The sequence below is a fragment of the Caulobacter sp. P1_D6 genome, from assembly GCF_056406095.1.
Map to the genome: position 1 here is coordinate 1 of NZ_JBFUAW010000028.1, position 55981 is coordinate 55981.

Below are 55981 nucleotides of genomic sequence, written 5' to 3' on the forward strand. Positions count from 1 at the left end.
CCTTCACCGGCGCCGGCGCGGTGCGGCGCGGCCTGGCCGCCGCCGGCTTCCAGGTCGACAAGCGTCCGGGCTTCGGCCGCAAGAAGGAACGGCTGGAGGCCGTGATGCCCGGCCAGCCGCAAGAACTCTCTCGGCCGCGCCGCCTGGCGGTGATCGGCGGCGGGATCGCCGGCGCCGCCATGGCCCGCGCCGCCCGGGCCGAGGGCCTTGAAGTCACGGTCTTCGACGACGGCGAGGCGCCGGCTTCGGGCAATCCCGCCGCCCTGGTCACCCCCGCCCTGGACGCCGGCGGCGGTCCGCGCGCCGCCCTGCCGGCCCAGGCCTTCGCCCGCGCCGTCGCCCTCTATGCCGAACTGCCTGAAGCGATCATCGCCCGCGGCGTCCTGAAACTGGCGGTCGCGCCGCGCGACGGCGAACGCCACGCCGCCGTCGCCGCCCAGAACCTGTTCGAGCCGGACGCCATGACCCTGCTCGACGCCGACGTCGCCGCCGCGCGGCTGGGCGAGCCGGTCGAGGCGGCCCTGGAGATGGCCGACGCCCTGGTCGTGGAGCCGGCCCGGGTGCTGGAAGCCTGGCGGGGACCGGCGACCCCGGCCCGCGTGGCTCGGCTGGCGCACGAAGACGGCGTCTGGCGCCTGTTCGATCCCGAGGATCGCCTGCTGGCCGAGGCCGACGCCGTGGTGCTGGCCGGCGGCGCCGGCCAAGCCCGGCTGTGGCCCTCCGCCCCGATCCGTCCCGTGCGCGGCCAGGCGACCTGGACCGACCGCCCGGCGCCCGCCCCCGCGGCCTTCGGCGGCTATGCGATCCCCACCCGCGACGGCGCGCTGTTCGGGGCCACCCACGACCGCGACGTCATCGAAACCGACGCCCGGGAAGCCGACGACCGCCGCAATCTGCAGGCCCTGGCCAAGGGTTTGCCGGACCTGGCGGCCAGGCTGACGGACGCGCCGCTGCAGGGCCGCGCCGCCGTGCGCGCGACGACCGCCGACCACCTGCCCCTGGCCGGCGCGGTTCCCGACGCTCCCGGTGGCGCCATTGGGGGCCTGTTCGTCCTGGGCGGCCTGGGCGGGCGCGGATTCTGCCTGGCGCCGCTGCTGGCCGAGCACCTGACGGCGCGGATTCTCGCCCTCCCGTCCCCCCTGCCTCGCGGCCTTTCGGCGCTGGTCGAGCCGGCGCGATTTTCGTCGCGCACTGAACCTAGAGCGGTATAATCGGTCGAACGGGGAAACTGGAGATCGTCATGCAGCGCATGTTCCTCGTCCTGGCCGCTTCGGCCGTCGCCCTCGCCGGCTTGACCGCATCCGTCCAGGCCGCCTCGCCCAAGACCAAGATCGACCCGGCCCAGTGCTTCCGCACCGAGCGGATGGCCAACTGGGCGTCCGACGACGATCAGGTCATCTATGTGAAGCTGGAAACCGGCGCGGTGTTCCAGGTGTCCCTGGTCGGGAAGTGTCCCGGGCTGACGACCTATCGGGTGCTGGCCTTCGACACCAGCTTCAACGACCAGATGTGCAACGGCCGACCCGCCAGCATCATCAGCCGCAGCGGGGCCGGTCCCCTGCACTGCGCCGTGGCGTCCGTTCGCGCCCTGACGAAGGAAGAGGCCAAGGCCCTCCCGGACTCCCAGCGCCCCTGACGCCGTGAACGCCACAAGAGCCGACGCCCACAGAATGTCGGCCTGACCGGCGCCCGACGCCCTCTCGGGAAACCGGACGATGACGCTCCCGATCCCCTCGGGGGCGTSTTTCTTTTTGGGTTGGCGGCGGCGCGCGGAACAGGTCTGCGCCGGCCCCCTCCGTCACGCCGCGTATTCGCGGCGCGCCACACCTCCCCCGCTTCGCGAGGCAGGAATGAAAAAAGGGCCCGGCGTCGCCGCCGGGCCCTTCTCTTAAGTCTTGATCGCGATCTTTAGAAGTTGATCGAGATCGTGGAACGGCGGTTCAGCGGTTCCTTCACACCATCGCCGGTGGCGACGGCCGGTTCGCTTTCGCCCTTCCAGTCCACGGCCAGGGTGGTGGCCGGGACGCCGGCTCCGACCAGACCGTCGGCGACGGCCTTGGCGCGGCGCTCGGAGAGCTTGGCGTTGTACTTCGGAGAACCCGAGGTGTCGGTGTGGCCGACCACGGTGATCTTCGTAGCATTGCCGCCCTTGGCGTAGTCAGCCGCTTGCGCGACCACGGCCTGGGCTTCCGGCGTCAGCACGTACTGATCGAACGGGAAGTAGACCACGAACTCACGCGCTTCGTACGCCGGAGGCGGCGGGGGCGGAGGCGGAGCTTCCGGGGGCGGAGGCGGCGGGGGCGGAGGCGGCGGCGGCGGGGGAGGCGGCGGCGGCGGCGAACCGAAGGTGTAGCGGATGCCCAGCGTCAGCGAGGTGTCCTTGTACTTGCCTTCGAAGGTGCCGACGTCGGTCGGGGCCAGACCGGCCGGACCGGTGTTCTGGGTCACCGAACCCCATTGCAGGTCGTCGGTCTGCAGGTAACGGCCGGTCAGGTCCAGCGACCAGTTCGGCGCGAAGTCCCAGGCGATGCCCAGGATGCCTTGCCAGGCCAGGGCCTGGTCGACGTCGTCGATGCTGGTGTTCTGGAACTGGGCGGCGCCGGCCGGAACGTTGGACAGTTGGCCGTAGACCTTGTTGTGGACCCAAGCCGTACCCAGACCGGCGCCGATGAACGGACGCCAGGTGGATTCGGGCATGAAGTCATAGATGACGTTGGCCATCAGGGTGGTGGCCTTCATCTCGCCGTCCACGCCGCCGCAGGTCGGCGCGGCGGTGGTGCGTGCGATACCGGGCGTGCAGAGACCCGACGGCGTACCCGTACCGTGAACGCCCGCGATGTCGCCCGGACGATAGCCGTACTCGCCTTCGACGCGCCAATTCGGGGTCAGCTTGTAGCCGATACGGCCGAAGCCCGCCCAATCGTCATCGGGGGAGAAACTCCACTCCGAGCCGGTCGTGGACGACGTGCCCTTGACGCCGTCGGGCCAATGGTACCCGACGTCGCCGGCGACGTACCAACCGCTCAACGTCATTTGGGCGGAGGCGCCCGACGCGGCGCAGAGCGCAAGCGTCGCAACACCAGCCAGCAACCCGATTTTCATGATGTAACCCTCTACGTGAATGTCTTGAAGTCGGCTCAGAGAGCAACCTCACGACGACAACGCGCCAGGATTGAAATCAGGTGTGGCCAAGGCGCCACATTCACGCCATTTCGTCGAAAGGTCGACGCAACACCCCGGGAACCGGGCCTCGCCTCATTCAGGAATAACGACGTTCGAGCAGGAACCGCTGTGGTTGCGCCGAGCAGGGCGAGATCGCGCGCTTGGTCCCATCCGAGAAAGCGTCGGATCGCTCAGCCTGAAGAGGCTTGCGATCGGTCTGAAGGAGAGAAGGGAATGGTGGACGCGACAGGGATTGAACCTGTGACCCCTACGATGTCAACGTAGTGCTCTCCCGCTGAGCTACGCGTCCGCCAAAGCGGCCTGGAAGCGCTTGTGAAAAGCGTCCCGGGCGGGAAGGTGTGGGGGTATAGCGGCGGCTTGGCCGTCGCGCAACCCGCCTTTCGGCGGGTTCCCAAAAAATTAGGCGGCCATCATCTTTTCGACTTCGGAGACCAGGTCGCGCAGGTGCACGGGCTTGGACAGCACCTTGGCGCCGGCCGGAGCGCGGTCCTGGGCCGACAGCGCCACGGCGGCGAAGCCGGTGATGAACATGATGCGCAGGGACGGATCGCGGGCGGCGGCCTGGCGGGCCACCTCGATGCCGTCCATGCCGGGCATGACGATGTCGGTCAGCAGCAGGTCCCAGGGGGTGTCCAGGTGCTGGACCGCTTCTTCGCCATCGGCGCAGGCCGTGACCTCGAAGCCGGCGCGCTCGAGCGCCCGCGCCAGGAACCCGCGGAGGGAGTCATCGTCTTCGGCGAGGAGGATGCGGGCCATGCGGTCAGTTTCCAGGCGATAGGCGGAATTGGAAAGCGGGAATCTAGAGAAGGACGGTAAATCCCGGATGAACCCGGCGCGCACTGTCCACAGCTAACGCTCGGGCGCCCGCTTATGTCTCTTATATCGCGGGGCGTTGGCGTTTGACCCGGAACCGCCGGACCGCGACAATAAGTCCATGACCGCATGGGAGCCAATCGCTTCGGAAACGCCGGCGACGGCGGAGCATGGCTTCTCGCCGGCCTTCGAGGTCGCGCGGCCCCAGGGCGCCGATCCCGAGGGGGGCGATCCGCCCCCTACCCCGCTGGTGTTCGCCTCGCCCCATTCCGGACGGCTGTACCCGCCCGACATGATGGCCGCCGCCCGGCTGACCGCCCAGGACCTGCGCGGTTCGGAGGACGCCTTCGTCGACGATCTGATCGCCGGCGCGCCCGCCCTGGGGGTCTGCGTGATCCGCGCCCGGCTGGCCCGAGCCTATATCGACCTCAACCGCGACGCCTGGGAGCTGGATCCCGCGATGTTCGAGGACGCCCTGCCCGACTTCGTCCAGACGCGCACGGCGCGGGTGGCGGCGGGACTGGGCGCGATCGCCCGGGTGGCCGGAGAGGGCCGCCCGATCTACGCCCGCAAGCTGACCTTCGCCGAGGCCAAGGACCGCATCGAGACCGCCCACCGCCCTTATCACGACACGCTGAACCGCCTGCTGGCCCAGGCGCGAAACGCCCATGGCCTGGCGATCCTGGTCGATTGGCATTCGATGCCGGCGGCGGCGGCGCGCGGCCATCGGGCGCGCGGCGGCGGTCCTTGCGACATCGTGCTGGGCGACCGCTTCGGCGCGGCCTGCGGGCCAAAGCTGACCGCGCTGATGGAAAAGACCCTGGAGGGGCTGGGCTACCGCGTCGCCCGCAACACGCCCTACGCCGGCGGCTATACCACCGAGCACTACGGCCGCCCGAACCGGCGCACCCACGCCATCCAGGTCGAGATCAACCGCGCGCTCTATATGAACGAGACGACCCGCGAGCCGACCGAAGGCCTGACGCGCCTGAAGGCGGATATCGAGTCGGTGACGGCCCGCCTGGTCCAGGCGGACTGGGCCGAACTCCTCTAGCCCTCACCTACGCCGTCATCCTCGGACTTGCTCCGAGGCGCCCTTGCGCCGTCGAGCTGTCGATAGGGATGGGCTGGGATCTCACCGCGCCACGGATCAGCCTTCTTCGCCCCTGAAACAGGGGTCCTCGGAACAAGTCCGGGGACGACGGACGTTAGAAGAGCGGGCGAAAGCCGCGCCCCGAGCCCAGGCCAAAAAAAAGCCCGGCTCGAAAGCCGGGCAGTTCATTAGGGAGGAAACGCCCAGGAAGGGCAGAGGCGGCAGCGCCGCCTCACAGGTTGCTTATAGGGTGCGGTGCGAAATGCATCAAGCAAAATCTTCGACAACGTTGTCGTTTTTTGCAGCCCTCACCGACTGAAACCCTTTGTAACACAAGGGCCGGAGAACGCCGCTCTCCAAGCTTGGCCGGTTTTCAGCACAATGCTGCACTGCACAATTAGTTGCCGAAGAAACGACATCCGTCCGCAACTTCCGCAAACCCCATGAATTTAAGGGGTTTGGGACTGACACCGGTTTCCTAGCCAATCTCTTGCGCAGGGGTGGGGTGGATAAACGTCGCGCAGTCGCGTAAAAGCCGCGCGCCTGACGCGCGCAGCGTCAAACCCCATTGTTCCTCCCGAAAGTTCGCCTTCTCCATGTCCATGCGAAACATCGCCATCATCGCGCACGTCGATCATGGCAAGACCACCCTCGTCGATCAGCTGCTGGCCCAGTCGGGCGTGTTCCGCGCCAACGAGGCGACGACCGAGCGCGCCATGGACTCCAACGACCAGGAGCGCGAGCGCGGCATTACGATTCTGGCCAAGTGCACCAGCGTCCTGTGGCACGGTGAAGCGGGCGAAACCCGCATCAACATCATCGACACCCCCGGCCACGCCGACTTCGGCGGCGAAGTCGAACGCATCCTGGGCATGGTGGACGGCTGCGTCCTGCTGGTCGACGCCGAGGAAGGCGTCATGCCGCAGACCAAGTTCGTGCTGACCAAGGCGCTGAAGATGGGCCTCAAGCCGATCCTCTGCATCAACAAGGTCGACCGCGCCCACGCCGATCCGGACAAGGTCCACAACGCCGCGTTCGACCTGTTCGCCGCCATCGGCGCCACGGACGAGCAGCTGGACTTCCCGCACATCTACGCCTCGGGCCGCGCCGGCTGGGCCACGCTCGACATGAACGTGCCCAACGACAACCTGGCCCCGCTGTTCGACCTGATCGTCCGCCACGTGCCGGAACCCAAGCAGATCGCGAAGGTCAACGAGCCCTTCCAGATCCTGAACGTGCTGATCGAATCCGATCCGTTCCTGGGCCGCCTGCTGACCGGCCGCATCGAGAGCGGCAAGGCCGTTCCCGGCATGGCCATCCACGCCCTGGACCGTAACGGCAAGGAAATCGAGCGCGGCCGCATCACCAAGGTGCTGGCCTTCCGCGGCCTGAAGCGTTCGCCGGTCGACGAGGGCGCGGAAGCGGGCGACATCGTCGCCATCGCCGGCATGTCCAAGGCCACCGTGGCCGACACCCTGTGCGCCATGGAAGTCACCGACGCCTTGCCCGCCCAGCCGATCGATCCGCCGACCATCTCGATGACCGTCTCGGTCAACGACAGCCCGCTGGCCGGCAAGGAAGGCGACAAGGTCCAGAGCCGCGTGATCCGCGACCGCCTGCTGAAGGAAGCCGAATCGAACGTGGCCATCAAGGTCAGCGAGACCAGCGAAGGCGACGCCTATGAAGTGTCGGGCCGCGGCGAACTGCAGCTGGGCGTCCTGATCGAGAACATGCGTCGCGAAGGCTTCGAAGTGTCGATCAGCCGTCCGCGCGTGGTGTTCCAGACCGATCCGGAAACCGGCAAGCGCCTGGAGCCGATGGAAGACGTCATGATCGACGTCGACGACGAGTTCTCGGGCATCGTCATCGAGAAGCTGTCGCTCCGTAAGGCCGAGCTGAAGGACATGGGTCCGTCGGGCGCCGGCAAGACCCGCCTCCAGCTGACCGCCCCTTCGCGCTCGCTGATCGGGTATCAGGGCGAATTCCTGACCGACACGCGCGGTTCGGGCGTGCTGAACCGCGTGTTCAGCCACTACGAGCCCTACAAGGGCGCCTTCGACCAACAGCGCAAGGGCGTGCTGATCAGCAACTCGGACGGTGAAACCGCGGCCTACGCGCTGTGGAACCTGGAAGAGCGCGGCACCATGTTCGTCGGCGCCAACGAGAAGTGCTATCTGGGCATGATCATCGGCGAGAACGCCCGTCAGGACGACCTCGACGTCAACCCGATGAAGGCCAAGCAGCTGACCAACGTCCGCGCCTCGGGCAAGGACGAGTCGATCCGCCTGACCCCGCCGCGCCGCATGACCCTCGAACAGGCCATCGCCTATATCGAGGAAGACGAGCTGGTCGAGGTGACCCCGAAGAGCATCCGCCTGCGCAAGCAGATCCTGAACCCGTCGTTCCGCAAGCGTCGCGTCAAGGAAGAATAGTCGGCTCCCGGAGCATCCGGGACAGACGATCAAGAGCCCGCCGCCCTCTGGGACGGCGGGCTTTTTCTTGGGCTTTTCGTCGCGTTTACAATTAACTGCCGCTTCAGAAACCACCGATACGGTGCACGCGCGGGATGCGGGGGTGTCCTGGGATTGCAGGATCGCGACGTGCGCCAGACTTCCGTCTTTTCGGGACCTACATCGCGAGTCGCGGCGCTGCTGTCGCGCCACCTGCCTGTCGTGCCCGAGGCCATGGCCGGCCGCGTCCGTTTCGAACAACTGGTCAGCATCCAGCGCCTGACGCCGGTGATGATGGCCGCCAACATCATCAACGCCCAGCTGGTCTGCCTGGCCGGCATCGGCGGCGCGGATCGCCTCACCCTGGTGGCCTGGGCCGGCGTCGTCACCTGCTATGCGCTGCTGGGCCTGCGCGGCTGGGTGGCCGCCCGACGCCGCAAGAGCGGCAAGAACACCGTCTCGGCCCGGGGCGCGCGCCGCGTGGCCCTGCAGGCCGGATTGCTGGGCCTCATCTGGGGCCTGCTGCCGGCCCTGGCCCTCAAGGACGCCGGCGTCCACATGAGCATGCTGATCGTGGCCCTGATGGCCGGGATGATCGGCGTCGGCAGCTTCGCCCTGCTGACCCTGCCCATGGCCGCCCTGGCCTATACGACCCCGCTGGTCATCGGCTCGCTCTGGGTCCTGCTGACCAGCCACGAACCGATCCTGCTGGCCTTAGCCGGACTTCTGATCTTCTGCTACCTGGTCGTTGGCCTGTCGTGCCTGTCGCACGCCAAGGTCTTCGTCGACCGCCTGGTGGCCGGCGACGAGCTGGAGCGCCAGAAGCAGGTGGTCAGCCTGCTGCTCAGCGACTTCGAGGAAGGCTCCAGCGACTGGCTCTGGGAAGTCGACGCCACCGGCGCCCTGACCTATGTCTCCGAACGCATGGCCGAGGCGGCGGGCCAGCCGCGCGAGGACCTGCTGGGCCGGCGGGTCGGCGAGCTGGGCGCCGAACTGGCCGAAGCCCCCGAGGGCCTTTCGAACCTGGTGGGTCTGCTGGTCGAGCAAAAGGCGTTCCGCGATGTGATCGTGTCGGTCCTGGTCGGCGATGAACTCCACTGGTGGTCGCTGAGCGGCAAGCCGATCCATGACCTGGACGGCGCCTTCGCGGGCTTCCGCGGCGTCGGCGCCGACGTCACTCAGGCCCGCAAGGACCAGGAGCGCATCACCCGCCTGGCCCACTACGACGTGCTGACCGGCCTGCCCAACCGCCTGTCGTTCCTGCAGGCCCTGAGCGGCGCCTGGGACGCCAAGGGTCGGACCGCCGGCTGCGCGGTGCTGTGCCTGGACCTGGACCACTTCAAGGGCGTCAACGACAGCCTGGGCCATCCGATCGGCGACGCCCTGCTGGTCGAGGCTGCCCGCCGGCTGCGCGCCTGCGTCGGCGAGACCGGGATCGTCACCCGCCTGGGCGGCGACGAGTTCGCCGTCGTGGTCCGCGACCAGCTGGCGCCGCCCGAACTCGGGGTCCTGGCCCAGGCCATCGTCGACACCCTGTCCCAGCCCTACGAGCTGGACGACCACCACATATCGATCGGCGCCAGCGTCGGCGTCGCCGTCGCCCCCACCGACGCCGACGACGCCGACACCCTGCTGAAGAACGCCGACCTGGCCCTCTACCGCGCCAAGGGCGACGGGCGCGGGGCCTACCGGTTCTTCGAGGCGACCATGGACGTCTGGGCCCAGGAGCGCCGGGCCCTGGAGATCGACCTGCGCTCGGCCCTGAAGAACGACGAGCTGAAGCTGTTCTTCCAGCCGCTGATCGGCGCCAAGGCGCACGAGATCACCGGGTTCGAGGCCCTGCTGCGCTGGGAGCACCCGCGACGCGGCCTGGTCGGGCCCGACGACTTCATCGAATGCGCCGAGCAGTGGGGCCTGATCTGCAAGATCGGCGAGTGGGTGCTGAACGAGGCCTGCCGCCAGGCCGCTTCGTGGCCGACCGCGCTGAAGGTGGCGGTCAACCTGTCGCCCAACCAGTTCGCGACCGGCGACCTGGTCGAGCAGGTGCGCCGGGCCCTGGACGAGTCGGGCCTGGCGCCGTCGCGGCTGGAGCTGGAGATCACCGAAGGCCTGCTGCTGCGCGACACCGCCGGCACGCTGGAGCAGCTCCAGGCCCTGAAGGACCTGGGCGTGCGCATCGCTATGGACGACTTCGGGACGGGCTATTCCAGCCTGGCCTATCTGTGGCGGTTCCCGTTCGACAAGATCAAGATCGACCGCACCTTCATCGCCGAGATGGCGGGCAATCCGGCCATCGCCGACATCCTGCGCACCATCACCCTGCTCGGCCGCACGCTGAACCTGGAGGTCACCGCCGAGGGAGTCGAGACCGCCGACCAGGCGCGGATCCTCGAGGACATGCGCTGCGACCACTTCCAGGGTTATCTGTTCGGCCGCCCCATGCCGATCGCCGACATCCCCGGCTTCCTGCTGGAGAACACCGCCCAGCGCCTGAGGCGCGGTCCGGCGGGGGACGTTGAGGATAGCGCCGCTGCGGCGGGCTAGACCAAACACACCCAAAACGGTTGTCATCCCGGACAAGCGCGCAGCGCGCCGATCCGGGACCGACGCGTGAGCTCAGAGCTTCCGGCGGTCCCGGGTCTTCGCTTCGCTACGCCTGGGATGACAGACTATTGGGGCCGGGTTCGTCAGACCCGGTTTCGGCCCCGGAACAGGCCCAGGATGAACAGCAGCACGATCGCCCCGATCGTCGAGATGATCAGGCTGCCGATCCAGCCCATGAAGTGAATGTTGAACATGCTGGCCAGGAACGCGCCGATCAGCGCGCCGACCAGGCCGACGATCAGATTGGTGATCAGGCCGTGATTGCGGCCCATGATCTGCTCGGCGATCCAGCCGGCGAAGATGCCGATGATGATCGCGCCGATGAAGCCCACACCGTTCATGTCTTTTGATTCCCGCAGCCAAGGTTGCTGGGGGAATGCCCGAGCGCGCGGTTGGTTGCCCCTTAGCGCGAGGTGTCGACCCGGGCCACCACGCTCATGCCCGGCCTCAGGCGGGCGACGTCGTCCTGGTTCGGATCGAGCACGATGCGGGTGGGCAGGCGCTGGACCACCTTGGTGAAGTTGCCCGTGGCGTTGTCGGGCTTGATCACCGCGAACTCCGAGCCCGTGGCCGGCCCCATCCGCTCGACATGGCCGCGCAGCTTCAGGCCGCCCAGGGCGTCGACCTGGACCACCGCCGGCTGGCCCACCTTGATGCGCGCCGTCTGGGTCTCCTTGAAGTTGGCCGTCACCCAGGTCTGGCGCGGCACCACGCCCATCAGCTGGGTGCCGATGGCGACATATTGGCCGAGCTTCACGCCCACCTCGCCCACCGCGCCGTCCTCGGGCGCGCGGATGGTGGTGTTGGCCAGGTCGATGCGGGCCAGCTCGACCGCCGCCCGGGCGTTGGCCAGGGTCGCCTCCAGCCCCTCGCGGTTGACCTTGGTGGTGGCCAGGGCCTGGTGGGCGATGTCGATATTGGCCTTGGTCTGGGCGACGCCGGCGGCGGCCTGGCGCTGGGCCACCTGCAGCACGTCGCGCTGGCTGGGGGCCAGCCAGCCCTGGGCCAACAGCGGCTCGGCCCGCTTGATGTCGACCTGGGTCTTGGCCAGGGCCGCCTGGCTGCTGCTGGCCTGGGCCTCGGCGAGGCGGATTTGGGCGGCGTTGGAGGTCTGGGCCTGGAGGTTGGCGTCCAGCGCCGCCTGGGCCGCCTGAACGGACGCCTCGGCCTGGGCCAGCTTCTGGCGATAGATGCGGTCGTCGATCTGGACCAGCACCTGGCCCGCCTTCACGGGTTGGAAGTCCTTGACCGCCACCGCCGTCACATAGCCGTCGACCTTCGGCGCCAGCAGGGTGACGTAGCCGCGGACATAGGCGTTCTCGGTGCTCTGCACCGTGCCGATGAACGGCGGCAGCTTCCAGGCGTAGAGCACCAGCAGCACGCCGCCGATCCCGGCGATGATCACCGGAATGGCCGCGCGCGACCACAGGCGCTTGGGGGGAGACGGGGGCGGAGGCGGCGGCGCGGGCGGCGGGACTTGCGGATCGGACATCAGGCGGCCTCCACGGGCGTCAGCCGGGCCGCGCGACGCTGGCGCAGCTCGGTCCTGACGCGCAGGAACAACAGATAGGCAAAGACCATCAGGGCCATGACGGCCACGGTGGCGAACACGTCGTCATAGGCCAGGACCGTGGCCTCGCGGGTGGCCTGCTGGGCCAGCAGGGCCGCGCCTTCGCCGCTCCGCAGGGCCGGATCGGTCAGCACCCCGGAATAGGAGCCCGACAGCTGCTTCACCCGCAGCGCGACCTGCGGATCGGTCAGGGCCAGGCGGCTGACGATGGCGTCGGAATGCACCCGCTCGCGGATGGTCATCAGGGTGCCCAGGAAGGCCGAGCCGCCCAACGCCCCGACCACCTGGCCGGTCGAGAACAGCACGATGAAGCTGACGATGTATTCCTGGCCCATCTTGATGGCGCGCGGGAAGCCGGCCAGCAGGGCGGCGGGCAGGAACAGCGCCCCGGCGAAGGCCATCATCCCCTGGCTCAGATACATCTGCTCTGGCCGGGTCAGGCTGGTCGACAGACTGTCCATCCAGGCCGCGACGGCGACCATCAGCAGGGCGATCAGGGCCGGGGTGCTGACGTGCTCGGGATTGATCGTGAAGGCGACGATCAGCATGCCGGCCAAGGTGGCGAAGAACATCACCCACGACAGGCCCGCCATCTGGTCGTTGTTCATGCCCAGGGTCTGCAGCAGGCCGAACGCCCCGACGCCCTGTTCGGACAGCACGATGCGGAACAGCAGGATGATCACCAGCAGGCGCAGCAGGTCGGCGCTGGACAGCCAGCGCAGGTGGATCAGCGGCTTTCGGCGATGCAGCTCGACCAGGGCCGAGGCGACCAGGAGCACGATGGCGGCCGCTAGGCACCAGCCCAGCCACGGGCTGTCGAACCACCACACATAGCGCCCCTGCCCCAGCACCACGCACAGCAGGGCGATGCCCGGCGCGAACAGGGCGAAGGTCAGGAAGTCGCGCCACTCGAACATCTCCACGCGCGGTATGGGCGGCAAGCGCAGCAGGTTGACCGCCGACAGGCAGACGACGCTCAGCCCGATCTCGGCCAGGTAAAGACCGTGCCACTCGCCGGTGTCGAGCAGGTCGGACGACACCAGCCGCGACAGCGGCACGGCCAGCTGGGCCCAGCCGATGCCCAAGGCCAGGCCGACGATCCGCCGCTCGGGCGGCGCGGCCTCGACCATGTAGAGCAGGGTCAGGGTCGACAGGGCCGAAGCCGCCATGCCCGCCGCCGCCCGCACGGCGATGGCCGAGCGCAGGTCGTTGCTCAGCAGGTGGGCCAGGCCGATGACGATGAACAGGCCCAGCCCGATGTCGGCGAACAATCGCAGCCCGTACTGGAAGCGGAACTTCACCGCCAGCAGGCCGATCGTGGCGTTGGCGGCGGTGTAGGCGATCGACAGCCAGGCCGCCTCGTTGGTGTAGGCGCCCAGCGAGCCCTGGATCCAGGGCAGGTTGTTGTTGATCAGGTTGGCGCCCAGCCCCTGGGTCAGGCCCAGCAGCATCGATACCGCGCCGTAGGCCAGTCCATGCGCCCAGGTCCATGGCGCCATTGGGGGCGGCGAAGGCGGCGGGGCTGGGACGGCGCTGTCGGTCACTTCAGGTGAAGCTCCGCCTTGGGAAATCGTTCCGCGTGGACGATCGCATGAGGCGAGCCTATCACCCCGCGACCTATGCTAGGCAAGGTCTTGAGGAGACGCCCGCCATGGTTCACCCGGTCTATGCCGACCTGCCCACCACCATCTTCGAGGAGATGAGCGGCCTGGCCCGCCAGACCGGGGCGATCAATCTGGGCCAGGGCTTTCCCGACGACGCCGGGCCGATGGCGCTGCGCCAGAAGGCCGGCGAGGCGCTGATCATGGGCACGAACCAGTACCCGCCGATGCGCGGCCTGCCCGCCCTGCGCCAGGCCGCGGCGGCGCACTACGGCCGGACGCAGGGCCTGGACCTGGACTGGCAAGCCGAGATCGTCGTCACCTCCGGCGCGACCGAGGCCCTGGCGGCGGCGTTCCTCAGCCTGATCTCGCCCGGCGACGAGGTGGTGCTGTTCCAGCCGCTGTACGACGCCTACCTGCCGATGGTGAAGCGGGCGGGCGGCGTGCCGAAACTCGTGCGCCTGACGCCGCCGCACTGGCGGTTCGACCGGACCATGCTGGAGGCGGCGTTCAGCGACCGGACGCGGATGGTGGTGCTGAACACCCCGCTCAATCCGGCCGGCGTCGTCACGCCCGACGAGGACCTGGCCCTGCTGGCCGAGTTCTGCGTGAAGCACGACGCCATCGCCGTCTGCGACGAGGTCTGGGAGGCCGTGGTGTTCGACGGTCGCGAGCACCGGCCGCTGATCGGCTATCCCGGCATGCGCGAGCGCACCGTGAAGATCGGCTCGGCGGGAAAGATGTTCGGCATGACGGGGTGGAAGGTCGGCTTCCTGTGCGCCGCCCCCGCCCTGACCAAGGCCCTGGCCGGCGCCCACCAGTTCCTGACCTTCACCACCCCGCCCAACCTGCAAGAGGCGGTGGCGTTCGGTCTGCAAGAGCCCGGCGATTGGTTCGAGGCCATGCCCGCGGGCCTGCAGCGTTCCCGCGACCGGCTGGCGGCGGGTCTGCGCGCGGCCGGCTTCGTGGTGCTCGACAGCGGCGGGACCTATTTCCTCAATGTCGACCTGAAGGCCTCGGGGATCGACGAGGACGACCGCACCTTCGCCTTGCGGGCCGTGCGCGACCACGGCGTGGCCAGCATCCCGGTCTCGGCGTTCTACGCGCAGGACCCGGTCCGCCACATCCTGCGCCTGTGCTTCGCCAAGGCGGACGACACGCTGGACGAGGCGGTGAAGCGGCTGGCGAAGGCGCGGGCCGCGCTCCGATAGGCCCTCCCCCTGTGGGGGAGGCGATCGCAAAGCGATCGGTGGGGGGAGTTCTAGGACGGTCAATCCGGGCTGTGGTCCAGACCCTACCACTCCCCCCCGTCGCCCTTCGGGCGACACCTCCCCCACAGGGGGAGGAGCTTTAGGCCGCGATCGTCTCGGCGGTCGGGCCGAACACCTCGTAATGGATGCGGTCGGCCGGTACGCCGGCGCCCGCCAGTCCGTTCACGAACACCTTCAGGAACGGCGTGGGGCCGCACAGGTAGAAGTCGGCGTCCGCGAACGGGGTGTTGGCCTTCAGCCAGTCGATGGAGATGAACCCATTGAGGTCATGCGTCTCGCCGATCCGGTCGCCCGCCAGCGGATCGCTGTAGAACGTGGTCACCGAGACGCCGCCGTGGTCCTTGGCCAGGGTGCGGACATGGCCGTCCAGGGCGTGGACGCCGCTGTTGAGCGCGCCGTGCACGAAGTGGGCTTCCAGCGCCGGATGGGCCTTGGCGATGTGCTCGACCATGCTGACCATCGGCGTCAGGCCGACGCCGCCGCTGAGCAGCACTACCGGACGGGTCGGCTCGTCGGCCAGGAAGAAGTCGCCCGACGGCGGGGTGGCCCGCAGGATGTCGCCAATCCGGGTCTGGTCGTGCAGGAACCGCGAGACCGCGCCCAGGTCCTCGCGCTTGACCGAGATGCGGTAGCTCTCGCCGTTCGGGCCCGCCGAGATCGAGTAGTTGCGCTTCTCGCCCGGAGCATCGGGCAGGTCGAAGCGGAAGGTCAGGTACTGGCCGGGCTTGTGCGGGATCACCCGCCCGCCGTCCGCCGGCCGCAGCACGAACGAGGTGATCACCGCGCTCTCGCGGATCTTCTCGGCGACCACGAAGTCGCGCCAGCCGGTCCAGCCGCCCTCGAAGGCCTCGATCTCGGCCCGGATGTTCGCCTCGCGACCGATCAGGATGTCGGCCAGGAACCAGTAGGCCTCGCCCCAGGCGGCCAGGATTTCGTCGGTGGCCGCCTCGCCCAGCACGTCCTGGATCGCGCCCAGCAGGGCCTTGGCCACGAACGGATAGTGCTCGGCCAGGATGTGATAGCCGACATGCTTGTGGGCGATGCGTTCGACCACCGGCAGCACGACGCACAGATTGTCAATGTTCTGGGCGTAGGCCAGGATCGCCCCGGCCAGGGCCTTGGGCTGGGCGCCGGTCCCCTGGTTGGCGTGGTTGAACAGGGCCCTGATGTGGTCGTCCTGGAACAGCCGGGCGTACATCGCCAGGGTGATCTTCTCGCCATGTTCGGCCAGGGCCGGAACCGTGGCCTTGACGCGCGCGATCGTGTCCGCGCTGAGCGCAGCCGCCATTGTCTCTCTCCGTGTCTGGTTTTCTGGGTTGGGTTCGCGGTCAGGCGACCGCGGGTTGGTCAGAATCCGCCTTGGGCAGGCGGAAATTGATGGCGAGGTCCAGGCTCTGGGCGATCCGCGCGGCCTTGGCCTGCATGACCGCGGCGACGGGCGGCGACATCATCTCGGCGGTCGTCTCGGCCCAGATCGCCAGCCAGCGGCCGAACATCTCCGAGGGGATGCGGGCGGCGTGCCTGAGATGGACCGCCACCGGATTGCCCTTGTAGCAGCCGCTGGTCAGCATCACCGACGACCAGAAGTCGGCCAGGGTCGCCAGGTGATGGTCCCAGTCCCCGACCGCGTCGTTGAACACCGGGCCGAGCTCGGCGTCGGCGCGGACACGGGCGTAGAAACGATCCAGCAGGGCCGGCAGGGCGGCTTCGATCTCGGCGGCTTGGCTCGGGTCCATGGTGATGGCCTAATTGATGCGTCAAAAATGCATCTATAAGCCCGCAGCGAAACATGCAAAGAAAATGCTTGTTCTACGTATTCGTCCTTAGGCGCCGCCTTGGGGCGTCCGCCCGGAGTGCCGATGCGCCTGACGCGCTACACCGACTATGCGATGCGGGTTCTGCTGCACCTGGCGGCGCGACACGACGGGGACCTGTCCTCGATCGGCGAGATCGCCAAGCTCTACGACATTTCGCAGAACCACCTGATGAAGGTGGTGCAGGACCTGGGCAAGGCCGGCTTCGTGCGCACCGTGCGCGGCCGGGGCGGCGGCATCGCCCTGGCCCGTCCCGCCGACCAGATCGTCATCGGCCAGGTGGTGCGCCAGACCGAGGAAGGCTTCCAACTGGTCGACTGCACCAATTGCATGATCGCCCCGGCCTGCACCCTGCCCCGCGTCCTCAATGAGGCGACGGCGGCGTTCATCGCGGTGCTCGACAAGTACAGCCTGGAAGACCTGCTGGATCAGCGCCACCAGATGCGGGCGCTGTTCGGGATCACCGAACCGGCGGCGCTGACCGCCGCGACCTAGGCCGGCGTAGCGACCGGCTCGGCCTGTTCGACGGGCGCCGCCATGCCGCGTCTGGCCAGCACCTGGACCAGCACCGAGAGCATGTCGCGCAGGTCGATCGGCTTGGCGATGTGGGCGTCCATGCCGGCTTCGAGGCAGGTGTCGATCTGGGTGCGCATGACGTCGGCGGTCAGGGCGATGACCGGCAGGGCGCTCCAGCGCGGATCGCGGCGCAGGATGCGCGTGGCCTCCAGCCCGTCCATCACCGGCATGTTGACGTCCATCAGCACGATGTCGAACGCCTCGGCCTCCAGCGCGTCAAGGGCCTCGCGGCCGTTCTCGACCTCGACCAGGTCGCAGTCGAACGGGGCCAGGAACAGCTTGATGACCCGGCGGTTGACCGGATGGTCGTCGACCACCAGCACCCGGCGGCCGTGCAGGGGCGAGAGCGTCTCGTCCTCGCCGGGGGCGCCGAACGCCGCGACGCTCGTCTCCGTCGCCCCGGCGCTGGAAACGTCGACCCGGAAGCCGAGGGTGAAGGTCGAGCCTCGGCCCTCGCGGCTGTCGACCAGGATCTCGCCGTCCATCAGCTCGGCCAATCGGCGGGTGATGTTCAGGCCCAGGCCCGTGCCGCCGAAGGTGCGGGTGGTCGAGGCGTCAGCCTGGGTGAAAGCGCCGAACAACTTGGACAGGGTGGCCGGGCTCATGCCGATGCCGGTGTCGGTGACGGTCAGGCGCACGTCGGTCCGGCCGGTCCGCGGATCGGGCGCCCAGGCCAGGGTCACGTCGACCTGGCCGATCACCGTGAACTTCAAGGCGTTGGACAGCAGGTTGGCCAGGCACTGGCGCACCCGCACGGCGTCGAACAGCAGCATCGGCGGCGGCTCGCCGACGACGGTGAAGGTCAGCTCGACGCCCTTCTCGCGCGCGGTCGGCTGATAGCCGCCGATCAGGCGAGCGCAGATCCCGACGAGGTCGCCGGCGGTCGGGGCGATCTCCAGCTTGCCGGCCTCGATCTTCGACAGGTCCAGGATGTCGTTGAGCAGCACCAGCAGGGTGTCGCCGCTGTCGATCATCAGTTCGACCTGCTCGCGCTGGCGGGCGTTCAGGGCCTCGCCGCGCAGGGCCTGGGCCATGCCAAGCATGCCGTTCAGCGGCGTGCGCAGCTCGTGGCTCATCACGGCCAGGAAGGCGGACTTGGCCTCGTTGGCCGACTCGGCGCGGCCGCGCGCCTCCTTCAGCCGCTGCGAGGCCCGGCGCAGATAGAAGCCCCAGCCCACCCCGCCCACCACCAGCACGCCCAGCAGCATGGCGATAACGATCGAGGCGTGGGCCAGGCGGCGGTTCAGCTCGACCTCGGCGGTCAGGCGACGGCTCTCGTCGCGCTTGGACTTCAGCTCGGTCTCCAGGGCCGAAGCCATCTGGGCGCCGTTGCGCGACAGGGCGGCCTGGGTCTTCTCGTGGTCCTGGCGGCGCCATTGATCCAGCTGGCGGAAGGCGTCCTCGCCGCGATGCTCGGCCAGGGCGATATAGGCGCTGAGCAGCAGCTCGGCCTGGGGATCGCGCTCCAGGGTCTCGATCGGGATGGCGCGGATCACGTCGAGATCGGCCTTGGCGGCGGCCGCTTCGCCCAGCTCGGCCCGGGCCTGGGCGCGCAGGCGCAGGCTGAGGCCGGTCAGGCGGTTGGTCGGCCGGGCGATCTCGAACGCGCCGTCGGCCAGGCACTGCAGCACCCGGCGCGGGGCGTGCCGCGCATTGGCGATGCGGGCGCACAGATAGCGATCCCAGGTCTTCAGGTCCGGATCGCCGGCCGCCTGGGTCATGTGGTGGTGCACGCTGGCGAAGTGCTCGGCGGCGTCCAGCTCGCCCACCTCGGCGGCAGTGTAGGCGATGTCGTAGATCCGCTCGACCTTGCGCATGTAGAAGGCGTTGCCCTCGTCCAGCCGGGCGGCCTGGCTCATGTGGTCCAGCGCGCCTTCCTTATCGCCGATGTAGGACAGGGTGTAGGAATGCACCTGATGGGCCTCGGCCAGCATCGACCGGGCGATGGGGCCCTTGCGCTCCATCTGGCCCATCACGTCGGCGGCCAGGCGCGAGGCGTCGGCCCACTGGCCCGAGCGGCCCAGGGTGCGGATGCGCTCCAGCGCCGCCATCATCCGGATGTTCGGACCCGAGCGCTCCAGATAGCGTACCCAGTCGGCCTCGTTGAAGGTGCGAAAACCGCCGGACTCGTGGCGGTAGGCCGTGGTCAGCAGGTCGACCAGGCTCAGCAGTTCGGCGTCGCCCTCGGCCACGGCCAGGCGACGGACGCGGCGGGTCCAGTCGTCGAACTGCGGCTGAACCTGGTTGCTCTTGTAGGCGTAGAGCACCGACCACAGGCCATACAGGCGCTTGTCGCCGTCCTGCTTCATCGCCCAGCGCCCGATACGCTCGATGTCGTCGTTCTCGCGCGACGGCGGTTCGATCTCGTCGCGGCTGACCTCGCGATAGACGGCGTCCAGCCTGGCCGACTGCGGCGAGCGGGCAAGGGCCGCGCCGCCGGTTCCGGCCAACAGGGTCGCGATCGCCGCGAGGAACAGGACGTAGCGCCGCAAGCCGTGGTTTCCTGGTGAACCGCGGCAACCTACAAAAACGACCTGTATCCAAAGTTAAAGAACGGCGGAACGCGACATTCCATCGCTGAATAGCGGAATGCCGGGCAAAATATCCTCTCCCCGATCCCCTAAGCTCAAGTTTGTGGCGTCGCTTAGATGGTCGCCCCGCCGTCCACCACCAGAGCTTGTCCGGTCATGAAGCTGCCCGCCTTGGACGCCAGGTAGACGGCCGCCCCGGCCAGTTCGTCCGGCTCGCCGATCCGGCGCAGCGGCACGCCCTTGGTCGAGCGTTCCAGGGTCGCGGGATCGTCCCACAGGGCCTTGGCGAAGTCGGTCTTGATCAGGCCCGGCGCGATGCAGTTGACCCGCACGTTGTCGGGGCCGAACTCGTGGGCCAGGTTGCGGGCCAGTTGGAAGTCGGCGGCCTTGGAGATGTTGTAGGCGCCGATGACGGCGTTGCCGCGCAGCCCGCCGATCGAGCTGACGATGATGATCGCGCCGTCCTTCCGCTCGCGCATCTCCGGGGCGACCATGCCGATCAGCCAGTGATTGCTGATGATGTTGTTGTCCAGGATCTTGCGAAACTGGTCGTCGGCGATGCCGGCCAGCGGGCCGTAATAGGGGTTTGACGCGGCGTTGCAGACGCAGATGTCGACCTTGCCGAACGCCGCCTTGGTCTCGTCGACCAGGCGCTGCAGGTCCTCCTTGGAGGCGATGTTGGCCGGGACCGCGATCGCCGTCCCCTCGCCGTGCCTGGCGTTGATCTCGGCGGCGACCTCGTCGCAGGGCCCGGCCTTGCGCGAGGAGATCACCACCTTGGCCCCGTGTTCGGCCATGCGCTGGGCGATGGCCTTGCCGATGCCGCGCGAACTGCCGGTGATGATCGCCACCTTGCCGCTGAGGTCGAAGAGGGTGGTCATGGCGCGCTCCCGGCAGCTTCAAAACGATTGTTTGAATTGCCGGCAACTTGGAACCAAGGCCCGCCCAGGTCAAGCCGCCTCAGAACCGATAGGTGAAGCCGAACAGCGGCCCCTTGAGGTCGAGATCGACGTCGACCCGGCCCTTGTCGTTCTCGAAGTGCAGGTAGCGATAGCCGCCCATCAGCCGCCAGCGGCTGGAAAGGTCGTACTCGACCAGGGCTTGGCCCTGCCAGCTGGAGGTGTCGCTGCCCCAGCCGGCGTCGGCCTGGCCGGTCAGGCCCCACCGACCGTACTGGCCCCGGGCCCGCGCGCCGATCACCCCGTCGGCCCAGCTGGTGTCTCCGCTGGCGTCGATCAGCTCGCCGTTGGGTCCGCTGAGCGTGAAATCGGTCTCGAGCCAGTAGCCCCTGACACCGGCCGTCAGGTCCAGGTCCCATTTGTCGCCGTCGACCAGGCGGTAGTAGCCGTTCACCGACCCCACCATCGCCTTGGTGCCTAGACTCGGGGTCAGGGGGATCGCCGGCGGCAGTTCGATATTGTCGCCGAAGCCGATGTCGACATAGGCGAAATCCACGAGCGCGCCGAACCGGTCGCCGCTGATCTCGGCCACCCCGAAGCCGAAGAACTCCAGGTGATCCAGGAAGTTGCCGTCGACGACGGGGGTCGGCCGGTCGGCCTGCAGCCCCAGCGGCCCCTCGACGCTGGGCAGCCAGACATAGGTGCCCATGCGGAATGTCACGTCGTCGGCCCTGGCCTCGACGGCGCCCGCCGCCAGCGCCACGGCAAAGCCCACAACCACCGCAACCCTCATCGGACAGCTCCCTTGAGACCCGGGCAGAGCCTGAACCGTCCAAGCGGGGGGTAAATCAGGTGAATTCCCTAGAGGGACGCTCGGCTTGCCGCTATCGACGCCAGATGGATGTCAGGCATCGACAAAAGTTCGCGGGCGATGTCGGATCGCCGACCGTGCGGCCGTCCTCTGGGCACAAACCGCTGCCCTTTGGAGAAACGCCATGAACGCCCCCGCCCCTTCCCCGATCGCCGAGCGCGAACTGGTGCTGACCCGCATCATCGATGTCCCGGCCGACAAGCTGTACAAGTGCTGGACCACGCCCGAGCGCATGCACGAGTGGTTCTGCCCCAAGCCCTGGACCGTCTCGCACGCCGAGATGGACATCCGGGCCGGCGGCTCCAGCCTGATCGTCATGCAAGGCCCCAACGGCGAGGAGATGCCCAATCCCGGCGTCTATCTCGAGGTCGTCCCGAACAAGCGCCTGGTCTTCACCGACGCCTTCTCCTCGGCCTGGGTCCCGTCGGGCAAGCCGTTCATGGTCGCGATCGTCGAGTTCGAGGACCTGGGCGACGGCACGACCCGCTACACCGCCACCGCCCGCCACTGGACGGTCGAGGATCGCCAGGCCCACGAGCAGATGGGCTTCCACGAAGGCTGGGGCATCGTCGCCGACCAGCTGGCCGAAGTGGCCAAGACGTTCTGAGCAACCCCTCCGCCCGTCGTCCTCGGACTTGTTCCGAGGACCCCGCGTTCAGCCGAGAAGAACGCGGACCGGTGGAACGGTGCGTGTGCGGATTACCCCGACCGGCAAACCAGCGGCCATGGGGGTCCTCGGAACAAGTCCGAGGATGACGGAGATTGGGTGCGTAGCGCGCACCCAATCTCACGCGCACTTGTTCCAGCCGTGCATGTCCAGATGGAAGTGGTCGTGGTGCTCGGCGTTGTAGTCGGGGCTCAGGGTGGTGATGAACACCCGGCAGGCCCCGTCGCGCACCCTGCGCAGGAACTGGCCCTTAGGCCCCGGATCGTTCCAGTCGCGGGCCACGTAGACCGTCTGGCCGTCGGCCAGCTTGAAGCCGGCCAGGTCGATGGCGTCGGCGCTGGCGTGCTCGCTGACCGGGCCCGCCGTCTTGCCGTACTGCCGCCGGCAGGAATAGGTGCCGTAGTGCTCCAGCCCGACCACCCCCTGGCCCAGCACCTCGTAGGCGGCCGGCTGCACCACCTGGCGCTCCCAGATCGACAGAGCCAGGGCCTCCTTGCAGACCATCGGGGCGTCGGTCGGCGCCAAAGGCGCCATGCCGCTGTCGATCAACAACGCGTCGCGCACGGTGCAGAAGCCGCCATCCGTCTTTTCCGGCAGGTCGACATAGGTCAGGCCGGCCTTGCGCAGGATGGCCCGGCAGACCGCCGGGTCATTGCCCGCCCGCGCCGCCTTGATCCGCGTGGCCATGCCCACCGGGTCGACGATGCTCAGCGGTTTCCACGGCAGGTGCTGGCGGGCGATGCCGCGCTCGGCGACCAGCGCCATGACCAGCACCAGCGACCACAGCAGGACGAGCGCCGTCAGCCCCGCCAGGCGGTTCTGGTGGCGCGTGCGGTGCTCGACGCGCGGATGGCGCGGGACGCGATAGGCCATGGGCGGAGGGAGCGCCTGAAAGAGGTTAACGGCCAAGCCTTGCCTTAGCCGCGTGGCGGGTCAATCGGAAACACCTATCGGCACAGCCTGTAGCCGCTGCCCTCCAGATGCAGGTGGTCGCGATGGGCGGCGTTGTAGTCCGGGCTCAGAACGGTCCCGAACACCCGACAGGCGCTGTTGCGCGCCGCCTGCGCGAAGCGGCCTTCGTCGCTGTCGGCCCGGAAGTCCGCCGCCACCGTGGCCCGGCGGCCGTCGGCGAAGCGGAAGCCGGCCACGTCCAACGCCTGGGCGCGGGCATGGGCGCTGGGCCGCTCGCCGGGCCGGCCGTAGATCGTGCGGCAGGCATAGGTCCCGTAGTGCTCCACCCGGGTCAGCCGGCTGCCCATGATCTCGGTCGCGGCCGGGGTCAGGAACTGGCGCTCCCACAGCGCGTAGCCCAGGGCCAGCGGGCAGGTCATGACCGGCGCGGCGGGCGCCAGGCGGCCGGCCGCCCGCACGGTGTCACGCGTCGAGCAGTAGCCGGCCTCCCGCGTCTCGCCTTCGGTGAACCGCACCCCGCCCTCGCGCAGGGCGGCGCGGCAGGCGGCCGGGTCGGCGCCGATCCGCGCCAGCTTGCCGGCCGTGGCCAGGCCGATCGGCTGGTTCAGCGAGAACGGCTTCCAGGGCAGGTCCTGCGGCGGCGCCAGGCGGTCGACCAGGGCGAACACCAGCAGGCCCGCCAGCAGCAGGTCCAGCAGGAAGCCCGCCGCGCTGGCCAGCGACCGGGCTTCGGGAGAGGGTTCGCGCAGGACCAGTTTCACGCTTCATCCAACGGCGCGACCGCCGTGAAGTTCAGCCCAAGGCTTGGCTTGACTGGCCCAAAGGGGCATCTAGCGCGTCCCTGGAGACGCCCATGACCCCCTCGAACAGCTGGCGCGGCCTGCTGAACGCCGAACTGGCTCCGCGCTTCGCCCTGCTGTGCCTGGGCATCTGGCTGAACGCCGCCGACACCCTGGTGACGGTGACCATCATGCCCAGCGTCGCCAAGGAGATCGGCGGCTGGCAGTACTTCGGCTGGTCGATCGCCGCCTTTCTGCTGGGCTCGATCCTGGCCGGGGCCTGCGCGGGCAAGCTGTCGATCCGCTTCGGCCTGCGCCGGGCCACCGCCCTGGCGGGCGTGGTCTACGCGATCGGCTGCGCCATGGGCGCCCTGGCGCCGGACTTCCTGGTCTTCGTGGCCGGACGCCTGGTCCAGGGCCTGGGTGCGGGGGCGATCGTCTCGCTGTGCTACGTGGCGATCAGCGCCATGTTCCCCGAAAGCCTGTGGCCGCGGGTCTATGGCGCGATCGCCGGGGTGTGGGGCGCGGCGACCCTGCTGGGCCCGCTGTGCGGCGGGCTGTTCGCGGAAGCCGGCTACTGGCGCGGGGCCTTCTGGTTCTTCGTGGTCCAGGCCGTGATCTTCGTGGGCGCGGTGCTGGTCATGGTGCCGTCCGCGCCCAAGGCCCTCGAGGGCGGACGCATTCCCGGACGCCAGCTGGCCCTGCTGACTCTGGGCGTGACCCTGATCGCCGCCGCCGGCGTCGTGCCGGGTGGGCTGACGGCCGCCCTCTGCGCGGTGTTCGGGGCCCTGGCCATGGCGGCCATGATGCTGGTCAACGGCCGCACGAGCGACCGCCTGCTGCCCCGCTCGGCCTCCGACCTGGCCACCGCCACCGGCCTTGGCCTGGTGGTGATCTTCTTCTGCGAGGCCGCCACGGTCGGCTTCTCGGTCTATGGCCCGACCTTCATCCAGGTGCTGCACGGGGCCGAGCCTCTGCTCAGCGGCTATGTGATCGGCGGCATCGCGGCGGGCTGGACGGCCTTCTCGTTCGTGGTCGCGGGGCTGAAGCCCCGGCACGAGGGCCGGGCGATCCGCATCGGGGCCGTGGTCATCGTGGCCGGCGTCGCCTGGGGCGCCTACGAGATGGTCCATGGCGGCCTGGTCGGGATCACCCTGTCGATGGTGCTGCTGGGCAGCGGCTTCGGGATCTGCTGGGCGTTCCTGGCCAAGCGGGTGATCGGCGGCGCGCCGCTCGACGAACAGCCCCTGGCCTCGGCCGCCGTGCCCACCACCCAGCTGATCGGCGGCGCCACCGGCGCGGCGGCGGCCGGCGCCCTGGCCAACGCCCTGGGCTTCGCGCACGGCGTCGAACCGGCGAACGGCCTGACCCACGGCCTGTGGCTGTTCTGCGCCTTCATCCCGCTGGCGCTCGTGGGCCTGGCGGCGGCATGGCGGCTGGGACGGGACTAGACCCGGCCTCAGCTCGAGATCGCCGCCCCGATCGCGATGCCGACCAGGACAGGACCCAGCGTCGACCCATCCCCTTCGGTCGACGGCTCCACATAGACCCCCTCGATGGGCAGCACGAACACGGCGTCGGCCGTCTTCTCCACGCGCGCTGTCGGATCGAGAGAAGGACGATGAGCCGTCAAGGCCGCGACCACGACGTCGCGATGCACGCCGGCGTCGCGCAGGTTCACGATGATCTTGCCGCCTTGCTCGCGCTGGCCCGCCGAAAGCCCCGGCGCCGCGTTCGGCCCGACGGCCAGGCGCAGGATCGCCTCGTCGCCGCGCAAGCGCGGCCGGATTTCCAGGACCTGGTCCCAGGTCAGGGTCCCGCCAAGATCGCGGCTGTAAAGTCCCGCCCCGTCGATCCGCAGTTCGACCTCGTCGACCAGCCGCGCCTTCAGCGCGGCCAGGAAAGCCTGGACGCCGAACGCCGCCGCCACGCAAAGCGCATAGACGATTTCCCAGGCGGGCTCTTTCCACACAGTCGCCACGATGGCCATGATCAGCATGACCAACATCCCGAGCAGGGGCGCCCTGGCCGCCGCTTGACGGCGCCATCGCCCCTGACGAGTCGTCAGCCAGACGCCCGGCGAGGGCGTCTCCTCGCGGTTCGGGATCCGGGAAAACAGATAGACGCCGCCGGCCAGGAGCGTTCCGGCCAGGAACACCGCGAACCAGCCGCCGCCCGTCACGTGCACCCCGAACCACAGGGCGATCCAAGGCGCGGCCAGGAAGAAATTGAACGCGCCCGCTCGCATGAGAGCGGATGCGTCTTCGCCGTCGGTCACCTTGGCCAAGGGGTTCATGCGCGCCAAGGTAGCACGACGCCGTGCCCACTCAAGCTTCCGCCAGCGCCGCCTCTTCCACCAGCTTGACCACGTCGCTCATGATCTCGGTGATCTTGAAGTCCTTCGGCGTGTAGATCCGCGCCACGCCCATCTGCTTGAGGATCAGGGCGTCGCCCTCGGGGATGATGCCGCCGGCCACGACGGGGATGTGGCCCAGGCCCTCGGCGCGCATGACGCGGATGACCTCCTGCACCAGGTCCAGGTGGGAGCCCGACAGGATCGACAGGCCCACCACGTGGGCGCGGCCTTCCTTGGCGCGGCGGACGATCTCGTCCGGCGTCGAGCGGATGCCGTCATAGATCACCTCCATGCCGCACGCGCGGGCCCGGGTGGCGATCTGCTCGGCGCCGTTGGAATGGCCGTCCAGGCCCGGCTTGCCGACCAGGTAGGTCAGGGTGCGGCCCAGCACCTGGGAGACCCGCTCGACTTCGGCCTTCACCGATTCCACGTCCTCGGCGTCGCCGGTGGAGACCACGATCGCCACGCCGGTGGGGCCGCGATACTCGCCGAACACCTCGCGCAGGGCCCCGGCCCACTCGCCGGTGGTGATGCCGGCCTTGGCGGCGGTAATCGAGGGCTCCATGATATTCCGGCCGTCGTCGGCGGCGGCCTTCAGGTCGGCCAGGGCGGCCTCGGCGGCGACCGGGTCGCGGGCCGCGCGCCAGGCCTTCAGCCGCTCGACGACGCCGGCCTCCAGCAGCGGATCGACCGTCTCGATCGCCTTGCCTCCCGCTGCCAGCGGCGAGGCCTCGCTGTCGGTCCAGCGGTTGACCCCGACCACGGTCAGGTCGCCGGTCTCGACCGAGCGCACCCGCGCGGCGTTGGACGAGACCAGCTCGGTCTTCATGTAGTCGATGGCGCTGGAGGCCCCGCCCATCGCGTCGATCAAGGCCAGTTGCTCCAGCGCGCCCTTCGACAGCTCGGCGACCTTGGCCTCGACCACGTGGCTGCCGTCGAACAGGTCCTCGTATTCCAGCAGGTCGGTCTCGTAGGCCAGCACCTGCTGCAGCCGCAGCGACCACTGCTGGTCGAACGGGCGCGGCAGACCCAGGGCCTCGTTCCAGGCCGGCAGCTGCAGGGCCCGGCAGCGGGCGTCCTTGCTGAGCGTGACGGCCAGGGCCTCGATCAGGATGCGGTAGACGTTGTTCTCGGGCTGCTGCTCGGTCAGGCCCAGGCTGTTGACCTGCACGCCGTAGCGGAAGCGCCGGGCCTTCTTGTCCTGCACGCCGTAGCGCTCCAGCAGGATCTGGTCCCACAGCCGCGTGAACGAGCGCATCTTGCACAGCTCGGTCACGAACCGCACGCCGGCGTTGACGAAGAAGCTGATCCGCGAGGCGACGATCTCGAAGTCCTCGTCGGGCACCTGGCCGCCGGCCTTGACGGTGTCGAGCACGCTGATCGCCGTGGCCAGGGCGAAGGCCAGCTCCTGCTCCGGCGTCGCGCCCGCCTCCTGCAGGTGGTAGCTGCAGACGTTCATCGGGTTCCACTTGGGCACCTCGATATAGCACCAGGCGATCATGTCGCCGATCAGCCGCAAGGACGGGCCCGGCGGGAAGATGTAGGTGCCGCGGCTGAGGTATTCCTTGATCAGGTCGTTCTGGGTGGTGCCCTGCAGCAGCTTGCGATCCGCCCCCTGCTCGTCGCCCAGCGCCACGTACATCGCCAACAGCCAGGCGGCCGGGGCGTTGATGGTCATCGAGGTGTTGGACTGCTCCAGCGGGATCTGGTCGAACAGCTGGCGCATGTCGCCCAGGTGGGCGATCGGCACGCCGACCTTGCCGACCTCGCCGCGCGCCAGGATGTGGTCGGCGTCGTAGCCGGTCTGGGTGGGCAGGTCGAAGGCGACGGAGAGGCCGGTCTGGCCCCTGGCCAGGTTGGCGCGATAGAGGGCGTTGGACTTCTCGGCCGTGGAGTGGCCGGCATAGGTCCGGAAGATCCACGGCGCGTCCGGCGCGTGCTGATACGGCTTGCCTGACATCCTGCGCTCCCGATCGTCTTATCGTTCTTAATTACCAACGATCATGAACCGGGTTTTGCTGCGATGCAATATCGCGTTCGCATGTGCGGGATCGGGTTTACCAAGCGGCGCGTCATGGCAAGCCATAGGCCGTTCGGCCTATCGCCCGCGCGACGGAAGTCGCCGCCTAATGCCCCTCTCCAAGCTAGGGGCTGGGCATGATCCATATCGTCACCTCGGAGAACCGGGGCCTCTACGCGCCCGAGCTGGCCGCGATGCGCGCCCAGCGCCGCGAGCGGCCCGCCGGCAAGGACGGTTGGGTCGACCTGATCGTTCTGGACGACGACGACCGCGACGAGGCCGGAACCGTCCACCTGCTGGCGTTCGACGACGAGATGCGGCTGGAGGGCGCCCTGCGGCTGGACCCGACCCAGCAGCGCTGCCTGCTGACCGAACGGTTCGCGGACCTGATCGCGCCCAATGAGCCGCCCAAGACGGGCCCCGACGTCTGGGAGGCCACGAGCCTGCTCACGACAAAGGCCTGTCGCGACCGCTCGCGCGTCTGGGCCCTGTGGACAGCGGCGATGGAGCTGGCCCTGGTCAACGGCGCCCGGCGCATCGTCGGGGTGATCGACATGGCCTGCTATCCCAACGCCTTGGACGCGCCGATCGAGGCCCGGCTGGTCGGCCTGCCCCGCCCCTACGCGCTGGGCGTGGCGGCGGGCGTGGAGCTGGCGCTCTCCGGGGCGCTGGTCGCCCGCCTGCACGAGGCGCTCGGGGTCGTGGGTCCCGTCGGCTACCATGTCGACGCGCTGGACCTGCGGGCGTTCGGCGGCCTGGCCAACGTCCAGCGCCAGGTGAAACGCGCCCAGGTTCCCCAGTGCGGCCCCGGCTCGGCCCGCGACGAGGCGCTGTCGGCCGAGACCCTCTACCGGCTCAACGACACCTCCAGCGCGACCCGCCGGATCTGGGCCGAACGCGACACTGATCCGCCCCCGGAGCGACTCAACGCCTAGGGCCTGCTGCGACACCGAAACAATTTTGCCTGGAAATCGCCTCGATCTAGGCGTGTACGTCCGTGCGTTAGCGCAAGCTTGGGGTTAATCAGCTAAACCTCAGCGACCTAACGCCGCGCCTTGCCGCTGTAACGTTCCATGAACGCGTCGGACGTGGCATGGTGATTAGACAACCTTTGGAGGCGAAACTTGAGCGAAGAAACCGAGGGCCGACGCCCGAATCCCGTCGATCTGCACGTCGGTGGCCGTGTCCGGATGCGTCGCAAGCTTTTGGGCGTCAGCCAGGAACAACTGGCCGACTCGCTGGGCCTGACCTTCCAGCAGGTGCAGAAGTACGAGCGTGGCGCCAACCGCGTCAGCGCCTCCAAGCTGTATGAAATCGCCAAGACCCTGCAGGTCCCGGTGTCGTTCTTCTTCGACGGCCTGGCCGACCCGATGGACGGTTCCGACGGCGACGAGGTCGGCCAACAGGCCGAGCGCATCGTGCAGGAATTCCTGACCACCCCCGAGGGTCTGGAACTGGCCGAAGTGTTCCCGAAGATCGGCCGCGGCCGCGTGCGTCGTCAGGTCCTCGACCTGGTCCGCGCCATGGCTGAAGAAGCCGCCCGCGCCGAAAACGCCGCCGCTTAAGTCGGCGACACAGTGATCTAGTCCGTTCGGGCCCCGGCGATCCCCCTCGCCGGGGCCCGATCGCGTTCAGAGGGTCAGCTGGCCGAAACCCGGCGCTGGCTGGCTTGCCAGATGCGCTTGGCCGTCTGCAGCGCGGCGGGGGCCAGGCCCCGCAGGTCGTGGCTGCGAAGGGTCTTGAGCCCGAATTCGCGGTCCTTCTGCCAGACCACCTTCACGTCGTGGGCGTAGCCGGTGACCAGGTCGACCAGCTGGACGCTGGCCGGCGGTGTCGCGCTCGACAGCATCTGGATGCGCAGGCCCGTGTCGGACTGGTCGCGCACGACGCAGTCCCACGCGAAGGCGCCGCAGAGCACCTTCCCGGGATGTTGCATCGCGGTGCGGGGACCGGCGCGCCGGTCGAGAGCCCCGTCAGAACCAAACTTCGACATGCCCCTAACAACGCGCGGCGACGTTAATCGGTGGTGCAGCGGGACGGTTTATTTGCCGCTGACCACGACGCGGGGCCCGGTTATCCCCGCAAAAGCGCCCTGACGGAACTTATGGCGAACACGGTTATTTAGCCAGTAACCCGCTTTCCGCTATGATGCGCCCAGGCTGGCGCAGACCAGCCGCCCGAGGAAACCAGAAGGACTGCCCGATGACCCACGGCGTGGCGCTGTTGGCCGACGTGAACGGCCGCGACCTGATTGTCGCCGTTGCCCGGCCAGGCGACGCGCCCGGCGAGCATCGCGTCCTGCCCGGCTCCACGCCGCTGGAGCTGGAGGCCGGCCTCAAATCGGTCCTGGCCGAACTGGGTCCGGACGCGCTGGTCGGCGCCGCGATCAGCGCCGCCGGCCCCGAGATCGACGGAACGATCCTCGTGACCAGCACGGACCTCAGCCTTTCCCTGACCTGGCTGCGCAGCGTCCTGCGCACGCCGAGGGTCTATCTGGTCAACGACTTCACCGCCTGCGCCATGGGCGCGCCGATGGTCGCCGAGGCGGAGCTGAGCGTGATCCATCCGGGCAAGGCCGCGCGCAACGCCGCCATCGCCGTGCTCGGGCCCAACCTCGGCCTGGGGGTGGCGGGCCTTGTTCCGCTGCGGGGCGACGGCTGGCTGGCGGTGCCCAGCGAGGGCGGCCACATGGACTTCTGTCCGGTCGAGGCCCGCGAGGCCCCGATCTTCTCGGCCGTCCGCGCCCGACGCGGCGAGGTCTCGGCCGAACGCCTGCTGTCCAAGGAAGGCCTCAGCGACATCCACTGCGCGCTGGTCGGCGACGGGGATCCTCTCGTCGCGCCCGAAAATGACAACGTTATCATCGAGCGGGCGCGGGCGGGCGACGCCAAGGCCCTGGAGGCGATCTCGATCTTCAGCGGCCTGTTGGGCGGTTTCGCCGGCGACATGGCCCTGCTGTTCGCGGCCCGAGGCGGAGTGTTCCTCTGCAGCCCGCTGCTGGAATCGATCAACGGCCTGCTGGACCTTGAAGCCTTCGCGCGCCGCTATCGGGCCAAGGGGCGGATGAGCTACTACCTGGCCGACGTGCCGGTGTTCCGCATGCCCGGCCGCCCGGCCCTGCTGGGCCTTTCCAGCCTGTTCAGCCCCAGCGACATGCACTACGCCGCCTCGGACGTGAAGTTCCTCGACTGCTAGGCAGGGATGGGGACACGCGCATGCGCATGTCCCCAGCGAGACCTATTTCTCGGCTTCGACCTTGAGGTTGGCCAGGCCGGCCTCGAAGTCCTTGCCGAGCGTCTTGTCCATGTTGAAGACCACGTCCATCACCTTGAACACGAAGGGCGCCGGGCCTTCCATGGCCCAGGTGACGCGGGTGGCGTCGCCCTCGGGGACCAGGGTGAAGATCGCCTTGTTGTGGGCCTCGAACGGCTTGGAGAAGTCCAGGTTGATGACCAGTTTCGACGGCGCGGCGACCTCGACGATCTCCATGCGGCCCGCCCCGGCCTTGCCGTTTCCGCTCCAGGCGTAGGTCGAGCCGACCCCGCTGGCCGGACCGCCATAGGTGCGGCTCATGGCCGGATCGAGCTTCTCGTAAGGCGACCAGGCGCCCCACCTATGGAAGTCGTCGAGCAGGGCGTAGATTTTTTCCGGCGGCGCCTTGATCACGATGGAGCGGGCGGCGCGGAAGTGATTGGGCTTGGTCGCCGCCAAGCCCAGCAGGGCGACGATCGCGACGACGACGACGATGGCGATGATCTTGAGCATGGTTGTCCCCTCCTTGTTTTGCAGGAGGAACCGGCCGCCTCCTCGGCCGCCGGCTCCATCCGATCCAGCGTCAGGCCTTGGGCGTGGTGGCGATCGACCACGAGAACCCGTAGGGGTCCTTCAGCTGGCCGTAGCGGTCGCCCCAGAACATCAGTTGCACCGGCAAGGTCACCTCGCAACCGGCCGCGACCGCCCGCTCGAACCACTTGTCCACGTCGTCGACCTGCAGGTGCAGGGTGAAGGCGGCGGGCTTTTCCTCGGGGTAGCCGTGCTCGGGATAGAAGTCGCTGAGCATCAGCGAATTGCCGTTGATCAGCAGATGGATGTGCATCGTCCGGCCCTTCTCGTCGGGCGGCATGCGGTAGAGGTCCTGGGCGCCGAAGGCCTTGGCGTAGAAGTCGGCCGCCTGGCCGGCGTTGCTCGGCGACAGATAGGGCACGATGCCGCCGGAGACGGGCGGCAGCGCGGGCGGCGGCTGTTGGGCGTCGGTCATGGTGATTGCTCTCCTGGCTTAGGGGTTTGGTCAGGGCTTTAGGTCGATGGCGGCTTTGAAGCTGCCGTCCATCAGGAACGGTACGGACTCGTGGGTGTGGACGATCTTCCAGGCCCCGCCGCGCTCGCGCAGGCCCAGGGTGCAGCGGAACCACAGATCGACCACCTCGCCGTCCGTCTTGGTCCCGGACATGTGGGCCAGACCGTGAGCAAAGGCCACGTCGCCCGCGGCGGCGATCGCGAGGTCGGCCAGATCGTAGCCGATGGGGCTCGACCATGTGTCGAACCAGGCCTGCAAGCCCCCGCCGTCTTCGGTCGCTACAAGCGGGGGCGCCAGGGAGTAGACGACCAGGTCATCGGCCAGGCAGGCCGCCACGCCCTTGGCGTCCTTGTCGTGCAAGCCTTGCGTCCAGGCGTCGATCGCGCGGCGGATCGCGACCTCGTCGGCGGCGATGTTGGGCATGTCGGTCTCCCGTTCCACGGTTCGACCAAAGGACGCACGTCGCGTCGCCGACCCGACAGTCGTCGCGAACTTTTTTCGACGGCCTAGCCGCCCGTCCCCTCCTTCAGCAGCCGGTCCAGGTGCAGGCGGATGTGGGCGGCCTCGGCGGCGGTGTTGGCCAGGGCGATGGCCTGGTCGAAGGCCACGCGCGCCTCGTCCCGCCGCCCCAGCTGGAACAGCAGCCCGCCCCTCAGGCCGAAGAAGTGGAAGTAGCCCGACAGCTTGGGGGCCAGGGGCTCGATCATCTCCAGAGCCGCCTCGGGTCCGGCCACCTTCGACACCGCCACGGCGCGGTTCAGGGTGACCACCGGCGACGGGGCCACTTGCTCCAGGTCGCCGTACAGCAGGTCGATCCGCGTCCAGTTGGTGTCCTCGGCGCGTTCGGCGCGGTCGTGCTCGGCGGCGATGGCGGCCTGCACCAGATAGGGCCCGGGCCGGCGATGGCGCACGGCCTTGTCGATCAGGGCCAGGCCCTCGGCGATCATGCGCGGGTTCCACAGCGAGCGCTCCTGGTCCTCCAGCAGCACCACCGCCCCGTCGGCGTCGAACCGGGCCGGAGCGCGGGCGTGCTGCAGCAGAAGCAGGGCGGTCAGGCCCATGATCTCCGGCTCGCTGGGGAACAGGCGCAGCAGCAGGCGCGCCAGGCGGATGGCCTCGTCGCACAGCGAGCCACGGGTCAGCAGTTCCTTGCCGCCGGCCGAATAGCCTTCGTTGAAGACCAAATAGACCATGGCCGCCACGGTGTTCAGGCGCTCGGCCCGCTCCTCGACGCCCGGCGCGCCGAACGGCACGTCGGCCGCCCCGATCCGGGCCTTGGCGCGGGTGATCCGCTGCTCCATCGCCGACTCGCCGACCAAGAAGGCGCGGGCGATCTGGCGCACCGACAGACCCGAGACGATGCGCAGCGCCACCGCCACCTGCTGGGTGGCCGGCAGGTCCGGGTGGCAGCAGATGAACAGCAGCCGCAGCACGTCGTCGCGATAGTGCTCGCCGTCCAGCCGGTCGACGAGGGCGGCCTCGGCGTCCTCCAGGTCGGAGATCAGCTCTTCCGGCGGCAGCGGGGCCGACTTGCTCTGCTTGCGCACCCCGTCCAGGGCGGCGTTGCGGCCGACCAGGATCAGCCAGGCGGTCGGGTCGCGCGGCGGTCCGTTCTTGGGCCAGGCCTTCAGGGCCCGCAGGCAGGCGTCCTGGAAGGCCTCCTCGGCGGTGTCCAGGTCGCGGAAGTAGCGCAGCAGGGCCGCGACGGCCTGGGGCCGGGCCGCGGTCAGGGCGGCGTCGATCCAGGCCGCGTCGATATTGGCGATGGTCATGCTCCCGCCCCTCCTGCGTTGGCTCTCGTCCCGCGCGCCTCGGTCAGATGGCCGGGACGATAGACGGCCAGAGGACGGATCTCATAGGCGCCCCGGTCGGGATTGGCCGCGGCCAGGTCGTGCGCCACCTCGATCGCCGCCTCCAGGTCCCCGCAATCGACGACGTAGAATCCCAGGAGCTGCTCCTTGGTCTCGGCGAACGGCCCGTCGATCACCAGGTGCTCGCGGCCCTTCCGCAGGGTGACGGCTGCCGTGGTCGGCAACAGGCGGGCCACCGCGCCCAGCCGGTCGGCGGCGGCCAGACCAGCCTCGACCGTACCGAGTCGCGCCATGACCACGGCGTCTTCCGCCGGGGTCCAGGCGCCGACCGCGTCCTCGAAGTTGTAGCAAAGAATGGCATAGAGCATCGGGCTGCGCACCTTGTCGTAGCCAGGACGATCAGGAAGCCCACAATCCGACACCAAGGCCGTGAAAAATCAGGCCGCATGGTTTCTCGTATGGTGAAGGAGCCCTATTTTCGCCAACGCGTTCATCGACGGTCGGGCCGCCGACACAAAACCATAAAGACAAGACGGCAAAGGGAGGAGGCGCTCGTAGCCAGGAGCCGTTCGCGTGACTATGTGGATTTCGACGTTCTTCATCGTGTTCCTGCTCGGCATGCTGGCCTGGCCGAGCGTGGCCCCGCGCATCGACTCGATACGCCGCCGTCGTCGCTCCTCCGAGCGTCGCCGCAGGAGCTACTTCCAGGACTGACCGCGAAAGGCCGTGCCGGCAGCAAGCCAATTCCTTGAGCATGTTCGACGAAATTTCAGGCAACCGCCTAACATCTAACCACGCCTTGAAAAACCATCGCAGGAAGCGGGAACCCTAAGCTTCAAGTTTCGTTGACCCTCGAGATCAACCACAGGACGCATGGTTCAGTGCCCAGTACCCCAGCGCCCTGCACCCCGGTTTTCAGGCGCAAACCGCGTTCGCTTTCGACCTGGTCGCGAATCTTCGCCAAAGCCCCTGTCTATCTGACCTATGTCCGCGAACGGCCGGCCTGGCTGCTATTCATGATCTTCGGGCGCCTGGCGCCAATCAGGCGGGTCGAACGTCTCTTTCGCGGGGCCAAGCCCAGTCCGCTCGCCGTCAATCCCAGCGCCAGGATCGCACTGGACGATCCGTCGGCCGTGATCCCGAACCTGGTCCGCGACGGCGTCGCCGAAGGGTTTCGGCTGAAACCCGAGGACCGCGCGGAAATCCTCGATTTCGCCCTCACCCATCCCTGCTTCGAGCGCGACGGCGCCCGGGCCGGCTTCCTCCCCGGCGACATCGCCGCCGTCAACGCCGGCCGCGATCACGACGTGGTCGCCGCCTACTATTTCGACACCGTCCTGCGCTGCCCGGCCATCTCGGACCTGGCCGGCGATCCCTTGCTGCGCGAAATCGCCGACAGCTACCTGGGCAAGCGGGCGGAACACATCCGCACACGCCTGTGGTGGAGCTTTCCCGGCGAAAGGATCAAGGCTTCCGACCTGCACGCGGCCGCCCAGGACAGCTTCCATTTCGACATGAACGACTGGCAGACCCTGAAGTTCTTCTTCTACATCACGCCCGTCACCGAGCGATCCGGCCCGCACAAATACGTCAGCGGCAGCCACGACCGGCGCGCGTTGCGACACCAGTTCACCCTGGTCCTGGCGCACGACGGACATGACGTGCTCAAGCACTACGGGGCCGCGAACCTGAAGAGCGTGGTCGGAGACGCCGGCTCCGGATTCGCCGAGGACCCCTACGTCTTCCATACCGGCACGCGATGCCTGGACGCGCCGAGGCTGATCCTGGAACTGGAATACGGCCCCTCGCCGTCCAGCCCCAGCTACAAGTTCGGCGTGCGGCGGTAGGCTCGTCCCGCGATCGGGGAGCCAGGCCCGGGCCGGTTCGGTCGCCGCTGATCCTTCAACTTGAAATTTAAGCTGATCGCCACTCGCGCGAGCATGCGCCGAGCGTCAAGCGCGATAGTTGCGCTTATGGTCAAGTTCGCGCAGTGTGATAAAAAATGAGGGGGGTCTCATGAAGGCGTTCGACGTTGCGCGCCCGGCTATAAGCCGGTCGTTTCCGCTGGGCTGGAAGCAAACAGCTCGGCCGCGCCGGTGAATCCTCGCGACGAGACGCTGCGCGCCGTCCGCGACGCGGCCGCGCATGAGCGACGAGCCCAGGCGCCGAACGCCTCATCGGTTCAAGCCAAGATATCGGGCTGGGCGGGATCCATTCGTAGGCTGATCGCCCGGTTGTTCGCGCCCGCGCGCGACAAGCGTCCTTCCGACACGGCCGAAACCGTGCCGTGCCCGATCTGCAAGGGCGAGATGGAGCGCGGCTCCGAAACCTGCCCCGACTGCACGATGCTGATCTGGTAGACCCGCCAAACCGCAAGCGGGTTTGAGGTGGTGGCTGGGGGCGGGATCGAACCGCCGACCTGTGGGTTATGAATCCACCGCTCTAACCATCTGAGCTACCCAGCCGCACGAAGCGGAGGCGGGCTTATAAGCGCAAAGCGGGGGCGGCTTCAAGCCCGTCCGAGCATCAGATTTAGCACCGCGTCGAGACGCCGCTGCAGGCTTTCCGGCCCATAATCGGCCAGGACCTTGGCGCGGGCCGTCGCGCCCAGGGCGCGGGCCTTTTGCGGGGCCGCGATCACGCCGGCCAGGCCTCGCGCCAAGGCGGCCGGGTCGCCGGGCGGGACCAGGACGCCGTCGGCGCCGTCCGCGATCATCTCCACCGGCCCCGGAATCGCGGCCGACACCGCCGGCAGGCCGACGGCCATGGCCTCCAGCAGCACCAGCGGAAAGCCCTCCTGGTACGAAGGAAAGGCGAAGACATCGCCGGTCGCCAGGAAGGCCGAGGCGTCCCGCCAGCCGACCAGGCGCACCCGATCCTGCAGTCCGTGCTGGGCGATCAGGCCTTCCAGCCTGGCGCGCTCGTCGCCCTCGCCGGCGATCTCGCAATCGAAGGCCTGGCCCCGGTCGCGCAGCAGGGCCAGGGCGGCGATCAGCACGTCGAAGCCCTTCTTGGGGTGCAGGCGGCCGGCGGCGACGATGCGCGGCGGGCGAGCGGCATCGCTGAACGGCTCAGCCAGGACGGTCGGGGGCTTCACGGCATTGGGCACGAAGTGCACCCGCTGCGCCGGCACGCCGCGCCCCAGCGCCAGGTCGGCCAGATGCCGGCCGACGCAGACATAGTGGGTGCGGCCAAAGTGGGGACTGGACGTCTCGACGTCGAAGGCCGGCTTGTGCACGCAGATCGCCAGCACGGCCTTGGGCGGCGCGGCCTTGGCCATCAGGCGGGCCGGCCGCTGGCCGTGGCTGAGGATCAGGTCGGGCGCGGTCGCCCGGACCAGCTTGCGGGCGGCGCCGACCGTGACCGGGTCCCAGTCGGTATAGGCCGGCATGGTCGCCAGAGGCGGGACGCGGCCGCTCTGCTGGGCCGCCACCTTGCCGCCGGTCCGCACCACGCCCGTCGCCTGGCCGCCATGCGCGGCGGCGTAGGCTTCCAGGATCGGCTGGTAGTCGAGGAACACCTGCTCCAGGCCGCCCAGGCCCTTGCCCAACATGGCGTGCAGGATGGCGGTCAAGGCGGGCTCCCGAAAAACAAGGCCGGACCTTCGTCGGCGGCGTGGTTCAAGTCAACGCTCCCTCCTGCTGTCATCCCGGGCGTAGCGCAGCGAAGACCCGGGGCCGCCGGAAGCGCTGAGTTCACGCGTCGGTCCCGGATCTGCGCGCTGCGCGCTTGTCCGGGATGACAGTCGGGGTGGATGACAAGCGAAGATTGAAATGACAACGTCGTCACCTGACCAATCGTCGCCCCTCGCCAGGACAGTTCCCCATGCGTCTTCGCCATCTCGCCCTCGCCGCGCTGGTCCTGTCGGCGTGCGCGCCCGCCAACACGGTTTCGGCCCAGCCCAACCCGCCGGTCGAGACCGGTCCGCCCAACGCCCCCGACCAGAAGCCCGCCTTCCCGCAGCAGACCCGCGCGCCGGAGGAGAAGCTGGGCGTGGCCTATCAGGTCGAGACCCTGGCCACCGGCCTGGACCACCCCTGGGGCCTGGCCTTCCTGCCCGACGGCTCCAAGCTGGTCACCGAGCGGGCCGGCCGCCTGCGGATCCTGGGGACCGACGGCAAGCTGTCGCCCGCCGTCGCCGGCCTGCCGGCGGTATATGCCGAGGGCCAGGGCGGCCTGCTGGACGTGGCCCTGGACCCTGACTACGCCAAGAACGGCCTGATCTACTGGACCTATGCCGAGCCCCGCGAGGGCGGCAACGGCACGACCGCGGCGCGCGGCAAGCTGGTGACCGGCGCCGCGCCGAAGCTGGAGAACGTCCAGGTGATCTGGCGGCAGCTGCCGACCATGGATTCGCCGCTGCACTTCGGCGGCCGCCTGGCCTTCGCCCGCGACGGAGCGCTGTTCGTCACCACCGGCGAGCGCTCGATCATCCCCGGCCGCATGCAGGCCCAGAAGCTGGACGCGGCCCTGGGCAAGGTGATCCGCATCCGCCCCAACGGCTCGATCCCGGCCGACAATCCCTATGTCGGCAACCCGCAGGCCAAGCCCGAGATCTGGTCCAAGGGCCACCGCAACCTGCAGGGCGCGACGATCAATCCCTGGACCGGCGAGCTGTGGACCGTCGAGCACGGCGCCAAGGGCGGCGACGAGATCAACACACCGAAGGCCGGCAAGGACTACGGCTGGCCGACCATCACCTATGGCGAGGACTATTCGGGCAAGCCGATCGGCGACGGCGTCACCCAGCACGAGGGCATGGAGCAGCCGCTCTATTACTGGGATCCGGTGATCGCCCCCTCGGGCCTGGCGTTCTACAACGCCGAACTGTTCCCCGCCTGGAAGGGCAGCCTGTTCGTCGGCGGGCTCAAGGGCTACCTGGTGCGGCTGACGCTGAAGGACAAGCAGGTGGTCGGCGAGGAGCGCCTGCTGTCGGAGCTGAACTTCCGCATCCGCGACGTGAAGGTCGGTCCGGACGGGGCGCTTTACCTGGTGACGGACGAGGATGACGGGCGGGTGTTGAAGCTGACGCCGAAGACTTAGGCCCTCCCCCTGTGGGGGAGGTCGGCGCAGCCGACGTTGGGGGGAGTTGTCGTGCGGTTCTCGCCCTGGAACTCCCCCCACCGGCCTTCGGCCGCCTCCCCCACGGGGGAAGGATCCCTACTTCGGCTTCCCCTTCCGCGCCTCCCACAGGCTCGCGGCCAGCGAGGGCTTGCCCTTCAGCAGGGTCGCGGCGGCCATGCCGGCCATGAACGACGCCGTCGGGTGGGCCTGCATCATGGTCAGGACCCGCTGGTCCAGCGGCGGCTGGCGGGTGCGGGCCAGATGCTTCTTGTGCAGCAGCGCCCAGATGGTGACGACCACCGCCGCGGTGACCGCCACGATCGTGTAGGCCCAGGCCGAGCCGACCCACTGGGACAGGAAGGCGAACACCGCCATCGCCCCGGCCACCGCGGCGATCGCCGCGGCCATGATCAGTCCCGCCCCGGCCATCAACCGCGAAATCAATCTGTCGATGAAGTCGTCCAGCATCGCGCACTCCTGAAAAGCCAAGATTGCAACGCGCGAAGGGGAAGTTGGTGGCAAAGCCCTACGCCGTCGGGCCCTATACCGTCAAACGAAGCGCCACCTCTTCGCCGATCGCCAGCGAGCTGGTCAGGCCCGGGCTCTCGATGCCGAACAGCGCCATCAGGCCTTCCAGCCCGTGAGTCTCGACGCCGCTCAGCTGGAAGTCGGGCTGGGGTTCGTCCGGCCCGTGGATCTTGGGCCGTATCCCGGCGTAGTCGGGGACCAGCAGGTCCTCAGGCACGTCCGGCCAGAACTTGCGGATATAGGCGGCGAAGGCGGCGGCCTTGGCGGGATCGACCGAATAGTCGGGGGCCGGGACATATTCCAGGTCGGGCCCGAACACCGCCTGGCCGCCCAGGTCGTTGCGATAGTGGGTGCCCAGGGCGCCATGGATCGGCGGCGGATAGATCAGCCGCTGGAACGGCGCCTTGGCCGCCAGCCGAAAATAGACGCCCTTTCCATAGTGGGCCGCCGGGATCTGGTCGGCGGGGAAGCCCTCGATGGTCCCGGCCACGGCTTGCGCGGAAAGCCCGGGCGCGGTGACCAGCAGGCGGCAGGTCAGGCTGGCCGCCTCGGCCCCGCCGATCCGCACGGTGAAGCCGCCGCCGGCCAGGGGCGTCGCGCCCTCGAACGGGGTGTCGACCACCACCGCTCCGCCGGCGGCTTCGATCTCGCCCTGCAGGGCCAGCATGTAGTCGTGGCTGGCGAACACGCCGCTCTCGGGCGACAGCAGGGCGGTGTGGGCATTGAGGCCGGGCTCCAGCGCCCGGGCCTGGGCGCCGGTCAGGTGCTCCATGCCCTCGACGTCGTTGTCGAGCGCCTGCTGGAAGATCGTCTCCAGCTGTGGGATCTCGCTCTCGCTGGTGGCCACCACCAGCTTGCCGCACTTCTTGTAGTCGACGTGATGCTTGTCGAGGAACGCGTAGAGCAGCCGCCGACCCTGGACGCAGAACCGCGCCTTCAGCGAGCCGGTGGGATAATAGAGCCCGCCGTGGATCACCTCGGAATTGCGCGACGACACGCCCTGGCCGATGTGCCCCTCGCCCTCCAGCACGGCGACGATCAGCCCCCGTTGCGACAGGGCATAACCGCAGGCCAGGCCCACGGCCCCGGCGCCCACCACGACGGCGTCGAAATCAAACTCTTGGGTCATTTGGAGATCACCAGCCGCCGCTTCACCCGCGTGACGCATCCAGGCGCTGCTTCACACCGGCGCGGAGTTCGGCGAAGGCGCTGTCGGCATCCACGCGATCCTTGGGATCAACCGTTTCGGCCTCGAGTTCGTCGAGGATGCGCTCGAGCTTTTCGGGCCCGCCCATGATCTCGACGGCGCGGCGATAGTTGAGGTCCGCCAGTTCGGCGGCCACCGCTTCGTCCAGCGACGAGAATTCGCCACGCGCCACCCGCTCTCCTAGATCGAAAGCGTCCTCGGGCCTGAGGGTCACCACAACGGGCTTTGGCGGAACCGGCTTACTCATGCGGTCAGCCTAGCACGGCTCCACGAAGGCGCCAGACGCTGGTCCCAGCCGAAGCCAGCTTGGCACGGGCCTTCATTGCCCTTTTTCGAGAGCTGTGAAACCTTACCCGACAAGGTTGAGGACGCGCCGCTCATCAAGCCGGCGTCCCAGGGAAGGGCATCATGAACTTCGGCGCTGCGCTCGACGTCGCGGTCGGACTGATCTTCGTCTATCTGCTGGTCAGCCTGTTCGTCACCGCTCTGAACGAATACGTCTCCAGCTTCCTCAACAAGCGCAGCGAGTACCTGCTGTCGCGGGTGCAGAGCCTGCTGGGCGGCGACGGCTCGGAGAAGAAGACCGGCGAATGGTCGCCCGAGATGTGCTCGGTGTGGAACCACCCCCTGATCAGCGCTCTGAAGTCCCACCAGACCGCCGAGGACCACTGCACCAAGCGCGGGGCGCTGCTGAAGAACGCGCCGTCCTACATTCCCGGCAAGACCTTCGCCGTGGCCCTGACCGAGACGCTGAAGCCCTCGGAGACCGCGCACCTGACCTTCACCCAGCTGAAGACCGCCATTTCCGGCATCGAAAACAACGAGGCCCTGAAGAAGGCCTTGCTGCCGATGGTCGACGAGGCCGAGGGCAAGGTCGAGGTGTTCCAGCAGAACGTGGCGACCTGGTTCGACGGGGCCATGGACCGCACCAGCGGGGCCTACAAGCGCTGGATCCATCGGCTAACCTTCTGGGCCGGCTTCGCGGTGGCGGTGGCCTTCAACGTCAATTCGCTGCAGCTGATCGACAACCTGTGGCGCGACCCGGTGGCCCGCGCCGGCCTGGTGGCCCAGGCCTCGGTGACGGCCAAGGGCGCCGACGACGTGCGCGGCGCCCAGGCCCAGCTGACCGCGCCCGCGCCGGCCGCGTCGGCCGGAGACGACGCCGCGATCCCGGACCCGACGGCCGAATGCGCCTGCGACGGCAACCAGAACGCCGCCGACCTGGCCCAGGACCTGCCCCTGCCCATCGGCTGGAGCCAGGAGGGGCTCTGCGCCCTGGTCCACGAGCCGCTGTCGTCCCTGCCCCCCAGCAAGCGGCCGCACACCACCTGCGCGACGCCCTATCGCAGCGCCTGGGGCGCGACGGTGAAAATCTTCCTGACCCTGCTGGGCCTGGCCATCACCGGCCTGGCGGTCTCGCTGGGCTCGCCGTTCTGGTTCGGCATCCTGCAGTCGGTGACCAACATCCGCGCGACAGGGATCAAGCCCGACCGCGCGGATGGGACGGTGCAGAAGTAGGCGTCCCTACCCCTCCCACTGGCTCCACAGGGTCGCGGCCTGGGCCTTGGCCTTGACCACCGAGGCGTCCTTGACGTGGCCGTAGCCGCGGATCTCCTGGGGGATCGCCGCGATGCGGGCCGCCAGCGGCAGGCGCTCGGCGGTCAGGCCGCCGGCCAGGCGGTCCAGGGTGGTCTCGTAGTCGGCGATCAGGCCGCGCTCCATGCGGCGCTCCTCGGTGTTGCCGAACACGTCCAGCGGACCGCCGCGCAGGCCCTTCATCCTGGCCATCAGCGGGAAGGCGTAGTCGAGCATCCAGCCGCCGAAGGCCATCTTGCGCGGCGTGCCGTCCTTGTTCTTGGCGCCGATGATCGGCGGGGCCAGCCACACCTTGGCCTTGCCGCCCTTGAAGGTCCCGGCCAGCTCGGCCGCGAAACGGCCGTCGGTATAGAGACGGGCGACCTCGTACTCGTCCTTGTAGGCCATCAGCTTGTAGAGATTGACGGCCGCCGCGCGGGTCAGGGCTTCCCCTCCGCCGTTGGCCGCCTCCGCCGCCGCGACCTTCTCGATCCGGGCCAGGTAGCGCTTGGCGTAGGCCTCGTTCTGATAGGCCGTCAGGTCGGCGGCGCGCTTGGCGATCAGTTCGCTCAGCGGCATCGTCTCCGGCGTCGGCACGTCGGCGTCGCGCGGGCCCATGGACGCGGGATCGTGCGCGACCCGACGGCCCAGCTCGAAGGCGGCCAGGTTGGCGTCGTAGTCCACGCCGTTCAGCTTGATCGCCCGGTAGACCGCGCGGCTGGACAGCGGGATAACGCCCCGCTGCCAGGCGAAGCCCACCATGATCATGTTGGCGAAGATGGCGTCTCCGAACTGGGTCTCGGCCAGGTGCTGGGCCGGGCAGGCGTCGAAGCTCTTGGTCGCGCCCTTGATCCGCCGAGCCATGGCGCTCGAGTCGAAGCGCACGTCGCGACTGGTGACGAAGTCGGCCGTCGGGGCGAAGTCGCTGTTGCCGAACGCGCTGGTGCGGTCCTTGGCGTAGAGCGACAGGCCCTCGGGCGAAGCGGCCACCAGCATGTCGCAGGCGATCAGCACGTCGGCGCTGGCGGCGGGCACGCGGCCGCCGACCACGGTCTCCTCGGTCTCGCCGATCTTGACGTGGCTGAACACCGAGCCGCCCTTCTGGGCCAGGCCGGTCATGTCGACCACGCTGCCGGCCCGGCCGTCGACGTGCGCGGCCATGGCCAGGATCGAGGCCACGGTGGTCACGCCCGTGCCGCCCACGCCGGTGAAGATGATCCGGCGCACGCCGTGGAAGTCGTCGAACACCGGCAGGGGCGTGGAGTCGGCCGTCAGGGCCGGAGCCTTCTTGGCCTTGGTACTTTCGGCGCCTTCCAGGGTGATGAACGACGGGCAGAAGCCGTCGACGCAGCTGTAGTCCTGGTTACAGCTCGACTGGTTGATCTTGCGCTTGCGGCCGAACTCGGTGTTCAGCGGCTCGACCGACACGCAGTTGGACTTGATCGAGCAGTCGCCGCAGCCCTCGCAGACCAGCGGGTTGATGAACACGCGCTTGGTGGCCTTGGCCATGGTGCCGCGCTTGCGGCGGCGGCGCTTTTCCGTGGCGCAGGTCTGGTCGTACAGCAGCACCGTGGTGCCGGCCGTGTCGCGCAGCATCTTCTGCACGCTCATCAGCTCGGAGCGGGGGAAGACCTCGACGCCGGGCGCCAGGTCGGTGACGCCCTGGTAGCGCTCCAGCTCGTCGACCACGATCACCGTCCTGGCCACGCCTTCGCTGGCCAGCTGGCGGGTGATCTGGGCCGGGGTGAAGCCGCTCTCGGCCCGCTGGCCGCCGGTCATGGCGACGGCGTCGTTGAACAGCAGCTTGTAGGTGATGTTGGCGCCCGCCGCGATCGCGGCCCGGATCGCCAGCGAGCCGGAGTGGTTGTAGGTGCCGTCGCCCAGGTTCTGGAAGACGTGCTTCTCGGTGGTGAACGGCGCCGCGCCCACCCAGGTCAGGCCTTCGCCGCCCATGTGGGTGTTGAGGTCGGTCATCGGATCGTTGAAGCCGGCCATGTAGTGGCAGCCGATGCCGGCGAGCGCCCGCGAACCCTCGGGCAGCTTGGTCGAGGTGTTGTGCGGGCAGCCCGAGCAGAAGAACGGCTTGCGGGCCTGGTCGGCGGCCAGGCTGACGGCGGCGACGCCGGCGGCCGAGACGCGGTTGAGGTAGGCCTGGGCCCGCTCCATGTGCGGGCCTTGCGGCAGGCGGTCATAGATGGCCAGGGCGATTTCAGCCACCGACAGCGAACCCAGCTCCGACAGCAGCGGATGGCCGTGCTCGTCCAGCTTGCCGATGATGCGCGGACGGGCGTGGGCCGGCAGGTCGTAGAGAGCGGCGCGGGCCTGAGGCTCGATCAGGCCGCGCTTGTGCTCGATGACCATCAGGGTCTCGAGGCCGGCGGCGAAGGCGCGGATGCCGAGGGGCTCCAGCGGCCAGGGCATGCCGACCTTGTAGATCGAGACGCCCAGGTCCGACGCCTCCTCCAGGCTCATGCCCATGGCGGTGAAGGCTTCCAGCACGTCCTTGTAGGCCTGGCCCTGGCAGACGATGCCGAGGCGCGCCTTGCCGACGCGCACGTGCGAGGCGCCCAGCACCACGCGGTCGATGCCGTTGGCCCGGGCGAAGGCCAGGGCGGCGGGGATCTTGTGCAAGCGGAGCCGGCGCTCCTTCTCCATCGGCTGGTCCTTCAGCCGGATGCCCAGACCGCCGGGCGGCACCGCGAACTCGGGGATCACCAGCTTGTGGCGGTCCAGCGAGACGTCGATGGTCACGCCCGAGTCCATGGTGTCGGCCAGGGCGATCATGCCGGTCCACAGGCCGCTGAAGCGCGACATGGAAATGCCCAGCAGGCCGTAGTCGAGCACTTCCTGGACGTCGGCCGGCGACAGCACCGGCATCTCGAAGTCCTGGAAGGCGAACTCGGACTGCGACGGCAGGGTCGAGCTCTTGCAGGCGTGGTCGTCGCCGGCCACCGCCAGTACGCCGCCGGTCGGGAAGCTGCCGGCGAAATTGGCGTGCTTGAAGACGTCGCCGGTGCGGTCCACGCCGGGCGCCTTGCCGTACCACATGCCGAAGACGCCATCGTGAGTCGCGCCCGGGAACAGGTTGGCCTGCTGGCTGCCCCAGACCGCCGTGGCGGCCAGGTCCTCGTTCAGGCCTTCCTTGAAGACCACGTCATGGGCGGTGAGAAGCTTGGAAAGCCGCGCGGCCTGCTGGTCCAGCCCGCCCAGGGGCGAGCCGCGATAGCCGGAAAGGAAGCCTGCGGTGTTGAGCCCGGCGCGGGTGTCGAGACGCTTGCGATCGAGCAGGACTCGGATCAGCGCCTGCACGCCGGTGATGAATGCGCGGCCATCTTCGAGCAGATATTTGTCGTCAAGCGTGACTTCCGAGTGCCGCATAGCAAAAAAATTCCTCCCGGGTCTTCCTGCCCGCTCAGCAATATCTTATAGAAACGGGGAAATTGTTTGCCCAAGGTGTGCCCGACTCAAGGCCGCTTTGCGCAAGATCAACGCGCCAATCACCCTCTGGGGGGAGGAAATCTTGTCCGAACAACTCGACGCCGTGGATGCCAAGATCCTGGATCTCATCCAACACGACGCCGGACTGTCCGTCGCGGAGATCGCGGAGCGAGTCGGGCTGTCGTCCAGCCCGTGCTGGCGCCGGATCAAAAGGCTGGAGGACGCGGGCGTCATCCAGCGCCGCGTGACCATCCTCGATCGCGAGAAACTGGGCCTGGGCTTCGAGGTCTATTGCACCGCCAAGCTGTCGCTGCCGACCAAGGAAAACCTCGAGGTGTTCGAGCAGGCCGTGGGCAAGTGGGCCGAGGTCGTGCAGTGCGCCACCGTGACCGGCGCGGCCGACTACGAGCTGCGCATCGTCACCCGCGACATGCGCGCCTTCGACGAGTTCCTGCGCGACAAGCTGCTGTCGCTGGGCCTGGTCAGCAACATCGAGAGCCGGATCGTCATCCGGGGCGTCAAGAACTCCACGGCCGTGCCGCTGGGTCTGGTCAGCCCGTATGTCAGCCCCCTGAGCTAAACTGCTGGACGGCAAGGCCCTTCAAGAAGTCCGCCAAGGCGCAAAGGCCTTCTTGGACGGAAAGACCTCGCCGCTCGAGACGGCGATAGCCCTATGCCGCCACCACGACGCCGCTGTCGAGCCCGAAGCATTGCGCGAAGCTCTGCTCGCGTTCATCGCCGTCGCCAGCGAGACGGACGCCATCCCAGTCGGCGATCGGCGCGCATTCTGGCATCCGGACGTGCGCGAGAGGGAAGATCTCAAGCATGATGCGGCTCAAGCTTGGGCCTATCCGATCGTTGAAGAGGCCTGCACCCAGATCCTCGCGGTGAACGAAGCCGACGCCTCCCTCTAAGAACTGCGCCCGCCTCCTCCCTACAGCGCCGCGATCAGCCCAAAGGCCAGTCGCGGCGTTTGGCGTTTCACGCGCCAAACAATTAGCATTGACTAATGCATTAGCCATCGCTAATTGATCTGTCATGATCGAAGCCGCCCCCATAGACGCCGTCATGCGCGCCCTGGCCGACCCCACGCGCCGGGCCGTCTACGAGCGGATCGTGCGTTCCGAGGAAATCACCGTGGGCGAGCTGACCCGCGGGGCCGGCGTCAGCCAGGGCGCGGTCTCCCAGCACCTGAAGTCGCTGAAGACCGCCGGCCTGGTGGTCGAGCGCCCCGAAGGCCGCAACGTCTATTACCGCGCCCAGCCCGACGGCCTGACGCCGCTGGTCGACTGGATGTCCCACTACGGCGTGTTCTGGCGCGAGCGGTTCGCCGACCTGCGCACGCTTCTCCAGGAGATCGACCCATGACCAGCCCGGCCCACGCGCTCGAACCCGACACGCACGAGATCGTCGTCGACGAGGTCTTCCCGCACGCGCCCCAGGTGGTGTGGAAGGCCCTGACCAACGGCGCCCTGATGGCCCGCTGGCTGATGGCGCCGACCGGCTTCGCGCCGATCGAGGGCCACCGCTTCACCTTCCAGACCACGCCGGCCGGCGACTGGGACGGGGTGATCCACTGCCAGGTGCTGGAAGTGCGCGAGAACGAGCGCTTCACCTATGCCTGGACCGGCGGCGCCGAGGCCAACACCGGCTACGGCTCGCGGCTGGAGACGGTGGTCACCTGGACCCTGTCTCCTACCGAGGCCGGCACGCGCGTGCGCCTGGTCCATTCGGGCTTCGTCCTGCCGCGCAACGAAAGCGCCTTCGACAACATGGGCAAGGGCTGGAAGGTCGTCATGCAACGGCTCGAGACCTTCACGGCCGAGCAGGACCCGACCCAGCACTAGAGCCATCCTTTCAAATCAGGAGACTTCCATGAGCGATCCCTTCACGGGCGGCTGCGCGTGCGGCGCCGTGCGCTATTCCATCGTCGGCGAGCCGCTGGTGATGGCCGACTGCCAATGCCGCCACTGCCAGCAGCTCAGCGGCACGGGCCACGGCTCGTACCTGACCTTCAAGGACGCGGCGGTGACGCTGCAGGGCGAGGCGCGGCGCTGGGAGGTGACCGGCGACCTGGGCACGGTGAAGTCGCACGCCTTCTGCCCGACCTGCGGCGCGCCGGTCTATCTGGCCTTCCCCGCGATGCCCGACCTGTTCACCGTCCACGCCGCCAGCCTCGACGCGCCGGAGCGCTACACGCCGTCAATGACGCTGTTCACGGCGCGCGGCCACGCCTGGGACCCGGTCGCGCCGGGCCAGCGGACGTTCACGGGGATGCCGACGGGCTGACGGGCGGCGAGACCTTCGCTGTCGTGATCGTCCCCGGCGGGACGACCGGCAGGCCCAGCAGCCGCCGCACCCGGCTGGTCGTCCGCAGCCCGGTTCCGCCGGGATAATGCTTCTCGTGCAACCGCCGCAACGCGGTGATGTGGTTGGCGCCCAGGGTGTCGGCCCACTCGTCGACGATCGCGCTCTTGCCCCAGTGGGGCCGCACGTCGGGGAAATAGGCGAACACCTCGCGCTGAATCCGCTCCAGCCAGGCGTAGTCGCGCACGTCGGCGAACAGGTCGATCGCCGCGACCGGGCCCTTGAAGTTGGCGGCGAACGGCAGGTCCGAGCTCGTGGCGATCTCGCGCACCCCGATCATGCTCTTCAGATAGAAGCCCAGCGTCCGGAACTGGTCGGCCTGGAACATCACGAACCGCACCACCTCGGGCGCGTCGGCCAGGCGCACGAAGAAGGCCAGGTTGTAGGCGGTGTGGGTGGGCGACAGCAGCGACTTCAGCACGTTGGGCTGGCGGCTGCTCTCCAGGCCGGGCGTGGGATCGTAGAGATAGTCCAGGTCGCGCGGATCGGTGATCAGCCGGCTGTGATAGTGCACGTCCAGGCGGCTGATCAGCCGCTGGAACGGCCGGCGCAAGGCTGGGAACAGTTTGTCGAAGACCCAGTAGCGCTTGATGATGAACTCCGACACCCGGCGCAGGGTGAACAGCGGCGAGGCGATCCGGTGGGGCGCCTGTCCAGGCCGGGCGGGACGGATGGTCTGCAGGGCGATCGTCGGATCGTGCCGGTCGCTATAGGGGAACACCGCGAACATCGCCGCGTGCTCGTCGGTCACATGCCCCGGCTTTTGCGATAGGCGGCAGATGACGGTGACGGCCTCGAAGCTCTCGATCGGCGCGGTCTTCATCGTCAGCGAGACGATCGGCCCGATCGTCCCGAACGACAGGGCCGCGTAGCGGAAGTCGCGCTGCCCCTTGCGCAGGCCCACCCGCCGTCCCTGCCCGTCCAGGAACTCCAGCGCCGTGACGCCCTCGGCCATCACCGCCTCGCGGCCATAGCCGTGGGTGCCGGTGCACAGCGCCCCGATCACCGTCTGGGCCATGAAGTTGCCGCTGCTGATCAGCCGCCGGTCGCGGTCGAGCAGGAACAGCTTCAGTTCCAGGATCGTCACCGAGGGCTCGACGCTGACCTCGTGCGTGGCCGCGTCGTAGGCGATGCCCTTCAGGCCCGATTCCTTCAGGGTCACGGCGGTGGCGTCGCGGACGATCTGCACGCCGTTGTAGGAATGGGCGCCGCCGACGCAGGCGTAGCAGCCGGCTTGCACCAGGGCCGCCAGCTCGTCGACCGTGCCGACCTTGGCGGCCTGGACGTCGGCGCTGAAGATGCCCATCCACGAGCGCACGGTCGTCAGCGGCGGAGGCCCGCCGCCCGCCGCCCGCCTCAGCATGTTCGCCAGCCCGGCCATCACCGCCCCGCTAAGTTGCTTACGGCAGAATGACACTCTAAGCGTGTGTGAAAAAGGGCCGACCCGCTTGCACGCTTTTCGACAAGACGCCCGCCGCGACCAGCGCGTAATCTCCGCCCGCGAAACCTCTGGAGCTCCCCATGATCGACCTCGTCATCGACCAGCGCCGCAAGGACCTCGGCGGGTTCGAGGTAGGGCGGGTGCTGCCGTTCCACAGCCGGCGGATGGTGGGGCCCTTCACCTTCTTCGACCACATGGGCCCGGTGGAGTTCGAGCCCGGCTTCCCGCGCAATGTCGACGTGCGTCCGCACCCGCACATCGGCCTGTCGACCCTGACCTATCTGTTCGAGGGCGAGATCACCCACAAGGACAGCATCGGCTCGGACCTGATCATCCGTCCGGGCGAGGTCAACTGGATGACGGCCGGCAGCGGCATCACCCATTCCGAGCGCTTCGAAACCCTGCGCGAATACGGCGGCGCCATGCACGGCATCCAGGCCTGGGTGGCCCTGCCCGACGGCCAGGAAGAGATCGCCCCGGCCTTCTCGCACCATTCGCGCGACGAGATGCCGGTCTACGAGGCCAACGGCCTGAAGGCGGCGCTGGTGGCCGGCAAGGCGTTCGGCGTCGAGGCCAAGGTGCCGGTGTTCTCGCCGCTGTTCTATGTGCACTGGGAAATGGCCGCCGGCGCCAAGGCCGGGCTGCCGGCCGAGTATCCCGAGCGCGCCGCCTATGTGGCCGTCGGCAAGGTCGAGGCCGCCGGCCAGGTGCTGCACGCCGGCCAGATGGCGGTGTTCAAGCCGGGCGAGACGATCACCTTCGAGGCGCTGGAGCCCTCGACCGTCATGCTGCTGGGCGGCGAGCCGGTGGGCCCGCGCCTCATAGAGTGGAACTTCGTCTCCTCGTCCAAGGAGCGGATCGAACAGGCCAAGGCCGACTGGCGGGCCCAGCGCATGAAGCTGCCCGACCTGGACGACCAGGAATTCACCCCCCTGCCCGAGCCGCCTCCCCCGCCGCCGCCGATGTCGTAGGGGCTAGAGGAACGGTCCGGGCAGCCTGAGCGGTCCCGGCCCCACCTCGTCGTCGGCTTCTCCCACGGCTTCGTAGTGGGACGCCAGCTTGGCGCAGGCGCCCAGGAACAGGGCCTCGACGAAGGCCGGCTCGCGGCCGGTCAGGCGGACGATCTCGGCCAGGGCGTGGCCCCTGCCGGCGGCCATGTCCATCACCGCCACCTCCTGGGCCGACAGCGCGGCGCGGGCGCGGGCCAGCCGCTCCACCGCGTCCAGCCGCTGGAAGCCGTCGACGCTGGCCAGGGTCTTGCGGTAGTCGCGGCCGTACAGCGCCGAGGCCTGCGCCTCGGCGAACCCGATGTCGGGGCCCAGGTCTTCGACGGGGACGGGGAGGCGGTCGGAGGTCACGGAGCGGCTTTTAGCACGTTCGATGCGCACCCACTTGCCCCCACCTGACCGCTTCGCGGTCTGTCCGCCCCCATAGGGGGCGGAGGACGTGCACACGGCGCCCCTCTTCCCCCTCTCTCGGTTGAATCCCCCCGCCCCCAGCGCCCATAATTCGCCCATGACCGATCTCGCCCTTGAAACCTTCGTCCGCGGCCTGCCCAAGGCCGAGCTGCACATGCACATCGAGGGCAGCCTCGAGCCCGAGCTGATGTTCGAGCTGGCCGAGCGCAACGGCGTCGTCCTGCCGTTCAAGACGGTGGACGAGATCCGCGCCGCCTACGCCTTCTCCAACCTGCAGGACTTCCTGGACATCTATTACCAGGGCGCGGGCGTGCTGCTGACGGAAGCCGACTTCAAGGACCTCGCCCTGGCCTATTTCCGCCGGCTGAAGGCCGACGGCGGGACCCATGCCGAAATCTTCTTCGACCCCCAGACCCACACCGACCGCGGCGTGGCGTTCGGCACGGTGATCGACGGGCTGACGGCGGGCATGGATGAAGCCGAGGCCACGCTGGGCGTCAGCTCCAAGCTGATCCTCTGCTTCCTGCGCCACCTGGACGAGGCCGCCGCCTTCGCCACCCTGGAGCAGGCCAAGCCCTATCTCGACAAGATCGCCGGCGTGGGCCTGGACTCCTCGGAAGTCGGCCACCCGCCCGCCAAGTTCGCCCGCGTGATGCAGGCGGCCCGCGACCTGGGCCTCAAGGTCGTGGCCCACGCCGGCGAGGAAGGCCCGCCGGCCTATGTCTGGGAGGCGGTGGACATCCTCGACGTCGATCGCATCGACCACGGCAACCGCGCGCTGGAAGACGACTGCCTGACCGCCCGCCTGGTGCAGGACGGCACGACCCTGACGGTCTGCCCGCTGTCGAACCTGAAGCTGTGCGGGGTGAGCGATCTGAAGGCGCACCCGCTGAAGCGCATGCTGAAGCTTGGCCTGAAGGCCACGGTCAATTCCGACGACCCGGCGTACTTTGGCGGGTACCTGCTGGAGAACTATCTGCAGACCGCCGAGGCTGTCGGCCTGACCCGAGACGAGTTGGTGACGCTGGCCAAGAACAGCTTCACGGGGTCGTTCCTGGATGAGGCGGAGAAGGCGGAGCGGGTGGCGGGGATCGACGCCTACGTCGCGGCGCACTGATCTAAAAACCCTCTCCCGGAGGGGAGAGGGAGGGACCCGATCGCGAAGCGATTGGGAGGGTGAGGGGTGAAGGCGTCTGACGGCGTGCCGGCACTCCGGCCGGCAACGTAACCCCTCATCCTCCCACGCTTCGCGCGGCCCCCTCCTTCTCCCTCTGGGAGAAGGTGATTTAGAGCGCCTTGCGAACCGCCTCGGCCAGCTCGTCCAGTTCCGTGATGCCCAGGTCCGCATGGAACGGCAGGCTCAGCACCGACTTGGCCAGGCGATCGGCCACCGGGGTCTGGTCGCGGATGACGATGCCCGGACCGACCGGGTTGGTCGCGTAGCCCATCTCGGCCAGCTTCTCGGCCACGACCGGCGCCGCGCCTTCCGAGACGCTGACGACCCAGGCGTCCGACACCCAGCTCATGCCCCAGCCCGGCTGGAAGCCGATCGGGGCGCCCAGCAGCAGCATGCGCAGACGCTGGGCGGCGGTGGCCAGGCGCAGGCGCTGGCTGGACCAGGCCTCGAGCCCGGCCTCGCCGGCGAAGGCCGGGGCGTCAAGGCGGGCGATGAAGTCGGCGTCCTGGCTGGCCACGAACACGCCGCGCCCGCCCGGCAGGCCGACGACCACGGGGACCGGGGCGTCCATGATCACGTCGAAGCCGTCGGTGGCGTCGACCACGATCGGCAGGCCGGTCTCGCGCTGGAAGGCGGCCCAGGCGGTCATGTCCGGGGCGCGGCCGAAGGCGCAGGTGGGGACGATGGCCTCGATGGGCGGCGGGGCCTCGCCCAGGCGCTCGCGCAGGTGGGCCGGATCGAACATCCAGCTGTAGGGATCCACGTCGACCAGCCAGGCCCGCAGGCCGGCGCCGGCGACGGCTTCAAGGGTGGCGGCCGAGGCCAGGGCCGGAACGATGCAGACGCCGCCGCGACGTACGCCCGAGGCGATCAGGGCGGCGGTCAGGGCGGCCACGCGGGTGGAGACGGCGCGGACGGCGGTGGGACGGTCGAAGCGGTCGGCCAGCCTGGCGTCGAGACCGGGGGTCAGACCCTGTCGGAGCACCTTCTCCACGGCCGCGAAATCCAGCGGGACACCGGCGGCCGCGAGCGCCGCTTCGGCCTTGGCCTGCTTGCGGGCTTCCGGCGACACTTTGGGGAGGGCTTGCATCAGACGTCGCTTCCGAACAATCCGGCTCTGTCACACGACAGCGCCTTTATGGTTAAGCAAACGTATCGACTGACTCGGCAGGCCCAGATGCGGCGCGCCGTCGCGGCAAAAATGTGTCCGGAATCTTCGACCTAGGCAGAAGCCGTCCAGCCGTCGCGCAATTCCCGCTTCAGAACCTTGCCAATATGGCTGCGGGGCAGGGATTCGACCAGCCTCAGGTCGACCAGCCGCTGGGTCTTGCCGAGGCGAGCATTGACCCACGACCTCAACCCGTCCGCGTCAATTCGCGCATCAGGCTTAACCGCCACGAAAGCCACCGGCGATTCGCCCCAGGCGTCGGACGGCACCCCGACCACCGCCGCCTCGACCACGTCGGGGTGCTGGACGATCTCGGCTTCGATATCGCTGGGATAGATGTTGAAGCCGCCGCTGATGATCATGTCCTTCTTGCGATCCATCAGTGTCAGGAAGCCCTCCTCGTCGAACCGGCCGACGTCGCCGGTGCGGATGAAGCTCCAGCCCTCGGGCGAGACCCAGGTCGCCTCGGCGGTCTTGCCCGGCTGGCCGTGATAGCCGTTCATCATGCCGGCCGAGCGGCCGACGATCTCGCCGACCACGCCGGGGCCGACCTGGACGCCGTCCTCGTCGATCAGCCGGATGTCGTGGCCGGGAGCCGGACGGCCCACCGTGTGCAGCTTGTCCGGATGTTCGTGGGCGAACAGGATGCAGGTGCCGCCGCCCTCGGTCATGCCGAAATACTCGACCAGTCCGCCGGGCCAGCGGGCCAGCACCTGGGCCTTCAGCTCGGCCGAGAACGGGGCGCTGGTGCAGAACTTGATGTGGGTCGACGACAGGTCGAAGTCGCCGAAGTCGGGCCGGTCCATCAGGCGGCGGTATTGCACCGGCACCAGCATGGTGTGGGTCATGCGATGGCGCTGGGCCAGTTCCAAGTACTTGCCCGCGTCGAACTTCCTCATCAGCACCACCGTGCCGCCGCCGGCCAGGGCGGGGAAGAAGCAGACCAGGGTGGTGTTGGAATAGAGCGGGGTCGACAGCAGGGCGACGGCCTCCGGGCCGTAGCCGACCGCGTCGCCGCGGAACACGTGCTTCCAGCGCATGCCGTGCGACTGGACGATGCCCTTGGGCGCGCCGGTCGTGCCGCTGGAATAGATGATGTTGAACGGGTCCTCGGCGGCGATGGCCACGGCGGCCGGGATCGCGCCCTTCGGAGCCAGCCAGGCCTCGAAGGCCTCGCCGAAGTCCGAGCCGTCCAGCGCGATGTAGCGCACGGCGATCGGGGCTGGCTTCTGAGCCTCGGCCACGCCGGCGTCCATGAAGAACAGCCGCGCGCCGCAGTCAGCGACCATGCCGGCGATGGCCTCGGGCGTCGAGGACGGGGCCAGAGGCGCGACCGCCACCCCGGCCCGCAGCGCGCCGAGGAACAGCGCCGTGTACGGAATGGACGACAGGGCGCAGACGGCGACGGCCTCCTTCGGCTTGATCCCGTCGCGCTGCAGGGCGGCGGCGACCCGGTCGGCCAGGGCGTCGAGCTCTCCGTAGGTGACCGCCTCGCCGGTCTCCATGATCACGGCGGGATGGTCGGGCAGCTCGGCCGCCCGCTGCCGCAGGATGTCGCCCATCACGCCGTAGTCGGCGGTCATCATGCTGGCGATGGTGGTCATGGTGCTACACCCACTGAAGTTGTCATCCCGGACAAGCGCGGAGCGCGCCGATCCGGGACCGACCCGAAGCGCTGAGTTCCATGTCGGTCCCGGCTCTTCGCTTCGCTACGGCCGGGATGACAAACGTTTGGAGAGAAAGGACGCCTCAGGCGTCCTTGAACCCCTTGCCCTCGGCCACCAGACGCTCCAGCAGGGCCGACGGCTTGAAGTCGTCGCCGAGCTTGGCCTGGAACGCCTTCATGCTGGCCAGGATCTTGTCCAGGCCCACCAGCTCGCCCCAGAACATCGGGCCGCCGGTATAGACCGGCCAGCCGTAGCCGTTGATCCAGACGGTATCGATGTCGGACGCCCGGATCGCCTTGCCCTCTTCCAGGATCTTCGCGCCCTCGTTGACCATCGGGTACAGGCAACGCTCCAGAATCTCCTGGTCGCTGATCTCGCGGCGCTGGATCTGGCGCTTCTCGGCGAAGTCGAGGATCACCTGCTCGACCTCTTTGCTCGGCTTGGCGACGCGGTTCTCGTCGTAGTCGTAGAAGCCCTTGCCGTTCTTCTGGCCGCGGCGGTCCATCTCGCACAGCACTTCGCGCACCGTGGACGAGGAGGTCTTGGCCGGGTCCCAGCCGATGTCCAGGCCCGCCAGGTCGCTCATCGCGAACGGCCCCATCGGCAGGCCGAAGTCGTAGAGCACGCGGTCGACATCCCAAGGCATGGCGCCTTCCAGGATCAGCTTCTGGGCCTCGCGCTGGCGCTGGGCCAGCATGCGGTTGCCGACGAAGCCGTGGCAGTTGCCGACCAGCACCGCAACCTTGCCGATCTTCTTGCCGATCTGCATCGAGGTGGCGATCACCGACTTGCCGGTCTTCTCGCCGCGCACGA

At 68.8% G+C, this 55981-nt stretch carries 54 protein-coding genes and 2 tRNA genes (1 of these 56 cut by a window edge); 24 read left to right on the top strand and 32 right to left on the bottom strand.

What is annotated here, in order from left to right; all coding sequences use genetic code 11:
* Positions 1–1211 (top strand): FAD-dependent 5-carboxymethylaminomethyl-2-thiouridine(34) oxidoreductase MnmC1 (mnmC1, locus tag AC1DYP_RS16145; RefSeq protein WP_477047188.1); only part of this gene is annotated, 1211 nt, incomplete at its 5' end.
* A gap of 29 nt (positions 1212–1240) precedes the next feature.
* Entirely contained in the window at positions 1241–1636 is a 396-nt protein-coding gene (locus tag AC1DYP_RS16150; RefSeq protein ID WP_477047189.1) for a DUF6491 family protein, read from the top strand.
* A 272-nt stretch (positions 1637–1908) separates the two neighbouring features.
* Here the strand turns inward: AC1DYP_RS16150 and AC1DYP_RS16155 are convergent, their stop codons facing one another.
* The 3 genes from AC1DYP_RS16155 to cpdR all read right to left on the bottom strand — a co-directional run bounded on the left by AC1DYP_RS16155 (position 1909) and on the right by cpdR (position 3939).
* Complete coding sequence (locus AC1DYP_RS16155; RefSeq protein WP_477047190.1) at positions 1909–3102, bottom strand: OmpA family protein; 1194 nt, start codon at positions 3100–3102, stop codon at positions 1909–1911.
* 295 nt (positions 3103–3397) lie between these two features.
* Positions 3398–3472: transfer RNA gene (locus AC1DYP_RS16160), tRNA-Val, on the bottom strand.
* Between the two features lie 110 nt (positions 3473–3582).
* A complete protein-coding gene (gene cpdR, locus AC1DYP_RS16165; protein WP_012284930.1) occupies positions 3583–3939 on the bottom strand; it encodes a cell cycle two-component system response regulator CpdR in 357 nt (118 codons plus the stop codon).
* 178 nt (positions 3940–4117) lie between these two features.
* Between cpdR and AC1DYP_RS16170 the strand changes: the two genes are divergently transcribed.
* From AC1DYP_RS16170 to AC1DYP_RS16180, 3 genes are all read left to right on the top strand, one after another.
* Positions 4118–5050 (top strand): N-formylglutamate amidohydrolase, encoded by a 933-nt coding sequence (locus AC1DYP_RS16170; protein WP_477047191.1) that lies wholly within the window; start codon positions 4118–4120, stop codon positions 5048–5050.
* 635 nt (positions 5051–5685) lie between these two features.
* Entirely contained in the window at positions 5686–7521 is a 1836-nt protein-coding gene (gene typA, locus AC1DYP_RS16175; RefSeq protein ID WP_477047192.1) for a translational GTPase TypA, read from the top strand.
* Positions 7522–7689: 168 nt separating this feature from the next.
* Positions 7690–10083, top strand: coding sequence for a putative bifunctional diguanylate cyclase/phosphodiesterase (locus AC1DYP_RS16180; RefSeq protein WP_477047193.1), 2394 nt, complete (start codon positions 7690–7692; stop codon positions 10081–10083).
* Positions 10084–10226: 143 nt separating this feature from the next.
* Here AC1DYP_RS16180 and AC1DYP_RS16185 read toward each other — a convergent pair whose 3' ends face one another.
* From AC1DYP_RS16185 to AC1DYP_RS16195, 3 genes are all read right to left on the bottom strand, one after another.
* Complete coding sequence (locus tag AC1DYP_RS16185; protein ID WP_477047194.1) at positions 10227–10484, bottom strand: GlsB/YeaQ/YmgE family stress response membrane protein; 258 nt, start codon at positions 10482–10484, stop codon at positions 10227–10229.
* 62 nt (positions 10485–10546) lie between these two features.
* The gene (locus tag AC1DYP_RS16190) at positions 10547–11635 is read right to left on the bottom strand and encodes an HlyD family secretion protein (protein ID WP_477047195.1); all 1089 of its coding nucleotides are present in this window, start codon (positions 11633–11635) and stop codon (positions 10547–10549) included.
* On the bottom strand, positions 11635–13257 hold the full coding sequence (locus tag AC1DYP_RS16195; protein ID WP_477047196.1) for an efflux MFS transporter permease: 1623 nt from the start codon (positions 13255–13257) through the stop codon (positions 11635–11637). The genes AC1DYP_RS16190 and AC1DYP_RS16195 overlap by 1 nt, the downstream gene beginning before the upstream one ends.
* 107 nt (positions 13258–13364) lie before the next feature.
* Here AC1DYP_RS16195 and AC1DYP_RS16200 point away from each other — a divergent pair, with 107 nt between their 5' ends.
* On the top strand, positions 13365–14525 hold the full coding sequence (locus AC1DYP_RS16200; RefSeq protein ID WP_477047197.1) for an aminotransferase: 1161 nt from the start codon (positions 13365–13367) through the stop codon (positions 14523–14525).
* A 139-nt stretch (positions 14526–14664) separates the two neighbouring features.
* On the opposite strand, the gene hmpA is transcribed toward AC1DYP_RS16200, so the two are convergent.
* Both hmpA and AC1DYP_RS16210 read right to left on the bottom strand, forming a co-directional pair.
* The gene (gene hmpA, locus AC1DYP_RS16205; protein WP_477047198.1) at positions 14665–15873 is read right to left on the bottom strand and encodes an NO-inducible flavohemoprotein; all 1209 of its coding nucleotides are present in this window, start codon (positions 15871–15873) and stop codon (positions 14665–14667) included.
* Between the two features lie 40 nt (positions 15874–15913).
* Positions 15914–16321: a group III truncated hemoglobin gene (locus AC1DYP_RS16210; RefSeq protein ID WP_477047199.1), complete on the bottom strand. Its 408-nt coding sequence runs from the start codon at positions 16319–16321 to the stop codon at positions 15914–15916.
* A 123-nt stretch (positions 16322–16444) separates the two neighbouring features.
* Between AC1DYP_RS16210 and AC1DYP_RS16215 the strand changes: the two genes are divergently transcribed.
* The gene (locus AC1DYP_RS16215) at positions 16445–16894 is read left to right on the top strand and encodes an Rrf2 family transcriptional regulator (RefSeq protein WP_477047200.1); all 450 of its coding nucleotides are present in this window, start codon (positions 16445–16447) and stop codon (positions 16892–16894) included.
* Here the strand turns inward: AC1DYP_RS16215 and AC1DYP_RS16220 are convergent.
* From AC1DYP_RS16220 to AC1DYP_RS16230, 3 genes are all read right to left on the bottom strand, one after another.
* Positions 16891–19467 carry an ATP-binding protein gene (locus AC1DYP_RS16220; protein ID WP_477047201.1) on the bottom strand — a complete coding sequence of 859 codons (2577 nt, stop codon included), beginning with the start codon at positions 19465–19467 and terminating at the stop codon, positions 16891–16893. The genes AC1DYP_RS16215 and AC1DYP_RS16220 overlap by 4 nt on opposite strands.
* A gap of 152 nt (positions 19468–19619) precedes the next feature.
* Positions 19620–20387: an SDR family oxidoreductase gene (locus AC1DYP_RS16225; RefSeq protein ID WP_477047202.1), complete on the bottom strand. Its 768-nt coding sequence runs from the start codon at positions 20385–20387 to the stop codon at positions 19620–19622.
* 79 nt (positions 20388–20466) lie between these two features.
* A complete protein-coding gene (locus AC1DYP_RS16230) occupies positions 20467–21186 on the bottom strand; it encodes a porin family protein (protein WP_477047203.1) in 720 nt (239 codons plus the stop codon).
* A 214-nt stretch (positions 21187–21400) separates the two neighbouring features.
* On the opposite strand from AC1DYP_RS16230, the gene AC1DYP_RS16235 reads away from it, so the two are divergent.
* A complete protein-coding gene (locus AC1DYP_RS16235; protein WP_477047204.1) occupies positions 21401–21883 on the top strand; it encodes an SRPBCC family protein in 483 nt (160 codons plus the stop codon).
* Between the two features lie 180 nt (positions 21884–22063).
* On the opposite strand, the gene AC1DYP_RS16240 is transcribed toward AC1DYP_RS16235, so the two are convergent.
* A complete protein-coding gene (locus tag AC1DYP_RS16240) occupies positions 22064–22816 on the bottom strand; it encodes an extensin-like domain-containing protein (protein WP_477032667.1) in 753 nt (250 codons plus the stop codon).
* Positions 22817–22890: 74 nt separating this feature from the next.
* Positions 22891–23616 (bottom strand): extensin-like domain-containing protein, encoded by a 726-nt coding sequence (locus tag AC1DYP_RS16245; protein WP_477047205.1) that lies wholly within the window; start codon positions 23614–23616, stop codon positions 22891–22893.
* 92 nt (positions 23617–23708) lie between these two features.
* On the opposite strand from AC1DYP_RS16245, the gene AC1DYP_RS16250 reads away from it, so the two are divergent.
* Positions 23709–25085: an MFS transporter gene (locus AC1DYP_RS16250; RefSeq protein WP_477032669.1), complete on the top strand. Its 1377-nt coding sequence runs from the start codon at positions 23709–23711 to the stop codon at positions 25083–25085.
* 8 nt (positions 25086–25093) lie between these two features.
* On the opposite strand, the gene AC1DYP_RS16255 is transcribed toward AC1DYP_RS16250, so the two are convergent.
* Complete coding sequence (locus AC1DYP_RS16255; protein WP_477047206.1) at positions 25094–25930, bottom strand: hypothetical protein; 837 nt, start codon at positions 25928–25930, stop codon at positions 25094–25096.
* Positions 25931–25961: 31 nt separating this feature from the next.
* Positions 25962–27950 (bottom strand): methylmalonyl-CoA mutase family protein, encoded by a 1989-nt coding sequence (locus AC1DYP_RS16260; protein WP_477047207.1) that lies wholly within the window; start codon positions 27948–27950, stop codon positions 25962–25964.
* A 197-nt stretch (positions 27951–28147) separates the two neighbouring features.
* Here AC1DYP_RS16260 and AC1DYP_RS16265 point away from each other — a divergent pair, with 197 nt between their 5' ends.
* Complete coding sequence (locus AC1DYP_RS16265) at positions 28148–28945, top strand: GNAT family protein (protein WP_477047208.1); 798 nt, start codon at positions 28148–28150, stop codon at positions 28943–28945.
* A 189-nt stretch (positions 28946–29134) separates the two neighbouring features.
* Positions 29135–29575, top strand: coding sequence for a helix-turn-helix domain-containing protein (locus AC1DYP_RS16270; RefSeq protein WP_056439019.1), 441 nt, complete (start codon positions 29135–29137; stop codon positions 29573–29575).
* 74 nt (positions 29576–29649) lie between these two features.
* Here the strand turns inward: AC1DYP_RS16270 and AC1DYP_RS16275 are convergent, their stop codons facing one another.
* The gene (locus AC1DYP_RS16275; protein ID WP_477032673.1) at positions 29650–30003 is read right to left on the bottom strand and encodes a PilZ domain-containing protein; all 354 of its coding nucleotides are present in this window, start codon (positions 30001–30003) and stop codon (positions 29650–29652) included.
* 209 nt (positions 30004–30212) lie between these two features.
* Here AC1DYP_RS16275 and AC1DYP_RS16280 point away from each other — a divergent pair, with 209 nt between their 5' ends.
* On the top strand, positions 30213–31205 hold the full coding sequence (locus AC1DYP_RS16280; protein ID WP_477032674.1) for a glucokinase: 993 nt from the start codon (positions 30213–30215) through the stop codon (positions 31203–31205).
* Positions 31206–31247: 42 nt separating this feature from the next.
* On the opposite strand, the gene AC1DYP_RS16285 is transcribed toward AC1DYP_RS16280, so the two are convergent.
* From AC1DYP_RS16285 to AC1DYP_RS16305, 5 genes are all read right to left on the bottom strand, one after another.
* Complete coding sequence (locus AC1DYP_RS16285; protein ID WP_477047209.1) at positions 31248–31775, bottom strand: SRPBCC family protein; 528 nt, start codon at positions 31773–31775, stop codon at positions 31248–31250.
* A 70-nt stretch (positions 31776–31845) separates the two neighbouring features.
* Positions 31846–32268, bottom strand: a complete 423-nt coding sequence (locus AC1DYP_RS16290) for a VOC family protein (protein ID WP_477047210.1) — start codon at positions 32266–32268, stop codon at positions 31846–31848.
* A 30-nt stretch (positions 32269–32298) separates the two neighbouring features.
* A complete protein-coding gene (locus tag AC1DYP_RS16295) occupies positions 32299–32730 on the bottom strand; it encodes a YybH family protein (protein ID WP_477047211.1) in 432 nt (143 codons plus the stop codon).
* Positions 32731–32813: 83 nt separating this feature from the next.
* A complete protein-coding gene (locus tag AC1DYP_RS16300; protein ID WP_477032678.1) occupies positions 32814–34079 on the bottom strand; it encodes an RNA polymerase sigma factor in 1266 nt (421 codons plus the stop codon).
* Positions 34076–34486, bottom strand: a complete 411-nt coding sequence (locus tag AC1DYP_RS16305) for a YciI family protein (protein ID WP_477032679.1) — start codon at positions 34484–34486, stop codon at positions 34076–34078. Before AC1DYP_RS16305 ends, AC1DYP_RS16300 begins: the two co-directional genes overlap by 4 nt.
* Positions 34487–34691: 205 nt before the next feature.
* Between AC1DYP_RS16305 and AC1DYP_RS16310 the strand changes: the two genes are divergently transcribed.
* From AC1DYP_RS16310 to AC1DYP_RS16320, 3 genes are all read left to right on the top strand, one after another.
* Positions 34692–34832: a hypothetical protein gene (locus AC1DYP_RS16310; RefSeq protein ID WP_477032680.1), complete on the top strand. Its 141-nt coding sequence runs from the start codon at positions 34692–34694 to the stop codon at positions 34830–34832.
* Between the two features lie 302 nt (positions 34833–35134).
* A complete protein-coding gene (locus tag AC1DYP_RS16315) occupies positions 35135–35965 on the top strand; it encodes a phytanoyl-CoA dioxygenase family protein (protein WP_477047212.1) in 831 nt (276 codons plus the stop codon).
* Between the two features lie 249 nt (positions 35966–36214).
* Entirely contained in the window at positions 36215–36478 is a 264-nt protein-coding gene (locus AC1DYP_RS16320; protein ID WP_477047213.1) for a hypothetical protein, read from the top strand.
* 28 nt (positions 36479–36506) lie between these two features.
* Here AC1DYP_RS16320 and AC1DYP_RS16325 read toward each other — a convergent pair.
* Positions 36507–36583: transfer RNA gene (locus AC1DYP_RS16325), tRNA-Met, on the bottom strand.
* A gap of 44 nt (positions 36584–36627) precedes the next feature.
* Positions 36628–37692, bottom strand: coding sequence for a glycosyltransferase (locus AC1DYP_RS16330; RefSeq protein WP_477047214.1), 1065 nt, complete (start codon positions 37690–37692; stop codon positions 36628–36630).
* A 251-nt stretch (positions 37693–37943) separates the two neighbouring features.
* Between AC1DYP_RS16330 and AC1DYP_RS16335 the strand changes: the two genes are divergently transcribed.
* Positions 37944–39161 carry a PQQ-dependent sugar dehydrogenase gene (locus AC1DYP_RS16335; protein WP_477047215.1) on the top strand — a complete coding sequence of 406 codons (1218 nt, stop codon included), beginning with the start codon at positions 37944–37946 and terminating at the stop codon, positions 39159–39161.
* Positions 39162–39278: 117 nt separating this feature from the next.
* Here AC1DYP_RS16335 and AC1DYP_RS16340 read toward each other — a convergent pair whose 3' ends face one another.
* From AC1DYP_RS16340 to AC1DYP_RS16350, 3 genes are all read right to left on the bottom strand, one after another.
* Positions 39279–39650 (bottom strand): hypothetical protein, encoded by a 372-nt coding sequence (locus AC1DYP_RS16340; RefSeq protein WP_477047216.1) that lies wholly within the window; start codon positions 39648–39650, stop codon positions 39279–39281.
* Between the two features lie 73 nt (positions 39651–39723).
* On the bottom strand, positions 39724–40839 hold the full coding sequence (locus AC1DYP_RS16345) for an NAD(P)/FAD-dependent oxidoreductase (protein ID WP_477047217.1): 1116 nt from the start codon (positions 40837–40839) through the stop codon (positions 39724–39726).
* A gap of 22 nt (positions 40840–40861) precedes the next feature.
* The gene (locus AC1DYP_RS16350; RefSeq protein WP_477032688.1) at positions 40862–41164 is read right to left on the bottom strand and encodes a hypothetical protein; all 303 of its coding nucleotides are present in this window, start codon (positions 41162–41164) and stop codon (positions 40862–40864) included.
* Between the two features lie 161 nt (positions 41165–41325).
* Between AC1DYP_RS16350 and AC1DYP_RS16355 the strand changes: the two genes are divergently transcribed.
* Positions 41326–42435 (top strand): hypothetical protein, encoded by a 1110-nt coding sequence (locus AC1DYP_RS16355; RefSeq protein WP_477047218.1) that lies wholly within the window; start codon positions 41326–41328, stop codon positions 42433–42435.
* A 6-nt stretch (positions 42436–42441) separates the two neighbouring features.
* Here AC1DYP_RS16355 and AC1DYP_RS16360 read toward each other — a convergent pair whose 3' ends face one another.
* Positions 42442–45870: an indolepyruvate ferredoxin oxidoreductase family protein gene (locus AC1DYP_RS16360; RefSeq protein ID WP_477047219.1), complete on the bottom strand. Its 3429-nt coding sequence runs from the start codon at positions 45868–45870 to the stop codon at positions 42442–42444.
* Between the two features lie 142 nt (positions 45871–46012).
* Here AC1DYP_RS16360 and AC1DYP_RS16365 point away from each other — a divergent pair, with 142 nt between their 5' ends.
* From AC1DYP_RS16365 to AC1DYP_RS16385, 5 genes are all read left to right on the top strand, one after another.
* A complete protein-coding gene (locus AC1DYP_RS16365) occupies positions 46013–46510 on the top strand; it encodes an Lrp/AsnC family transcriptional regulator (RefSeq protein WP_029914476.1) in 498 nt (165 codons plus the stop codon).
* Between the two features lie 52 nt (positions 46511–46562).
* Positions 46563–46844 carry a hypothetical protein gene (locus AC1DYP_RS16370; protein ID WP_477047220.1) on the top strand — a complete coding sequence of 94 codons (282 nt, stop codon included), beginning with the start codon at positions 46563–46565 and terminating at the stop codon, positions 46842–46844.
* 124 nt (positions 46845–46968) lie between these two features.
* On the top strand, positions 46969–47298 hold the full coding sequence (locus tag AC1DYP_RS16375) for an ArsR/SmtB family transcription factor (protein WP_477047221.1): 330 nt from the start codon (positions 46969–46971) through the stop codon (positions 47296–47298).
* Positions 47295–47777: an SRPBCC family protein gene (locus tag AC1DYP_RS16380; RefSeq protein WP_477047222.1), complete on the top strand. Its 483-nt coding sequence runs from the start codon at positions 47295–47297 to the stop codon at positions 47775–47777. The genes AC1DYP_RS16375 and AC1DYP_RS16380 overlap by 4 nt, the downstream gene beginning before the upstream one ends.
* A 28-nt stretch (positions 47778–47805) precedes the next feature.
* Entirely contained in the window at positions 47806–48219 is a 414-nt protein-coding gene (locus AC1DYP_RS16385) for a GFA family protein (RefSeq protein ID WP_477047223.1), read from the top strand.
* On the opposite strand, the gene AC1DYP_RS16390 is transcribed toward AC1DYP_RS16385, so the two are convergent.
* The gene (locus AC1DYP_RS16390; RefSeq protein ID WP_477047224.1) at positions 48197–49678 is read right to left on the bottom strand and encodes an FAD-binding protein; all 1482 of its coding nucleotides are present in this window, start codon (positions 49676–49678) and stop codon (positions 48197–48199) included. The two genes, AC1DYP_RS16385 and AC1DYP_RS16390, sit on opposite strands and share 23 nt — an antisense overlap.
* Before the next feature lie 140 nt (positions 49679–49818).
* Between AC1DYP_RS16390 and AC1DYP_RS16395 the strand changes: the two genes are divergently transcribed.
* Positions 49819–50709: a pirin family protein gene (locus AC1DYP_RS16395; protein ID WP_477047225.1), complete on the top strand. Its 891-nt coding sequence runs from the start codon at positions 49819–49821 to the stop codon at positions 50707–50709.
* 3 nt (positions 50710–50712) lie between these two features.
* Here AC1DYP_RS16395 and AC1DYP_RS16400 read toward each other — a convergent pair whose 3' ends face one another.
* Positions 50713–51096 (bottom strand): hypothetical protein, encoded by a 384-nt coding sequence (locus AC1DYP_RS16400; RefSeq protein ID WP_477047226.1) that lies wholly within the window; start codon positions 51094–51096, stop codon positions 50713–50715.
* Positions 51097–51253: 157 nt separating this feature from the next.
* On the opposite strand from AC1DYP_RS16400, the gene AC1DYP_RS16405 reads away from it, so the two are divergent.
* Positions 51254–52273 (top strand): adenosine deaminase, encoded by a 1020-nt coding sequence (locus AC1DYP_RS16405; RefSeq protein ID WP_477047227.1) that lies wholly within the window; start codon positions 51254–51256, stop codon positions 52271–52273.
* Positions 52274–52442: 169 nt separating this feature from the next.
* On the opposite strand, the gene AC1DYP_RS16410 is transcribed toward AC1DYP_RS16405, so the two are convergent.
* From AC1DYP_RS16410 to AC1DYP_RS16420, 3 genes are all read right to left on the bottom strand, one after another.
* Positions 52443–53423 carry a DegT/DnrJ/EryC1/StrS family aminotransferase gene (locus AC1DYP_RS16410; protein WP_477032699.1) on the bottom strand — a complete coding sequence of 327 codons (981 nt, stop codon included), beginning with the start codon at positions 53421–53423 and terminating at the stop codon, positions 52443–52445.
* A gap of 131 nt (positions 53424–53554) precedes the next feature.
* Positions 53555–55105: a class I adenylate-forming enzyme family protein gene (locus AC1DYP_RS16415; RefSeq protein WP_477047228.1), complete on the bottom strand. Its 1551-nt coding sequence runs from the start codon at positions 55103–55105 to the stop codon at positions 53555–53557.
* Between the two features lie 145 nt (positions 55106–55250).
* Positions 55251–55981: the 3' end of a 3-hydroxyacyl-CoA dehydrogenase NAD-binding domain-containing protein gene (locus AC1DYP_RS16420; protein WP_477047229.1), read on the bottom strand. The gene runs 1360 nt beyond the window's last position; only the last 731 of its 2091 coding nucleotides appear in the window; its start codon lies beyond the right edge, outside the window; it ends in the stop codon at positions 55251–55253.

Coding starts and splice junctions, on each gene's coding strand:
- AC1DYP_RS16150 (WP_477047189.1), top strand. CDS start 1,241: ATGCAGCGCATGTTCCTCGTCCTGGCCGCTTCGGCCGTCGCCCTCGCC.
- AC1DYP_RS16155 (WP_477047190.1), bottom strand. CDS start 3,102: ATGAAAATCGGGTTGCTGGCTGGTGTTGCGACGCTTGCGCTCTGCGCC.
- cpdR (WP_012284930.1), bottom strand. CDS start 3,939: ATGGCCCGCATCCTCCTCGCCGAAGACGATGACTCCCTCCGCGGGTTC.
- AC1DYP_RS16170 (WP_477047191.1), top strand. CDS start 4,118: ATGACCGCATGGGAGCCAATCGCTTCGGAAACGCCGGCGACGGCGGAG.
- typA (WP_477047192.1), top strand. CDS start 5,686: ATGTCCATGCGAAACATCGCCATCATCGCGCACGTCGATCATGGCAAG.
- AC1DYP_RS16185 (WP_477047194.1), bottom strand. CDS start 10,484: ATGAACGGTGTGGGCTTCATCGGCGCGATCATCATCGGCATCTTCGCC.
- AC1DYP_RS16190 (WP_477047195.1), bottom strand. CDS start 11,635: ATGTCCGATCCGCAAGTCCCGCCGCCCGCGCCGCCGCCTCCGCCCCCG.
- AC1DYP_RS16200 (WP_477047197.1), top strand. CDS start 13,365: ATGGTTCACCCGGTCTATGCCGACCTGCCCACCACCATCTTCGAGGAG.
- hmpA (WP_477047198.1), bottom strand. CDS start 15,873: ATGGCGGCTGCGCTCAGCGCGGACACGATCGCGCGCGTCAAGGCCACG.
- AC1DYP_RS16210 (WP_477047199.1), bottom strand. CDS start 16,321: ATGGACCCGAGCCAAGCCGCCGAGATCGAAGCCGCCCTGCCGGCCCTG.
- AC1DYP_RS16215 (WP_477047200.1), top strand. CDS start 16,445: ATGCGCCTGACGCGCTACACCGACTATGCGATGCGGGTTCTGCTGCAC.
- AC1DYP_RS16225 (WP_477047202.1), bottom strand. CDS start 20,387: ATGACCACCCTCTTCGACCTCAGCGGCAAGGTGGCGATCATCACCGGC.
- AC1DYP_RS16235 (WP_477047204.1), top strand. CDS start 21,401: ATGAACGCCCCCGCCCCTTCCCCGATCGCCGAGCGCGAACTGGTGCTG.
- AC1DYP_RS16240 (WP_477032667.1), bottom strand. CDS start 22,816: ATGGCCTATCGCGTCCCGCGCCATCCGCGCGTCGAGCACCGCACGCGC.
- AC1DYP_RS16250 (WP_477032669.1), top strand. CDS start 23,709: ATGACCCCCTCGAACAGCTGGCGCGGCCTGCTGAACGCCGAACTGGCT.
- AC1DYP_RS16255 (WP_477047206.1), bottom strand. CDS start 25,930: ATGAACCCCTTGGCCAAGGTGACCGACGGCGAAGACGCATCCGCTCTC.
- AC1DYP_RS16260 (WP_477047207.1), bottom strand. CDS start 27,950: ATGTCAGGCAAGCCGTATCAGCACGCGCCGGACGCGCCGTGGATCTTC.
- AC1DYP_RS16265 (WP_477047208.1), top strand. CDS start 28,148: ATGATCCATATCGTCACCTCGGAGAACCGGGGCCTCTACGCGCCCGAG.
- AC1DYP_RS16275 (WP_477032673.1), bottom strand. CDS start 30,003: ATGTCGAAGTTTGGTTCTGACGGGGCTCTCGACCGGCGCGCCGGTCCC.
- AC1DYP_RS16280 (WP_477032674.1), top strand. CDS start 30,213: ATGACCCACGGCGTGGCGCTGTTGGCCGACGTGAACGGCCGCGACCTG.
- AC1DYP_RS16285 (WP_477047209.1), bottom strand. CDS start 31,775: ATGCTCAAGATCATCGCCATCGTCGTCGTCGTCGCGATCGTCGCCCTG.
- AC1DYP_RS16290 (WP_477047210.1), bottom strand. CDS start 32,268: ATGACCGACGCCCAACAGCCGCCGCCCGCGCTGCCGCCCGTCTCCGGC.
- AC1DYP_RS16295 (WP_477047211.1), bottom strand. CDS start 32,730: ATGCCCAACATCGCCGCCGACGAGGTCGCGATCCGCCGCGCGATCGAC.
- AC1DYP_RS16300 (WP_477032678.1), bottom strand. CDS start 34,079: ATGACCATCGCCAATATCGACGCGGCCTGGATCGACGCCGCCCTGACC.
- AC1DYP_RS16305 (WP_477032679.1), bottom strand. CDS start 34,486: ATGCTCTATGCCATTCTTTGCTACAACTTCGAGGACGCGGTCGGCGCC.
- AC1DYP_RS16315 (WP_477047212.1), top strand. CDS start 35,135: ATGATCTTCGGGCGCCTGGCGCCAATCAGGCGGGTCGAACGTCTCTTT.
- AC1DYP_RS16335 (WP_477047215.1), top strand. CDS start 37,944: ATGCGTCTTCGCCATCTCGCCCTCGCCGCGCTGGTCCTGTCGGCGTGC.
- AC1DYP_RS16340 (WP_477047216.1), bottom strand. CDS start 39,650: ATGCTGGACGACTTCATCGACAGATTGATTTCGCGGTTGATGGCCGGG.
- AC1DYP_RS16345 (WP_477047217.1), bottom strand. CDS start 40,839: ATGACCCAAGAGTTTGATTTCGACGCCGTCGTGGTGGGCGCCGGGGCC.
- AC1DYP_RS16350 (WP_477032688.1), bottom strand. CDS start 41,164: ATGAGTAAGCCGGTTCCGCCAAAGCCCGTTGTGGTGACCCTCAGGCCC.
- AC1DYP_RS16355 (WP_477047218.1), top strand. CDS start 41,326: ATGAACTTCGGCGCTGCGCTCGACGTCGCGGTCGGACTGATCTTCGTC.
- AC1DYP_RS16360 (WP_477047219.1), bottom strand. CDS start 45,870: ATGCGGCACTCGGAAGTCACGCTTGACGACAAATATCTGCTCGAAGAT.
- AC1DYP_RS16375 (WP_477047221.1), top strand. CDS start 46,969: ATGATCGAAGCCGCCCCCATAGACGCCGTCATGCGCGCCCTGGCCGAC.
- AC1DYP_RS16380 (WP_477047222.1), top strand. CDS start 47,295: ATGACCAGCCCGGCCCACGCGCTCGAACCCGACACGCACGAGATCGTC.
- AC1DYP_RS16385 (WP_477047223.1), top strand. CDS start 47,806: ATGAGCGATCCCTTCACGGGCGGCTGCGCGTGCGGCGCCGTGCGCTAT.
- AC1DYP_RS16390 (WP_477047224.1), bottom strand. CDS start 49,678: ATGGCCGGGCTGGCGAACATGCTGAGGCGGGCGGCGGGCGGCGGGCCT.
- AC1DYP_RS16395 (WP_477047225.1), top strand. CDS start 49,819: ATGATCGACCTCGTCATCGACCAGCGCCGCAAGGACCTCGGCGGGTTC.
- AC1DYP_RS16405 (WP_477047227.1), top strand. CDS start 51,254: ATGACCGATCTCGCCCTTGAAACCTTCGTCCGCGGCCTGCCCAAGGCC.
- AC1DYP_RS16410 (WP_477032699.1), bottom strand. CDS start 53,423: ATGCAAGCCCTCCCCAAAGTGTCGCCGGAAGCCCGCAAGCAGGCCAAG.
- AC1DYP_RS16415 (WP_477047228.1), bottom strand. CDS start 55,105: ATGACCACCATCGCCAGCATGATGACCGCCGACTACGGCGTGATGGGC.